At 70.4% G+C, this 57,671-nt stretch carries 50 protein-coding genes and 1 tRNA gene (1 of these 51 running past the window's edge); 13 read left to right on the top strand and 38 right to left on the bottom strand.

Translation table 11 applies throughout. The features are described 5' to 3' along the window. The 6 genes from ACX80F_RS12390 to dinB all read right to left on the bottom strand — a co-directional run. Window positions 1–628, bottom strand: the 5' portion of a protein-coding gene (locus ACX80F_RS12390; RefSeq protein ID WP_459336705.1) for a peptidoglycan D,D-transpeptidase FtsI family protein. It extends 1,160 nt beyond the left edge of the window; 628 of the gene's 1,788 nt are visible here — the first part of the coding sequence; it begins with the start codon at window positions 626–628; its stop codon lies beyond the left edge, outside the window. Window positions 629–681: 53 nt separating this feature from the next. Continuing rightward, window positions 682–1,278 carry a hypothetical protein gene (locus tag ACX80F_RS12385; RefSeq protein WP_459336704.1) on the bottom strand — a complete coding sequence of 199 codons (597 nt, stop codon included), beginning with the start codon at window positions 1,276–1,278 and terminating at the stop codon, window positions 682–684. Further along, window positions 1,275–2,276 (bottom strand): 16S rRNA (cytosine(1402)-N(4))-methyltransferase RsmH, encoded by a 1,002-nt coding sequence (gene rsmH / locus ACX80F_RS12380; RefSeq protein ID WP_459336703.1) that lies wholly within the window; start codon window positions 2,274–2,276, stop codon window positions 1,275–1,277. The genes ACX80F_RS12385 and rsmH overlap by 4 nt, the downstream gene beginning before the upstream one ends. Window positions 2,277–2,492: 216 nt before the next feature. After that, a complete protein-coding gene (gene mraZ, locus ACX80F_RS12375; protein ID WP_459336702.1) occupies window positions 2,493–2,924 on the bottom strand; it encodes a division/cell wall cluster transcriptional repressor MraZ in 432 nt (143 codons plus the stop codon). A 276-nt stretch (window positions 2,925–3,200) separates the two neighbouring features. Continuing rightward, entirely contained in the window at window positions 3,201–3,578 is a 378-nt protein-coding gene (locus ACX80F_RS12370) for a DUF3040 domain-containing protein (protein WP_459336701.1), read from the bottom strand. 232 nt (window positions 3,579–3,810) lie between these two features. Further along, complete coding sequence (dinB, locus tag ACX80F_RS12365; protein ID WP_459336700.1) at window positions 3,811–5,085, bottom strand: DNA polymerase IV; 1,275 nt, start codon at window positions 5,083–5,085, stop codon at window positions 3,811–3,813. 143 nt (window positions 5,086–5,228) lie between these two features. On the opposite strand from dinB, the gene ACX80F_RS12360 reads away from it, so the two are divergent. Beyond that, window positions 5,229–6,362 (top strand): polyprenyl synthetase family protein, encoded by a 1,134-nt coding sequence (locus ACX80F_RS12360; protein WP_459336699.1) that lies wholly within the window; start codon window positions 5,229–5,231, stop codon window positions 6,360–6,362. A 53-nt stretch (window positions 6,363–6,415) separates the two neighbouring features. Here the strand turns inward: ACX80F_RS12360 and ACX80F_RS12355 are convergent, their stop codons facing one another. Next, a complete protein-coding gene (locus ACX80F_RS12355) occupies window positions 6,416–6,769 on the bottom strand; it encodes an Rv2175c family DNA-binding protein (protein ID WP_459336698.1) in 354 nt (117 codons plus the stop codon). Window positions 6,770–7,053: 284 nt separating this feature from the next. Between ACX80F_RS12355 and ACX80F_RS12350 the strand changes: the two genes are divergently transcribed. Together ACX80F_RS12350 and ACX80F_RS12345 are read left to right on the top strand one after the other, a co-directional pair. Then, window positions 7,054–8,610: a LysM peptidoglycan-binding domain-containing protein gene (locus tag ACX80F_RS12350; RefSeq protein ID WP_459336697.1), complete on the top strand. Its 1,557-nt coding sequence runs from the start codon at window positions 7,054–7,056 to the stop codon at window positions 8,608–8,610. 84 nt (window positions 8,611–8,694) lie between these two features. Beyond that, the gene (locus tag ACX80F_RS12345) at window positions 8,695–10,872 is read left to right on the top strand and encodes a protein kinase domain-containing protein (RefSeq protein ID WP_459336696.1); all 2,178 of its coding nucleotides are present in this window, start codon (window positions 8,695–8,697) and stop codon (window positions 10,870–10,872) included. Window positions 10,873–10,966: 94 nt separating this feature from the next. Here ACX80F_RS12345 and ACX80F_RS12340 read toward each other — a convergent pair whose 3' ends face one another. Further along, window positions 10,967–12,349 carry a class II 3-deoxy-7-phosphoheptulonate synthase gene (locus ACX80F_RS12340; protein WP_459336695.1) on the bottom strand — a complete coding sequence of 461 codons (1,383 nt, stop codon included), beginning with the start codon at window positions 12,347–12,349 and terminating at the stop codon, window positions 10,967–10,969. 136 nt (window positions 12,350–12,485) lie between these two features. After that, the gene (locus ACX80F_RS12335; protein WP_459336694.1) at window positions 12,486–13,370 is read right to left on the bottom strand and encodes a lysophospholipid acyltransferase family protein; all 885 of its coding nucleotides are present in this window, start codon (window positions 13,368–13,370) and stop codon (window positions 12,486–12,488) included. A gap of 257 nt (window positions 13,371–13,627) precedes the next feature. On the opposite strand from ACX80F_RS12335, the gene ACX80F_RS12330 reads away from it, so the two are divergent. Next, window positions 13,628–14,170, top strand: coding sequence for a hypothetical protein (locus tag ACX80F_RS12330; protein ID WP_459336693.1), 543 nt, complete (start codon window positions 13,628–13,630; stop codon window positions 14,168–14,170). A 122-nt stretch (window positions 14,171–14,292) separates the two neighbouring features. Here the strand turns inward: ACX80F_RS12330 and ACX80F_RS12325 are convergent, their stop codons facing one another. After that, a complete protein-coding gene (locus tag ACX80F_RS12325) occupies window positions 14,293–15,297 on the bottom strand; it encodes an ROK family glucokinase (protein WP_459336756.1) in 1,005 nt (334 codons plus the stop codon). A 212-nt stretch (window positions 15,298–15,509) separates the two neighbouring features. On the opposite strand from ACX80F_RS12325, the gene ACX80F_RS12320 reads away from it, so the two are divergent. Beyond that, a complete protein-coding gene (locus ACX80F_RS12320) occupies window positions 15,510–17,318 on the top strand; it encodes an AMP-dependent synthetase/ligase (protein WP_459336692.1) in 1,809 nt (602 codons plus the stop codon). 45 nt (window positions 17,319–17,363) lie between these two features. On the opposite strand, the gene ACX80F_RS12315 is transcribed toward ACX80F_RS12320, so the two are convergent. Beyond that, window positions 17,364–18,767: a mycothione reductase gene (locus ACX80F_RS12315; RefSeq protein WP_459336691.1), complete on the bottom strand. Its 1,404-nt coding sequence runs from the start codon at window positions 18,765–18,767 to the stop codon at window positions 17,364–17,366. Between the two features lie 71 nt (window positions 18,768–18,838). Next, complete coding sequence (locus ACX80F_RS12310) at window positions 18,839–22,273, bottom strand: pyruvate carboxylase (protein ID WP_459336690.1); 3,435 nt, start codon at window positions 22,271–22,273, stop codon at window positions 18,839–18,841. Between the two features lie 203 nt (window positions 22,274–22,476). Between ACX80F_RS12310 and ACX80F_RS12305 the strand changes: the two genes are divergently transcribed. Continuing rightward, window positions 22,477–23,301 carry a ParA family protein gene (locus tag ACX80F_RS12305; protein ID WP_459336689.1) on the top strand — a complete coding sequence of 275 codons (825 nt, stop codon included), beginning with the start codon at window positions 22,477–22,479 and terminating at the stop codon, window positions 23,299–23,301. Between the two features lie 19 nt (window positions 23,302–23,320). Here the strand turns inward: ACX80F_RS12305 and ACX80F_RS12300 are convergent, their stop codons facing one another. The 5 genes from ACX80F_RS12300 to gcvH all read right to left on the bottom strand — a co-directional run bounded on the left by ACX80F_RS12300 (window position 23,321) and on the right by gcvH (window position 26,348). Then, a complete protein-coding gene (locus tag ACX80F_RS12300) occupies window positions 23,321–23,908 on the bottom strand; it encodes a MerR family transcriptional regulator (RefSeq protein WP_459336688.1) in 588 nt (195 codons plus the stop codon). A 224-nt stretch (window positions 23,909–24,132) separates the two neighbouring features. Further along, window positions 24,133–24,636: a bifunctional nuclease family protein gene (locus tag ACX80F_RS12295; RefSeq protein WP_459336687.1), complete on the bottom strand. Its 504-nt coding sequence runs from the start codon at window positions 24,634–24,636 to the stop codon at window positions 24,133–24,135. A gap of 10 nt (window positions 24,637–24,646) precedes the next feature. Then, window positions 24,647–25,387: a transcriptional regulator FtsR gene (gene ftsR / locus ACX80F_RS12290; protein ID WP_459336686.1), complete on the bottom strand. Its 741-nt coding sequence runs from the start codon at window positions 25,385–25,387 to the stop codon at window positions 24,647–24,649. Window positions 25,388–25,395: 8 nt separating this feature from the next. Next, complete coding sequence (locus ACX80F_RS12285; protein ID WP_459336685.1) at window positions 25,396–25,887, bottom strand: FHA domain-containing protein; 492 nt, start codon at window positions 25,885–25,887, stop codon at window positions 25,396–25,398. Window positions 25,888–25,961: 74 nt separating this feature from the next. Continuing rightward, complete coding sequence (gcvH, locus tag ACX80F_RS12280; protein ID WP_459336684.1) at window positions 25,962–26,348, bottom strand: glycine cleavage system protein GcvH; 387 nt, start codon at window positions 26,346–26,348, stop codon at window positions 25,962–25,964. Window positions 26,349–26,585: 237 nt separating this feature from the next. Between gcvH and ACX80F_RS12275 the strand changes: the two genes are divergently transcribed. After that, on the top strand, window positions 26,586–27,116 hold the full coding sequence (locus tag ACX80F_RS12275; RefSeq protein ID WP_459336683.1) for a flavodoxin domain-containing protein: 531 nt from the start codon (window positions 26,586–26,588) through the stop codon (window positions 27,114–27,116). 55 nt (window positions 27,117–27,171) lie between these two features. Here ACX80F_RS12275 and ACX80F_RS12270 read toward each other — a convergent pair whose 3' ends face one another. The 10 genes from ACX80F_RS12270 to ACX80F_RS12225 all read right to left on the bottom strand — a co-directional run bounded on the left by ACX80F_RS12270 (window position 27,172) and on the right by ACX80F_RS12225 (window position 37,384). Then, window positions 27,172–28,158, bottom strand: a complete 987-nt coding sequence (locus ACX80F_RS12270) for a hypothetical protein (RefSeq protein ID WP_459336682.1) — start codon at window positions 28,156–28,158, stop codon at window positions 27,172–27,174. A 124-nt stretch (window positions 28,159–28,282) separates the two neighbouring features. Next, window positions 28,283–28,359 (bottom strand) — tRNA-Pro (locus ACX80F_RS12265). Window positions 28,360–28,437: 78 nt separating this feature from the next. After that, a complete protein-coding gene (gene der / locus ACX80F_RS12260; RefSeq protein ID WP_459336681.1) occupies window positions 28,438–29,994 on the bottom strand; it encodes a ribosome biogenesis GTPase Der in 1,557 nt (518 codons plus the stop codon). Window positions 29,995–30,085: 91 nt separating this feature from the next. Continuing rightward, the gene (cmk, locus tag ACX80F_RS12255; RefSeq protein WP_459336680.1) at window positions 30,086–30,808 is read right to left on the bottom strand and encodes a (d)CMP kinase; all 723 of its coding nucleotides are present in this window, start codon (window positions 30,806–30,808) and stop codon (window positions 30,086–30,088) included. A gap of 32 nt (window positions 30,809–30,840) precedes the next feature. Beyond that, a complete protein-coding gene (locus tag ACX80F_RS12250; RefSeq protein ID WP_459336679.1) occupies window positions 30,841–31,965 on the bottom strand; it encodes a prephenate dehydrogenase in 1,125 nt (374 codons plus the stop codon). Between the two features lie 3 nt (window positions 31,966–31,968). Next, window positions 31,969–33,222, bottom strand: a complete 1,254-nt coding sequence (locus ACX80F_RS12245; protein WP_459336678.1) for a pseudouridine synthase — start codon at window positions 33,220–33,222, stop codon at window positions 31,969–31,971. 27 nt (window positions 33,223–33,249) lie between these two features. Next, complete coding sequence (gene scpB / locus ACX80F_RS12240) at window positions 33,250–33,885, bottom strand: SMC-Scp complex subunit ScpB (RefSeq protein ID WP_459336677.1); 636 nt, start codon at window positions 33,883–33,885, stop codon at window positions 33,250–33,252. Then, window positions 33,882–34,751, bottom strand: coding sequence for a segregation and condensation protein A (locus ACX80F_RS12235; RefSeq protein WP_459336676.1), 870 nt, complete (start codon window positions 34,749–34,751; stop codon window positions 33,882–33,884). Before ACX80F_RS12235 ends, scpB begins: the two co-directional genes overlap by 4 nt. Before the next feature lie 36 nt (window positions 34,752–34,787). Next, on the bottom strand, window positions 34,788–35,675 hold the full coding sequence (locus ACX80F_RS12230) for a ParA family protein (RefSeq protein ID WP_459336675.1): 888 nt from the start codon (window positions 35,673–35,675) through the stop codon (window positions 34,788–34,790). Between the two features lie 293 nt (window positions 35,676–35,968). Next, complete coding sequence (locus ACX80F_RS12225; protein ID WP_459336755.1) at window positions 35,969–37,384, bottom strand: cation:dicarboxylate symporter family transporter; 1,416 nt, start codon at window positions 37,382–37,384, stop codon at window positions 35,969–35,971. Window positions 37,385–37,584: 200 nt separating this feature from the next. Here ACX80F_RS12225 and ACX80F_RS12220 point away from each other — a divergent pair, with 200 nt between their 5' ends. Together ACX80F_RS12220 and ACX80F_RS12215 are read left to right on the top strand one after the other, a co-directional pair. Further along, complete coding sequence (locus tag ACX80F_RS12220) at window positions 37,585–39,234, top strand: sensor histidine kinase (protein WP_459336674.1); 1,650 nt, start codon at window positions 37,585–37,587, stop codon at window positions 39,232–39,234. Next, window positions 39,231–39,953: a response regulator gene (locus ACX80F_RS12215; RefSeq protein ID WP_459336673.1), complete on the top strand. Its 723-nt coding sequence runs from the start codon at window positions 39,231–39,233 to the stop codon at window positions 39,951–39,953. Before ACX80F_RS12220 ends, ACX80F_RS12215 begins: the two co-directional genes overlap by 4 nt. A 7-nt stretch (window positions 39,954–39,960) precedes the next feature. Here ACX80F_RS12215 and ACX80F_RS12210 read toward each other — a convergent pair whose 3' ends face one another. After that, entirely contained in the window at window positions 39,961–41,976 is a 2,016-nt protein-coding gene (locus tag ACX80F_RS12210) for an AMP-binding protein (RefSeq protein WP_459336672.1), read from the bottom strand. Between the two features lie 194 nt (window positions 41,977–42,170). Here ACX80F_RS12210 and ACX80F_RS12205 point away from each other — a divergent pair, with 194 nt between their 5' ends. Genes ACX80F_RS12205 through ACX80F_RS12190 form a run of 4 tightly spaced genes read left to right on the top strand, consistent with a single transcriptional unit; the run spans window position 42,171 to window position 46,492 of the window. Then, on the top strand, window positions 42,171–42,827 hold the full coding sequence (locus tag ACX80F_RS12205; RefSeq protein ID WP_459336671.1) for a GntR family transcriptional regulator: 657 nt from the start codon (window positions 42,171–42,173) through the stop codon (window positions 42,825–42,827). A gap of 39 nt (window positions 42,828–42,866) precedes the next feature. Next, entirely contained in the window at window positions 42,867–44,387 is a 1,521-nt protein-coding gene (locus ACX80F_RS12200; RefSeq protein WP_459336670.1) for an MmgE/PrpD family protein, read from the top strand. Window positions 44,388–44,396: 9 nt separating this feature from the next. Beyond that, window positions 44,397–45,353, top strand: coding sequence for a methylisocitrate lyase (gene prpB, locus ACX80F_RS12195; RefSeq protein ID WP_459336669.1), 957 nt, complete (start codon window positions 44,397–44,399; stop codon window positions 45,351–45,353). Further along, a complete protein-coding gene (locus tag ACX80F_RS12190) occupies window positions 45,350–46,492 on the top strand; it encodes a bifunctional 2-methylcitrate synthase/citrate synthase (protein ID WP_459336668.1) in 1,143 nt (380 codons plus the stop codon). Before prpB ends, ACX80F_RS12190 begins: the two co-directional genes overlap by 4 nt. A 25-nt stretch (window positions 46,493–46,517) precedes the next feature. Here the strand turns inward: ACX80F_RS12190 and ACX80F_RS12185 are convergent, their stop codons facing one another. Genes ACX80F_RS12185 through ACX80F_RS12140 form a run of 10 tightly spaced genes read right to left on the bottom strand, consistent with a single transcriptional unit; the run spans window position 46,518 to window position 56,495 of the window. Then, window positions 46,518–47,093 (bottom strand): 8-oxo-dGTP diphosphatase, encoded by a 576-nt coding sequence (locus tag ACX80F_RS12185; RefSeq protein WP_459336667.1) that lies wholly within the window; start codon window positions 47,091–47,093, stop codon window positions 46,518–46,520. Further along, the gene (gene xerD / locus ACX80F_RS12180) at window positions 47,086–48,048 is read right to left on the bottom strand and encodes a site-specific tyrosine recombinase XerD (protein WP_459336666.1); all 963 of its coding nucleotides are present in this window, start codon (window positions 48,046–48,048) and stop codon (window positions 47,086–47,088) included. The genes ACX80F_RS12185 and xerD overlap by 8 nt, the downstream gene beginning before the upstream one ends. A 5-nt stretch (window positions 48,049–48,053) precedes the next feature. Beyond that, a complete protein-coding gene (locus ACX80F_RS12175; RefSeq protein ID WP_459336665.1) occupies window positions 48,054–48,740 on the bottom strand; it encodes an NUDIX domain-containing protein in 687 nt (228 codons plus the stop codon). 1 nt (window position 48,741) lies between these two features. Continuing rightward, entirely contained in the window at window positions 48,742–50,442 is a 1,701-nt protein-coding gene (locus tag ACX80F_RS12170; RefSeq protein ID WP_459336664.1) for a CTP synthase, read from the bottom strand. Further along, window positions 50,439–52,166 (bottom strand): DNA repair protein RecN, encoded by a 1,728-nt coding sequence (gene recN / locus ACX80F_RS12165; RefSeq protein ID WP_459336663.1) that lies wholly within the window; start codon window positions 52,164–52,166, stop codon window positions 50,439–50,441. The genes ACX80F_RS12170 and recN overlap by 4 nt, the downstream gene beginning before the upstream one ends. Beyond that, window positions 52,163–53,089, bottom strand: a complete 927-nt coding sequence (locus ACX80F_RS12160; protein WP_459336662.1) for an NAD kinase — start codon at window positions 53,087–53,089, stop codon at window positions 52,163–52,165. The genes recN and ACX80F_RS12160 overlap by 4 nt, the downstream gene beginning before the upstream one ends. Next, window positions 53,082–53,930 (bottom strand): TlyA family RNA methyltransferase, encoded by an 849-nt coding sequence (locus tag ACX80F_RS12155; protein ID WP_459336661.1) that lies wholly within the window; start codon window positions 53,928–53,930, stop codon window positions 53,082–53,084. The genes ACX80F_RS12160 and ACX80F_RS12155 overlap by 8 nt, the downstream gene beginning before the upstream one ends. After that, on the bottom strand, window positions 53,917–54,132 hold the full coding sequence (locus ACX80F_RS12150; protein ID WP_459336660.1) for a hypothetical protein: 216 nt from the start codon (window positions 54,130–54,132) through the stop codon (window positions 53,917–53,919). Before ACX80F_RS12150 ends, ACX80F_RS12155 begins: the two co-directional genes overlap by 14 nt. A gap of 49 nt (window positions 54,133–54,181) precedes the next feature. Further along, window positions 54,182–55,171 (bottom strand): HAD-IIA family hydrolase, encoded by a 990-nt coding sequence (locus ACX80F_RS12145; RefSeq protein WP_459336659.1) that lies wholly within the window; start codon window positions 55,169–55,171, stop codon window positions 54,182–54,184. Continuing rightward, window positions 55,164–56,495 (bottom strand): hypothetical protein, encoded by a 1,332-nt coding sequence (locus ACX80F_RS12140; protein ID WP_459336658.1) that lies wholly within the window; start codon window positions 56,493–56,495, stop codon window positions 55,164–55,166. Before ACX80F_RS12140 ends, ACX80F_RS12145 begins: the two co-directional genes overlap by 8 nt. Window positions 56,496–57,671: the final 1,176 nt, after the last annotated feature.

The raw sequence follows: 57,671 nt of genomic DNA, 5'->3' as shown, positions 1-57,671 counted from the left end.
TCCCCTCGAGCGCGTCGTTGAGCGAGTACTCGAGCCCCTCCTGCGGATCGCCGTTCTCCGACACGAACCCGATGACGGAACCGGCGACGGCGCCCGCCGGGTAGGTCCGCACGCTGGTCTTGTCGGCGTAGACGCCGGGGATCTTGACGGCGAGGGCGCGGTTCTTGACCTCCGGTGTGAGTGATTTGAGGATGTAGTTGAAGCTCTTGTCACCGAGGACGGCGCCGCGCAGCGTCTCCGCATCGACGCCGATGACGGCGGAGAGCTCCGAGAGCGCCTGGTCCATGGGGATGACCTCCCACTCCTCCAGGTCCTCGTTGTAGCGACGGAACTCCTCGACGTCGCTCAGGCGCTGGTCGACCACGAGATCGAAGCGCTCGACGCTGCGGGCGAAGTACTTACCGTTCATGTCGACGATCGAACCCCGGACGGGCTGCACGGCGGTGGTCGTGAGGCGCTTGGACAGGCCCGCTTGCGCCATGCCGTTGAGGTCGAGGGCCTGCAGTTGGAAGAGGCGCACGCCCAGGACCATCAGGAGGACGAGGACGAACGCGAGCCCCATGCGGAGCCGCCTGGAGCCCAGGGCCAGACGCATGCTGTCGGGGCTGCCGAGGCGTGCAGGGGTCACGGAGAATCCTTGTCGATCAGTACGTCTGCTGCGAGGTGCTGGAGCCGTTCGTGCTACTGCCCCGAGTCGAGCTGCTCGGGGCCGGGGATCGTCCCCGACTCGGTGCTCGCCGCGGCTTCTCCCCCGGCCGCAGGAGCGGCCGGATTCGTACCGAGGTTCGGTGCTGCGATGAGGACCTCGGGCTCGGGGCCCTTCGTCGCTGGTTCCGGCGTGCCGGTCACCCTCATCGAATCTAGCTCAATGGTCCCGAAGGTCGGGGAGGACACCATGCCGAGTTTCGTGGCGGCTGCGGCGAGGTTCTGGGGCGCCTCCTTGCCTTCGATGGCCAGCACGAGTGCTTCGTTCTCCTGGTGCAGGGCCGTCTGCTGGTTCCGGAGCTGCACCAGTTCGTACTGCGTGCCGGAGACGGAGATGTTGAGCATGAGCACCGCGGCAAGCGCCGCCGCGAGCACGACGAGGCTGAAGACCGCGAAGGGCACCTTGCGTCGGGCAGGGCGGGCGGGGACGACGGACAGCGGCGTCCGTGCCCTCGTGATGCCCGGGCCTTCGGTGACCGGTGCGGTCAGCCGCCGCGGGGCCAGCGCGAGAGCACTGTTCCCGGCGAAGGCTGCAGCGCCGTGTCGCTTCTCCACGGTCAGTGCCTGGCTCATGTGGTTTTCCTGTCGACGGGTCCGGCTTTGGTTCGTTCAACGGCCCGCAGCTTGGCCGATGCCGCGCGCGGGTTCTCCTCGATCTCCGCCGCGGTGGGCGCTTCGGTGCCGCGGGTCAGCGATCGGAGGTAGGGCTTGTGCTCGTCGAGTTCCACGGGGAATCCGACGGGGGCGGAGGACTTCGTTCCCGCGGTGAAGGCGCTCTTCACGATGCGGTCCTCCAGGGAGTGGTAGGACATGGCCACGACGCGTCCGCCGACGAGGATGGAGCGGATGGCCGCTGGGACGGCCCGTTCCAGGACGGTCAGTTCCTCGTTGACCTCGATGCGCAACGCCTGGAACGTCCGCTTGGCCGGATGGCCCCCGGTGCGGGCCGCCGCGGCGGGAACGACGCCGCGGATGGTGTCCACGAGCTGGGACGTGGACCGGAAGGGGCCGGCCTGCCTCGCCTGCACGATCGCCGACGCGATCCTCCCGGCGAACTTCTCCTCGCCCCAGGTGCGGATGATGCGCAGGAGCTCGCCCTCGGTGTAGGTGTTGAGCACTTCGGCGGCCGTGATGCCCCGGCTCGTGTCCATGCGCATGTCGAGCGGCGCGTCGTAGGAGTAGGCGAACCCCCGATCGCGCTCGTCGAGCTGGAGGGAGGAGACGCCGAGGTCGAAGAGGACGCCGTCCACGCCGTCGATGCCGAGGTCCTCGAGCACGTCGGGCAGTTCGTCGTACACGGCATGGACCAGGTCGGTGCGGGACGCGTAGGGGGCAAGACGTTCGCCGGCCAGGCCGAGCGCCTCGGTGTCGCGGTCGATACCGACCAGGTGCGCATCGGGGAAGCGCTGGAGCATCGTCTCGGAGTGTCCCCCCATGCCGAGGGTCGCGTCGACGACGACCGCGCGCCGGCCGGCGGCTTCCGCTGCCGCGACGGAGGGGGCGATGAGCGAGACGCAGCGGTCGCGGAGGACGGGGACGTGACGCTCCCCCGTCGGCCGGTCACCCGCCATGCGTCCTCTCCCTCCTGCAGTTCGTACTCGTCTCGGTTTCACTGCAGGCAGGTAGGGAGGTCGGCCTTCTTGGATCAGACCCCCATCCGGCCGGAGGGTCGCCGCCTGGCTTCGGGGAAGTGAAGCCAGGAGACATACCGGGTCCGGCGGCTGGAGATCTCATCCAAGGGACGTTCCCACCTGCGCCATCGTGCTGCGTGCTGGTCGTGCTGTCGTTCAGATGATGCCCGGGAAGGCATCCTCGTCGGTCTCGGAGAACGCCGTCTCCTTCTCCGTGAGGTAGGAGTCCCAGGCGTCCGCCGCCCAGATCTCCGCGCGGCTACCCGCCCCGATGACCGCGAGGTCCCGGTCGAGTCCCGCATAGGTCCTCAGCGCGGGCGGGATGGTGATCCTGCCCTGCTTGTCGGGGACTTCGTCCGAGGCGCCCGACAGGAAGATGCGGTTGTAGTCCCTCGCCTGGCGTGACGAGAGCGGGGCCGTCCGCATCTGTTCGTGGACCCTTTCGAACTCACTCATGCTGAAGACGTAGATGCATCGTTCCTGGCCCCTGGTGAGGACCAGTCCCTCGCTCAGCTCCTCGCGGAACTTCGCAGGAAGAATGAGCCTGCCTTTCTCGTCGAGGCGCGGGTTATGAGTTCCGAGGAACATCCCTGACCGCCTGTCCTGAGTCCGTCAAGCCCGGCGGTTCGCCGTATTGCTCTTATATTCCCCACTTTACTCCACAACTCTCCCCGGTCAACGTATTGAGGGCGCGCCGCTCCCCTTTCGGTGGGTGCGTGTCGCGGGCCGTGCCGCTGCCTGGCTGGCCCCGGAGCCCACGACCTCCGGGTGGAGCGAAGTGGAGAGCTTAAACGACGAAGGACCCGCCGAGGCGGGTCCTTCGTCGATGCAGGGACGTCGGTGGGGGCGACGCGTCCGTGATTCCTAGGTCTGGTCGCGCTTCCGTTCGTCCCATTTGTCCTCGAGGCTGGACATGAAACCGCTCTTGCCCCCGGTCGGTGCCTTGGAGGGCTTGCCGACCGGCTGACCGGTGTCGACCTGCTTCGATTTCGAGGTGGCGAAGTACACGCCGCCTCCCATGATCAGGAAGCCGAGGACACCGACGAAGATGGTCTGCCAGACGATCCCCGCCAGGAGGACGAGGATGCCGGCGATCGTGATGAGCGAACCGATGACCAGGCGTCGGGTCGACATCGACTTGCGACTGTCCGAGGCCATCGAGTGCGCGAACTTGGGATCGTCGGCGTGCAACTGCTGTTCGAGCTGATCAAGCAACCTCTGCTCGTGTTCCGAGAGTGCCATGACCGCCTCCTTGATATAAGTACCAACGTTCCTCCACCCAACCAACGCTCCTGACGCCGACCCGGTTCCCGAGGAAAGGGGTCCGGGGCCGCAGGTTCCGGCTGATGGATTTACGTCACGATCGGCAGTTGGACTACCGAGTTAAAGACTAGTGTGCTAGTCCTTGGGCGCAAAGTCACAATGCAGTATTGGGAGCCACCTCTTCCGGATGATATAGGCGTGCCCGATGCGCTCAACCACGCGGATCGCGGTCACCGTGCACCTGTCGCTGCGGCCCATCGCCGGGCGCGGGCGGAGACGCCTGCGGGCGCGTGCGGGAGAGGAGTCCGGCCGGCATGACGCCGGCCTCCCCGAACTTCCGGTTCACGTCGTCGAGGACTCGTTCGGCGAGCCTCCAGTTGTCGTCCTGTCGGTCGATCGTGAGCTGCGTGGAGCCGTCGCCGCCGGTCTCGAGCGACTCCGCACGGAGCCCGATCAACCGCACCGCCATCGGCCTGTCGCCCAGGCCGGCGAGCAGGGCCGTCGCTGCACGGTAGAGGGCGTTCGCGTTGTCCACGGGTTCGTCGAGCTTCTTCGAGCGCGTGAGGGTCGAGAAATCCTCGTAGCGGAGCTTGAGCGCCACCGACCCGGCGCGGTGGCCGGAGGCCCGCAGCCTCGTCGCCGTGCGATGGGCGAGCCTCAGCAGCTCCCGGCGGAGGACGTCGGAGTCCTCCACGTCATGGGAGAACGTCTCCTCGGCACCGATGCTCTTCTCCGGGCGTGAGACCACGACCCGCCTCGGGTCGCGGCCCCAGGCGAGGTGATGCACGTGCTCGCCGGAGGCACCCAGCAATCTCCGGAGGGTGCCCACGGGGGTGTGCGCGACGTCCTCCACCGTCCGGATGCCGATGCGGGCCAGGACCTCCTGCGTCTTCGAGCCCACGCCCCAGAGGGCGGACACCGGAAGCGTATGGAGATAGGCGACCGTCCGGTCCCCGGGTATGAGCAGGAGCCCGTCCGGCTTGGCCCTCGTGGAGGCGATCTTCGCGACGAACTTCGTCGTCGCGGCCCCGACACTCGCCGTGATGCCCAGCGTCGAGTGGATCTCGGCGCGGACCTGCTCGCCGATCTCCCGCGGGCTGCCGAGCCGACGGAGGGAGCCGGCGACGTCGAGGAAGGCCTCGTCCACACTGAGCTGCTCGACCTCCGGTGTGACCGACCGGAAGATCGCCATGACCTGCCCCGAGACCTCCGAGTACCGGCGGTGGTGTGGTGGGAGGATCACCGCGGCGGGGCACTGCCGCATGGCGACCGCCATCGGCATCGCGGAGCGCACGCCGAACCGGCGGGCCTCGTAGGAGGCCGACAGGACCACGGACCGCCCGGACGGCGAGCCCACGACCACGGGGACGCCGCGAAGGTGCGGATGGTCGAGCAGTTCCACGGAGACGTAGAACGCGTCCATGTCGATGTGCAGGATGTGGCACTCCGCATACTCGACAGGCTCCTGCCACGCGTCCTTTGGCACGCCTTCATCGTACGCACCGGCACCGACACCGCGAGGGCTGCGCATCGCGATCCCCGTCCGGTCGCGCCGACGCACCGGGAGCACCGGCCGGGGCGGCGGTTAGAGTGGAGGCACCACCGGAAGACGATCTGCACGGGAGATTCATGCTGTCCGCACCTGCCACCTCCGACCAGGGCGGCCCCGCTCCCGACGCCATCACCGCGGAGCAGGAACAGTTCCGGTCCTCCCTCACGCGGACCATCGAGGACTTTCTCGCCGAGCAGCGCACCGTCCTCGCCTCCATCTCGGGCGAAGCACTGCCGCTCATCTCGAGCATCGCCACCCTGACGAGCGGCGGCAAGCGGATGCGGGCACTGCTGTGTTACTGGGGCTGGCGGGCGGCGGGCGGCTCGCCGCTGGCCTCCGAACCGGTGACGGCGGGCACGGCCCTCGAGTTCTTCCAGGCCGCAGCCCTGATCCACGACGACATCATCGATCGGTCCGACACCCGGCGCGGGCGCCCCAGCGTCCACCGGCAGTTCACGGCCCGGCATGCCGACGCGGGATGGCACCTCGACGCGGAGCGGTTCGGGGTCTCCTCCGCCATTCTGGCGGGCGACCTCTGCCTGGCCTTCAGCGAGGAGCTCTTCACGGCCTCCTGCGCCGGCGCTCCGGGGGAGGCCGGCCCCACGGCGCGGACGATCTTCAATCGCATGCGCACGGAGGTGATGGCGGGCCAGTACCTGGACCTGCTGGAAGAGGCTGTCGGGCCGGACCAGACACCGGCGGTGGCCGAGGACCGGGCCCTCAACATCCTGCGCTTCAAGTCCGCGAAGTACTCGATGGAGCGGCCACTCATGCTCGGCGGAGCGCTTGCCGGGGCGGACGACGCCCTGCTCGCCGCCTACTCGGCGTTCTCACTTCCGCTGGGTGAGGCGTTCCAGCTGCGCGACGACGTCCTGGGCGTCTTCGGCGACCCGTCGGTGACGGGCAAGCCCGCCGGGGACGACCTGCGGGAGGGCAAGAGGACCTTCCTGATCGCGCGGGCACTGGGCGCCAGCAGCGGGGCCGGGCGGGCGCGGATCAACGCGATGCTCGGTGACACCTCCCTCGACGTCGACGCCGTGGACGCCCTGCGTGCGCTGATCGTGGAGAGCGGAGCGCTGGCGCACACCGAGCAACTCATCAGCCAGAAATCGGAGGAGGCGTTCGCAGCGCTCGGGCGACTCGCCGTGGACCCCGTCTCGCTGCGGGCACTGCGACTGCTCGCGGAGGCAGCGGTGACGCGGACCGCCTGAGGCTCCCACGCGTCAGGGCGCATCCACCCCGGGCAGCCCCGGGAAGGACGCTGCTACCAGGCGGCGGCCTGCGCGCGACGGCGGATCTCGGTCTTGCGACCCTCGCGCAGGGCGTCGATGGGCCGGCCCGGCAGCGACTCGTCCTCGGTGTACAGCCAGCGAATGATGTCCTCGTCGCCGTAGCCGCTGTCCGACAGGACCACCACGGTGCCCTTGAGGCTGTCGAGGACGCCGCCGTCGACCAGGAAGTCCGCAGGGACGCTGCGGATCTTGCGCTCACCGATCCGCACACTCACGAGCGACCGGTCGCTGACGAGCGCGTGGACACGCGTGATGGGCAGATCCAGTGCTTCGGCGATCTCGGGGAGATTGAGCCAGGCCGGAACGAGTTGTTCGAGTTCAGTCACCGTTCAAGGGTGCCATGCTCCCGCACCCATCTCCACTCGGCCGCTCCTCCGGCAAGGACTCCTCAAGAAGTCCGGGGATGGACACGCCGATCTTGACGATTCCCTGCATTTTCAGGCCCTTGTGCTACCGGACCCATCGTGTAGATTCACTTGAGTCACATGGATCACACGATCAACACGTGAAACATCAGCATCACCAGCACGTGCACGCCCCCGGACAGGAAGAGTCACCCCGGGGGCGTGCGTCCGCGCGGTTCCATCCGCCAACAGACGAGGAATGAAACATGACTGCCCAGCGATCGAACGCACCGCTGAACGGCGCGCGCAGGAAGGCCGACGGCGCCAGCCGCCGCAGCCTGAACGTCGCCGTGACCACCGCCGCCCTGCCTGCGGTGATCTTCTCCTCCGTGGCCCTCGCCCAGCCGGCGACAGCAGCCCCCGCCGCGCAGGCTCCGGTCGCCCGGCACCTCGGTGCGACACCGGTGGTCCTGCCCTCCCGCGCCGTCGTGCCCGCGGCACTCGTCGCCACGCAGGTCCCGGCGCAGAAGACGGCGATCGTCACCCAGGCGGTGCCCAGCACCTACACGGTGAAGCCCGGTGACACCATCGGCGCGATCGCGAAGCGGTACGGACTGGCCACGAACACCGTCCTGACGCGCAACGGCATGACAGCTCGCACGATCATCTACCCCGGACAGAAGATCAAGCTGGCCGGCGGGCCGGCCCCCGCCGCGAAACCTGCGGCCGCTCCGGCCGCACCGGTCACCGGTGCGACCTATGTCGTCCGGCCCGGAGACACCCTGGGCGCCATCGCGTCGCGCCATGGCGTGAGCCTGCAGAGCGTCCTCACGACCAACCGGCTCTCGATGAACTCCGTCATCCACCCGGGTCAGAAGCTGAACCTCGGCGGCAAGGCACCCGTCGCCGCTCCGGCTCCGAAGGCGCCGAAGGCGCCGGCACCGGCACCGTCGGGCGGCACGTACGTGGTGAAGCCCGGCGACACACTGGGGGCCATCGCCTCCCGCAACGGCATCGGCCTGGACGCGCTGCTGACGTCGAACGGTCTCTCGAGGTCCTCGATCATCTATCCGGGGCAGAAGCTGAAGCTCACCGGTTCACTCACGCCGCAGGCAACGCCTCCGAAGGCTCCGGCGCCGGCCCCCGCGCCCGCCGCCGGGTCCTACACCGTGAAGGCCGGCGATACGCTCGGCGCCATCGCCTCCCGCAACGGCATCGGCCTCTCCGCCCTGCTCACCGCCAACCGCATGACCATGAGCACCGTGATCTACCCGGGACAGAAGCTCACCCTTCCGGGCAGGGGCGCCACTCCCGCACCGGCGCCCGCGCCGACCGGACTCGTTCCGTCGAGCTTCCTCGGCTACACCTACCCGGACAGGGTCGTCGCGGACGCGAACGCGAACAAGGCGCTGCTCAACGCGCTCCCCGCGCCGTCGCCCGCCGAGATGAAGAAGATCGTCGCGGACACCGCACGCTCCATGGGCGTGGACCCGAGCCTCGCAATGGCCTTCGCCTTCCAGGAGTCGAGCTTCAACCAGCGTGCGGTCTCGCCGGCGAATGCCATCGGCACCATGCAGGTCATCCCGTCCTCCGGCGAATGGGCGAGCGACCTCGTGGGACGCAAGCTCAACCTGCTGGACCCGTACGACAACGCCACGGCCGGTGTCGCGATCATCCGCTCCCTGGTGCGGACCAGCCCGTCGCTGGATGTCGCTATCGCCTCCTACTACCAGGGCCAGTACTCCGTACAGACCCGAGGCATGTTCGCGGACACCAAGCAGTACGTCGCATCGATCAAGGCACACCAGAAGAATTTCCGGTAGGTCCGCTCCGGCCCGGGGTCGGTCAGGGGGTGGGGCCGCGTGTGGTCCCACCCCCTTCCCAGTGCTCCCGTTTACTATCGAAGGGTGCACCAGCAACGGAAGGACCCCCTCGAGGGAGCAACGGTCGACGGGCGCTACGTCGTCCACTCGCGGTTGGCCCGCGGGGGCATGTCCACCGTCTACCTCGCCACCGACCGTCGGCTGGACCGGCGCGTGGCGCTCAAGGTCCTGTACCCGCACCTGGCCGAGGAGCCCGGCTTCATCGACCGGTTCGAGCAGGAGGCGAAGTCCGCGGCCAGGCTGTCCCACCCGCACGTCGTCGGCGTCCTCGACCAGGGTGTGGACGACGTCGACGGCCAGGACGTCGCGTACCTCGTCATGGAGTACATCCAGGGCAGGACCCTGCGCGAGGTGCTGCGCGACCACGGCCGGCTCACCCCCCGCCATGCGCTCGACCTGCTCGACGCGGTGGTCGAAGGGCTGGCCGCGGCCCACGATGCCGGACTGATCCACCGTGACGTGAAACCGGAGAACGTCCTCCTCTCCGACACGGGCCAGGTGAAGATCGCCGATTTCGGTCTCGCCCGCGCCGTGTCAGCGAGTACGGGCACGGCGACCCTCGTCGGCACCGTCGCCTATCTCTCCCCCGAACTCGTCCTCGGCCGGCCCGCCGAGGCGCAGAGCGACATCTACTCGACGGGCGTCATGCTCTTCGAGCTGCTCACCGGGCAGCAGCCCTTCCTCGGCGAGACACCGATTCAGGTGGCCATCCAGCACGCGCAGTCGGACGTCCCGGCGCCGTCGGCCCTTCTTCCGGGCCTGGCCACGGACATCGACGAGCTGGTGCAGTGGTGTACCTCCCGGGATCCCGAGGACCGCCCGGTGGACGGATCCGCGCTGCTCGGGGAACTCCGGCACATCCGCAGGACGCTCACCGACGATGAGCTGGACTTCGCGCCCGGGGACGCACCCGACGTCGTCCCGGAGCAGGATCAGCTGACCGTCGCGGTCGTTCCGCGGCTCGCGGCCGACGCGCGAACGGTGGCCCTGCCCCGACCTCCGCGGCCGGGTGGTTCCGGAAACGCTGCGGGCCTCGCCGGCAGGACGGAAGTCCTTCCGGGGGCGCGCGAGGATCACCGCACGAGCGTCATCAGCAGGGACCCCAACGCCACCCGGGTGATCGGGGGGATGCCGGCCGTCCCCCCGGCGTCGGCCGCGCCCGGGCCGGCCGGGGAACGGAAGCGCCCGGGCAGCACGGGCAGCACGGCCGCTGCGACCGGCCGTCCCGGAGACCGTGCGGCCCGCCCGCTGTCGAAGCGGCAGCAGGCACGTGAGGCGCAGCGTCCGCAGAAGACGCTGCGCGGGCGGACCGGGCGTCGTTCCGTCCGTGTGCTCGTGGCGCTGCTGATCGTCCTGGCCGGTCTCGTCGCCGGGCTGGGCTGGGTCTTCGGGGCGGGGCCGGCCGGGGTGGTCACTCTGCCCGACCTCGCGAACGTCCCGCTCGCGGAGGCGCGCGCCGTTCTCGAGGACGAGGGGCTCGTGTCCGTGTCCACCGCGGAGGCCTTCGACGACGAGGTCCTCGCCGGCCTGGTGATCGGCACGGACCCCGCCGCGAACTCGGAGGTCCGGCGCTTCGAGCGCGTGGACCTGGTCGTCTCCCGGGGGCCCGAGCTGTTCGCGGTCCCGGACCTCGGGGGCCGGTCGCAGGCCGAGGCCGCCGTGCAGCTCAACGCCGTAGGGCTCTCCGTAGGCGCACTGGAGGAGGAATACAGCGAGAGCGTGCCGGCCGGGGTGATCCTGCGGCAGAGCCCGGAACGGGGCACCGAGCTCCGGCGTGGTTCGGCGGTGGACCTCGTGGTGTCACTCGGGCCCGCGCCGATCGCCGTCCCCGACGTCGTCGGGCTCCCGGAGCAGGACGCCGTGGACGCGCTCGAGGAGGCGGGCCTCGTGTCGGTCGTCGGCGAGACCCGCGAGTACAGTCGGACGGTACCGGCCGGGGCCGTCGTGGGCCAGAGCCCTTCCGGCGTCGAGGTGCAGCGGGGAACCGCCGTCACCCTCACGCTCTCCCGCGGTCCGCGCCTGGTACAGGTCCCCAGCGTCTTCTCCCTCCCGGAGGAGCGGGCCGTCGAGGCACTGGAGGCCGCGGGCTTCGAGGTGCAGGTCGACTACACCTTCGGCAGCGCGGTCCTCGGCCTCGTCGCCGGCCAGAGCCCCTCGGGCGAGCAGCCCGAGGGGACCGTCATCACGATCACCGTGACCTGATGCCCGGCCCCCGCGAACGCAGGAGGCGGCCACCGCGGTGGCCGCCTCCTGCGTCGTCCCGGTCGACCAGCGTCGCCGTCGTTCAGTTCGTCGCTCAGCTCTTCGAGAGCGCTCCCGCGACGAGGAACGCCATCTCGAGCGACTGCATGTGGTTCAGGCGCGGATCGCACACGGACTCGTAGCGCTCCAGGAAGGCCTCCTGGTCGATCGGGTCGGCGCCGCCCAGGCACTCGGCGACGTCGTCGCCGGTCATCTCGACGTGCAGCCCGCCCGGGAACGTGCCCAGGGCGTTGTGCACCTCGAAGAACCCGCGTACCTCGTCGATGACGTCGTCGAAGTTGCGGGTCTTGTAGCCGTTGGGAGAGGTCACCGTGTTGCCGTGCATGGGGTCCGTCACCCAGAGGACCTGGGCGCCGGACGCGGTGACGCGCTCCACGAGCTTCGGCAGCTTCTCCCGGATGTTGCCGGCTCCCATGCGCGTGATGAAGGTGAGCCTGCCCGGTTCCCGGTTCGGGTCGAGCTTGTCGATGAGCGCGAGGGCGTCGTCCCCGGAGGTCGACGGTCCGAGCTTGACGCCGATCGGGTTTCGCACCCGGGACAGGAAGTCCACGTGCGCGCCGTCGATGTCGCGGGTGCGCTCCCCGATCCACAGGAAATGGGCGGAGGTGTCGTACGGCAGGGAGGTGCGGGAGTCGATCCGGGTCAGCGCCCGCTCGTAGTCCAGGAGCAGGGCCTCGTGGCTGGCGAAGAACTCGACGCGCTTGAGCGCTTCGAAGTCCGTTCCGCAGGCGTCCATGAACCGGACCGCACGGTCGATCTCCCGGGCGAGCGATTCGTAGCGGGAATGCGCCGGATTGGCCATGAAGCCCTTGTTCCAGTGGTGGACCAGCCGGAGGTCGGCGAACCCTCCCTGCGTGAAGGCCCGGATCAGGTTCAGCGTCGAGGCCGACGTGTGGTACGCCTTCACCATCCGCGAGGCGTCGTGCCCGCGGCTCTCCGGAGTGAAGTCGTAGCCGTTGACCATGTCGCCCCGGTAGGCCGGGAGGGTCACGCCGTCGCGCGTCTCGTCGTTGGAGGACCGCGGTTTGGCGAACTGGCCGGCCATCCGTCCCATCTTGATGACCGGCAGGGAGGCGCCGTAGGTCAGGACGACGGCCATCTGCAGGATCGTTCGGACACGGGCGCTGATCTTGTCGGCCGTTGCGCCGTCGAACGTCTCCGCGCAGTCACCGCCCTGGAGGAGGAACGCCTTGCCCTGGGCGGCCGCGGCGAGCCGCTCGCGCAACACGTCCACCTCCCCGGCGAAGACGAGAGGCGGCAGGCTCGAGAGTTCCTTGACCGATGCCGAATAGACTCCGGGGTCCTGCCACGAGGGCTGCTGCGCTGCGGTCATCGAACGCCAGGCATCGAGGCCGGCGGTGGTGGACGAGGCGGAATCCGCGGAGCGCGGAAGGACGGGAGCTAGGAAGTCAGTCACACCCGAATTCTACTGGCTGGGCGGACGCGACCCGATTCGGCCCGTCATGGCCGCCCGGGGCGGTGTCACACAGCGGCTCCCCACCCGGGGGCGCCTCCTGCGCCGGCCCCTCGTGCACCGGTGCGGTGCGTGGGCCCTACGCCGAACCGGCCGCGCCGCCCGGGGTGTCCCCGCCCGGGGTGTCCCCGCCCTCGTCGGTCGGGCGCGGCTCCTCGGACGCTGTTGCGCGGCCGATCTCCGTCACGGCGCCCGGTGCGGGGGTGCCGGCGTCGTTGGAGATGCGGACGGCGGCCCTCCGGGTGTCGGCGCCGGGCCGGGGCGCCTTCCGGCCGGCGGCCTTCTCCGCGGCGAGGCGTTCCTTGACCGTGCTGGCGTACGCGTCGACGTACTCCTGCCCGGACAGGCGCATCAGTTCGTACATGATCTCGTCGGTGACGGATCGCTGCACGAAGCGGTCGTCCTCGAGTCCCTCGTACCGTGTGAAGTCGAGGGGCTCGCCGATGATGATGCCCACACGTCGGATGTTGGGGATGCGGCGACCGATGGGCTGCACCTTGTCGGTGCCGATCATCGCCACGGGAATCACCGGCACGCCGGTGGCGAGGACCAGCTTCGCGACACCCGTCTTCCCACGGTAGAGGCGACCGTCAGGGCTGCGGGTCCCCTCGGGATAGATGCCGAGGACGCCGCCGTCGTTGAGGATGTCCATCCCTGCGCTCAGGGACGAGGACGACGCCGCCCCGCCCGAACGGTCCATGGGCAACTGGTTGGACAGCCGGAAGAACAGCGCTGTCAGCCGGCCCTTGACGCCCTTGCCCGTGAAGTACTCGGACTTCGCGAGGAACACGACGGTCCGGGGAACGACGATCGGCAGGAAGATCGAGTCGGAGAACGAGAGGTGGTTGCTGACGATCACGGCCGGGCCCGTGGCAGGGACGTTGTCGAGTCCCTTCACCCACGGCCGGAACAGGAGGTTGAGGATCGGACCGACGATGATCCGTTTCATCACCCAATAGAACACGCTGCCAGCCTCCCTGGACGGACGGTGCGGCACTCGGCAATGCCGCCCGCTTTTTCCTCTGGAAGCCTACTCTAAGGGTGCCCGCGCGGCGCACGACGTCGGCACGGCCGCTGTCCGGGAGAATACCGACACGCTCGGCGGTTGACGTAGCGCCGTGCGGTGTCCACGATTGTACGAGCACGCCCACTGATGTCCGAAGATGCCGGGCGGAGATCCTCCGAATCCTGGCCGCAGCACGCGACGGCAGGTAGCAAAGTATGGGCCCCCGAGGTCAGGAACCGAACGAATCCACCGACGACGCCGTCTGGCAGGACCTCGTGGCGCGGCTGGAAGGGACGCCCACCGATCCCGACCGCCCGGAACCGCCCCCCGTCGGCGGGCATCACGACGGCACGTCCGACGCCGTCCGCTTCACGGACGATGCCCCGGGCGAGACCCCGGATGCCGCCGCGGGCACCACCAGCCGGGAACGCGCGGAAGCCATCTTCCGCAACCAGCCCTTCCGGTCCACCGGCCCCCGCGACCACGTCGCGCCGGACGACCAGGACGACCCGGACGAGGACGGGGGCTTCACCCCGGAGGATCCGCCACCGATCGGATCCGGCGAGCCGCTGACGGTCCTCGCCTGGATCGGGGCAGCCGGCGGCCCGATCATGCTGTTCCTCATCGCGATGTTCTGGCGGACCGCGCCCATGACCGTCACGCTCGGCCTGCTCGCCGCGTTCCTGGCGGGCGCAGGCTACCTGGTCACCAAACTGCCCAAGCACCGCGATGTCGGGGACGACGGCGCCGAGGTCTGACGCGCGGCCGCCTGCAGGAGCGGCTGGTTCCGGACGCCGGGCCGAGACGCCGGTCGTGTCAGGTGCTGGTGGTGTCAGGCGCTGGTCATGTCAGGTGCGCACGGGTTCAGGCGCGCACGGGTTCAGGTGCCGCTGCGCGAGAGCAGACGGGACAGGTCGGCGGCCCCGATGAGCCCTGCGGCCGGTCCGAGGTCCGCCCGTTCGATCCGCGCCACGGGCCGGAAGCCCCGACCGGTCAGGTTCCGTCCGAAGGCGCGCCGGGCCGGTTCCAGCAGGAGGTCACCGGCCGCGCTCAGCCCCCCGCCGATCACGAAGGTCCCGGGGTCCAGCGCCGCCGCCAGGTTGGCCAGGCCCAGCCCCAGCCACTGGCCGACATCGTCGACGAGTTCCCGCGACGTCGGGTCTCCCGCCATGGCGAGCCGGGTGACGAGGGCCCCGGTGATCGCGCCGTCGACGCCCGCCGCGGCGTCGATGATGGCCTGGGCCACCGGTGACTGCGCTGCGGCCAGTTCACGGGCCTCCCGTCCCAGCGCGTTGCCCGAGGCGTACTGTTCCCAGCAGCCCCGATTGCCGCATTCGCAGCGCTGGCCCTGGGGGACGACGATCTGGTGGCCGAATTCGCCCGCAACGCCGTACCGGCCTCGCTCCACCCGCCCGCCCATGATCATGGCGCCGCCGATCCCGGTCCCGAGGGTCACGCAGACGAGCCGGGACTCCCCGCGGCCCGCGCCGAACCGCCATTCGGCCCACGCGGCGGCGTCGGCGTCGTTGACCACCGTCACGCGCCGGCGGAGCAGTCGCTCCAGGTTGAGCCGCACGGGCTCGTTGCGCCAGGCCAGGTGAGGGCTGAACAGCACCGTGCTGTTGGACAGATCCATCCAGCCCGCCGCCCCGATGCCGACCGAGCGGACCCGGTATTCCCTCGACAGTTCCCGGACGAGGTCGGTGACGACCGCCTCCACGGCGCGGGGGTCCTGGCCGGGCGTCGGCCTGCGTGCCTCGGCGAGGATCCGGCCGTGGACGTCCACCACGCCGGCGGCGATCTTGGTGCCCCCGATGTCGACGCCGACCGACAGGCCGCGGCGTGCCGGATTGGGCAGCGCGGTGCGGGCGGGACGGGCGGCCATCGGCCCGTGGCCCCTCCACGGGAGGCCCGTCCCGGGGCGCGGCCGCCGGGCCCGGGGAGGTCCCGGCTCGGGCATGATCGGCATGCGGTCCTCCTCGTCAGGGCCGGGTGCGCGCACCCGTTACAGATTCGTACAGTACTGGAGGGTGTTTCGGACAGGTAACGCTATAGGGTTAAACCACCTCATCGTGGGGTGATATCAAAGGAGCTATCGTGCGCGACATCAGCGTCCCCGTCCTCGTCGACGTCCCCCGTCGGACGAATACCACCGACCTTGTGATCCGGCAGGCGACCAAGCCGTCGAATCCGGCGCTCTTCGCCGTCAAGGGCACCTCGGGTGAGTGGGAGAACATCTCGGCCACCGAGTTCCGTCGCCAGGTCGAGGACATCGCGAAGGGCCTGATCGCCTCCGGCGTGCAGACCGGGGACCGCGTGGCCATCATGGCCCGCACGCGGTACGAGTGGTCGCTGGCCGACTTCGCGATCTGGTTCGCCGGCGCCGTGTCCGTCCCCGTCTACGAGACCTCGTCCCCCGCGCAGGTCGCCTGGATCCTCAGTGACTCCGGTGCGGTCGGAGCCTTCGTCGAGTCGGCACGCCACGAGGGAGTGGTCCGTGACGCCGTCGCACTGGAGAACATCGGGTCCCTCCAGCACGTATGGCAGTTCGACGGCGACGGCCTGGACACGCTGCGGACGGCCGGAGTGGGTACGGACGAGCAGATGCTGTCGGACCGTAGGGCGCACGCCGGGCTCGACGACATCGCGACGATCATCTACACCTCGGGCACCACGGGCAAGCCCAAGGGCTGCGAACTGACGCATGGGAACTTCGTAGAGCTGTCGGAGAACGCCGCCGCGGCACTCCCGGAGGTGGCGCGCGAGGGCGGCCAGACGATCATGTTCCTTCCCCTCGCCCACGTCTTCGCCCGCTTCATCTCGGTCCTGTGCGTCGCGGCCGGCGCCACGGTGGCGCACACCCCCGACGTCAAGAACCTGCTTCCCGACCTGCAGAGCTACCGGCCCACGTTCATCCTGGCCGTGCCCCGCGTGTTCGAGAAGGTCTACAACAACTCGATGCTCAAGGCGGAGGACGGCGGCAAGGGCAAGATCTTCCACGCGGGAGCCGATGTGGCGATCGCGTGGTCGAAGGCCGAGCAGGCGGGGAAGATCCCCCTGACCCTGAAGGTCAAGCACGCCGTCTTCGACCGCCTGCTCTACGGCAAGATCCGCACGGCGATGGGCGGCCGCGTGGAGCACGCGGTGTCCGGCGGGGCGCCCCTCGGGGACCGCCTCGGCCACTTCTTCCACGGCATCGGTCTCATGGTCCTCGAGGGCTATGGGCTGACGGAGACCACGGCGCCCATCACGGTGAACACGCCGAAGCGCATCAAGATCGGGAGCGTGGGCGCTCCCCTTCCGGGCAACGCGGTGAAGATCGCGGACGACGGCGAGATCCTCGCCCGGGGCGTCTGCGTCATGAAGGGGTACTACAACCGGCCCGACCTGACCGCCGAGGCCTTCCTCGACGGGTGGTTCCGCACCGGCGACATCGGCGAGCTCGACGACGACGGCTTCCTGAGCATCACGGGCCGCAAGAAGGAGATCATCGTGACGGCCAGCGGCAAGAACGTGATCCCCGCGCTGCTCGAGGACGCCATCCGCGCGAACGCCCTGGTATCCCAGTGCGTCGTCGTCGGCGACGGCCGTCCCTTCATCTCCGCCCTCGTCACGATCGACGAGGAGGCCCTGCCGGGCTGGCTGGACCGGCACCAGCTGCCGGCCGGGACGACGACGGCGGACGCCGCGGAGCACCCTCAGGTCCTGGCGGAGATCCAGGCACTCGTGGACCAGGCGAACTCGACCGTCTCGCGGGCGGAGGCCATCAAGGAGTTCCGGATCGTGGCCACCGACTTCACCGAGAGCACCGGCCACCTCACGCCCTCCCTCAAGATCAAGCGGGCCCAGGTCCTCAAGGACTACTCGGACGTCGTGGAGTCCATCTACAATCCGGCCTCCGTCTGACCGGGACGGGTGTCCCCTACCGACCGTCGGCCGGGGGCACCCGCGTCAGTCGATGGTCAGATGCAGCAGGGCGTTCTCCACCACTTCGGTGAGCGCCGGATGGATCCAGTACTGACCCTTCGCCATAGTGTGCGCATCCAGCCCGAAGGACATGGCCTGGACCAGGGGCTGGATGATCATCGAAGCCTCGTGGCCGAGGATGTGGGCGCCGAGGATCCGGCCGGTATGCTGCTCGGCGATGATCTTCGCGAAGCCGCGAACATCCTCCATCGCCCACCCGTACGCCGTCGAGCCGTAGTGCTGGACGGCCGTCACGACGGCCGTCCCTGCGGCCTCGGCGTAGGCGAGGGCCTGTTCCTCCGTCATGCCGACGGAGGCAGCCTGCGGGTGGGAGAACACCGCGGCGGGCACGAACCGGTGGTCGCTGGCCCGGAGCGCGTCGGGGTGACACAGATTGTGGGCGACGGTCTTCGCCTCGTGGTTGGCGACGTGCTTGAGCTGGTAGGGGCTGCTCAGGTCGCCGAGCGACCACAGCCCGTCCACCGGCGCGCCGCCGCGCAGGACGCGCTGGAACTCGTCCACGGCGAGACGTCCGTCCCCGTGCGTGTCGAGCCCCGCGGCGGACACCCCGAGCCGATCCGTGTTCGGCGTGCGTCCGATGGCCACGAGCACGGCGTCGACCTCGAGCTCGGCGACCCCGTCGGGCCCGTGGAGCCGGGCCGTGACGCTGCCGTCGTCGTTGGCGCTGATGCCCGTGACGTCCGTGCCGAGGCGCACGTCCCACTGGTGTGCGGCCTGCTCGGTGAAGGACTCGGACACGGTGTCGTCGAGCTGGCGCAGCATGCCCGCCGAGCGGACCGCGAGTGTCACCCGGGTGCCGAACGCGCCGAACACGTGCGCGAATTCCGCCGCGATGTAGCCTCCGCCGACGATGAGCAGGCGCTGCGGCCGCTCGTCGAGGCGCATCACGGTGTCCGAGGTGTGCACCTGGGGCAGGGTGATGCCGGGGATGTCGAGGAGGACAGCGCGCGAGCCGGCGGCCAGGACCAACTGGTCCGCGGTGATGACGTCCCCGCCCGGAGTCTCGAAGGATTTCTCCCCCGTCAACCGGACGTACTCCTCGATGAGAGTCACGTTCGGGAGCTCCTCTGCCCGGTACGTCCTCCCGCTCCGGGAGATGGTGTCGATCCGGGTGAAGATGCGGTCCCGGATATCCTGCCAGCGGACCCCGTCGAGGGAGAGGTCCACGCCGAGCCGTGAGGACTCCGCCGGCGCCGACGCCAGCCCCGCGGGGTAGACGAACATCTTCGTTGGGATGCAGCCCACATTCAGGCACGTGCCGCCGAAGGTCCCGCCGTCGACGAGCACCACCTTGCGGTCGTCCCATTCCGGGGAGATGAGCGTGTTGCCCGAGCCGGAGCCGATGATCGCGAGGTCGTAGTGGGTCACACCCGCAGTCTAACGGCGACCACGCGCGTGGCCGGGCGGGCGGCACCCCGCCCGCCCGGCTGCGATCCGGGTCAGGACGCCGCGACCACTAGCAGGAGGTCGCCGCCCTGCGCGGGTGCGACGCCGGTGAAGGCCACGCGCTGGACCGTGCCGGCCACGGGGGTCGTGATGCTCGCCTCCATCTTCATGGCCTCGATGGTCGCGACCGTGTCTCCCGCGGCGACGGTGTCGCCCTCGGCACGGGTGACGGTCACCGACCCTGCGAACGGAGCGGCGATCTGGCCCGGGGTTCCCGGATCGGCCTTCTCGGCGGCCGCGACATCGCTGTCGACACTCCTGTCCCGCACGCTGACGGGCCTCATCTGGCCGTTCAGCGTGCACATGACGGTCCGCATGCCTTTCTCGTCCGGCTCCGAGACCGCCTCGAGGGTGGCGATCAGCCGGACGCCCTTCTCGAGCTCGATGACGTGCTCGGTGTTGGGCTGGAGCCCGTAGAGGTAGTCGGCCGTGCCCAGGAGGGACACGTCCCCGTAGGTGTCGCGCGTAGCCCTGAAGTCTTTCGCCGGCCCCGCGAACAGGAGCGTGTTCAGGGCGGAGCGGCGCTCCGACGAGGATCCGGCGAGCCGTGCCTCGTCCTCCGCCGTGAGCTCGGCGTCGCGCGGCTTGATCGCGCGGCCCTCCAGGGCCTTGGTACGGAAGGGCTCCGGCCAGCCGCCGGGCGGGTTGCCCAGTTCCCCGTTGAGGAACCCGATGACCGAGTCCGGGATGTCGAAGGCCTGCGGGTTCTCCTCGAACTCGGCGGGATCGGCGTTCTTCCCCACGAGGGCCAGGGCGAGGTCGCCCACCACCTTGGAGGACGGCGTCACCTTCACCAGTCGGCCGAGGATGCGGTCCGCCGCGGTGTACATGTCCTCGATCGCCTCGAACCTCTCGCCCAGGCCGAGCGCGATGGCCTGCTGCTTCAGGTTCGACAGCTGCCCGCCGGGGATCTCGTGGCGGTAGACGCGGCCCGTGGGCCCGGGCAGTCCGGACTCGAACGGCGCGTACATCCGGCGCACCGCCTCCCAGTACGGTTCCAGGGAACAGACCGCGTCGAGGTCCAGGCCGGTGTCCCGCGGCGTGTGCGCGAGGGCCGCCACGAGGGCGGACGCGGAGGGCTGACTGGTCGTGCCGGCCAGGGCGGCGCTGGCGACGTCGACGGCGTCGACCCCCGCCTCCACGGCCGCGAGGAGCGTGGCGAGCTGGCCGCCGGCGGTGTCGTGGGTGTGCAGGTGGACCGGCAGGTCGAACCTTTCCCGCAGGGCGGTCACGAGCTGCGCGGCGGCGGCCGGGCGGAGTAGTCCCGCCATGTCCTTGATGGCCAGGATGTGGGCGCCGGCGTCGACCATTCTCTGTGCGAGGTCGAGGTAGTACTCGAGCGTGTAGAGCGTCTCCGCCGGATCGAGCATGTCGGCGGTGTAGCAGAGGCACACCTCGGCGACCGCGGTCCCGGTTCCCCGGACGGCCCGGATGGCGGGCTCCATCTGCGTGACGTCGTTCAGGGCGTCGAAGATGCGGAAGATGTCGATGCCCGAGGCGACGGCCTCCTGCACGAACGCCGTGGTGACCGCTTCGGGATACGGGGTGTACCCGACGGTGTTCCGCCCGCGCAGCAGCATCTGGAGGCAGATGTTGGGGACCTCGCGGCGCAGCGCGTCCAGGCGCTCCCACGGATCCTCGCCGAGGAAGCGGAGCGCGACGTCGTAGGTGGCCCCGCCCCACGCCTCAACGGACAGCAGCCCGGGCGTCAGCCGGGACACGCTCGCGCCGGCGGCGGCGAGGTCGCGGGTCCGGACGCGGGTGGCGAGCAGGGACTGGTGGGCGTCGCGGAACGTGGTGTCCGTGACCGCGACGGCGGTCTGTTCGCGCAGCGCCTTCGCGAAGCCCTCCGGGCCGAGCTCGAGCAACCGCTGCCGGCTCCCCGCCGGCGGTGCGTCCGACGGTGCGTCGGCGTCGGCTGCACGCCGGTCCTCGGGGGGCTGCGGCAGCTTCTCCCGCGGGTCGAGGTGGGCCGGCCGGGCGCCGTTGGGCTGGTTGACGGTCACGTCGGCAAGCCAGGTGAGCAGCTTGGTGCCACGGTCGGCGGGCACACGCGCCGTCAGGAGCTCGGGGCGTTCGTCGATGAACGACGTCGCCACGTTGCCCGCGATGAAGTCCGGGTCGTCCAGGACGGCCTGCAGGAAGGAGATGTTCGTCGACACGCCACGGACGCGGAACTCCGCAAGGGCCCGCCGGGCCCGGGTCACCGCCGAGGGGTAGTCCCGGCCGCGGCAGGTGAGCTTGACGAGCATCGAGTCGAAGTGCGGGCTGATCTCGGCGCCCGCGTAGACGGTGCCGCCGTCGAGCCTCACCCCGGCGCCGCCGGCGGACCGGTAGGCGGAGATCCTGCCGACGTCCGGGCGGAACCCGTTCGCGGGGTCCTCGGTGGTGATGCGGCTCTGCAGGGCCGCGCCGCGCAGGGTCACGGTGTCCTGGCTCAGGCCGAGGTCGGCGAGGCTCTCGCCGGCGGCGATCCGCAGCTGGGACTGGACGAGGTCGACGTCGGTCACCTCCTCCGTGACCGTGTGCTCGACCTGGATGCGCGGGTTCATCTCGATGAAGACGTGCTGGCCGGCCCGCTCCCCGACCGTGTCCACGAGGAACTCGACCGTTCCGGCGTTCACGTAGCCCAGTGCGGTCGCGAACTTCACGGCGTCGCGGTGCAGCGCCTGCCGGATCGAGTCGTCGAGGTTCGGGGCGGGGGCGATCTCGATGACCTTCTGGTGGCGTCGCTGCAGGGAGCAATCGCGCTCGAAGAGGTGCATCACGTTGCCTGACGCATCCGCCAGGATCTGCACCTCGATGTGGCGCGGACGGAGGACCGCCTGCTCCAGGAACATGGTCGGGTCGCCAAACGCGGACTCGGCTTCGCGCATCGCGGCCTCCAGTGCCTCCGGCAGCGCTTCGCGGGTGTCCACCCGCCGCATCCCTCGGCCACCGCCGCCGGCCACCGCCTTGGCGAAGACGGGAAACCCGATCTCGTCCGCCGCGGCGATCAGTTCGGCGACGTCGGCGCTTGGCCGGGACGAGGCGAGGACCGGGATTCCGGCGGCTCGGGCTGCGTCGAGTGCCTTGACCTTGTTCCCGGCGAGCTCCAGCACGTCGGCCGGCGGACCGACGAACGTGATCCCGGCCTCCGCGGCGGCCCGGGCGAGGCCGGGATTCTCGGACAGGAATCCGTACCCGGGGTAGATGGCGTCGCAGCCGGACTCCTGGGCCACGCGAATGATCTCCTCGACGTCGAGGTACGCCCGCACCGGGTGTCCCTCCTCGCCGATGAGGTAGGCCTCGTCCGCCTTCTGGCGGTGGATCGAGTTCCTGTCCTCGTAGGGGAAGACCGCGACGGTCTTGGCTCCCACCTCGTGTCCTGCGCGGAAAGCGCGGATGGCGATCTCGCCACGGTTGGCTACCAGAATCTTCGAGAACATCGCACTCCTGCATCCTTGCCGGTCGGGTTCTTCAGGCTGGCTCGATCCTACCCGTGGGTCCACGCCGGTCCATGCCGGTGCCGCCATGTGGACGGGCGGTCCCCGCGGACCGTCCGGGCGGCGGGCCGCACCACTCTATGATGGACGGGATCACAAGGACATCGGCCGCCGTCCGCGGCCGGGGATAGGTATGGGTTCCCAGCGTGCAGGTAGTGAGCATCAGCAGCCTCAAAGGCGGCGTGGGCAAGACGTCGATGACCCTGGGGCTGGCCTCGGCCGCACTGGCGGCAGGCATTCCGACCCTCGTCGTCGATCTCGATCCGCACGCTGATGCGACCACGGGCCTGGGCGTCAGGCCTTCCGGCCAGACCGACATCGGGCGCCTGCTGAAGAACGCACGACGCGCGGACCTCGGCGCCAACACCGTCCCCAGCGGCTGGGTGGCGACCGCCTCGCAGCAGCCGGGCGCCCGGAGGTCCACGCTCGACGTCGCGATGGGCTCGGCCTATTCGGGCATCTACGACCGCCCCGACCTCGGCCGACGCGACCAGCGTCGCCTGGCCTCGCTCCTGTCCGGGGTCGAGGGATACAGCCTGGTCCTGATCGACTGCCCGCCGTCGCTGAACGGACTCACCCGCATGGCCTGGACCGCGAGCAACAAGGTGCTCCTCGTGGCGGAACCGGGCCTCTTCTCCGTGGCGGGTACGGAGCGCACCATGCGCGCCCTCGAGCTGTTCCGCCGCGAATTCGCGCCCGGCCTGCAGACCGCGGGCATCCTCGCGAACCGGGTGCGCGAGACCTCGCACGAGCACGCGTTCCGCCTTGCCGAGATGCGTCGGATGTTCGGCGACCTGGTCCTGAGCCCCACCATCCCGGAACAGGCCAACTGGCAGCAGATCCAGGGCGCCGCGCATTCGGTGCACCACTGGCCCGGCGAATCCGCGCAGCAGGCGTCGGGCTACTTCGACGAGTTGCTCCTGAACGTCGTGGACCCGGCCAGGATGCGCAGCCGGACCGCCCGGCGGTAGGCACTGGCGGCGTCGGGACTCAGCTGATCTTGCGGGTGGCGCGGCGCTTGCTGAGCTCGTCGCCGGGGAACTCCTGGTCCGCCGCGTGCTCGCTGGGCAGGGCCGCGAGGCTTCCCTCGACCTCGCGCCACACACGCCCGACGGCGATGCCGAAGACTCCCTGCCCGCCCTGCACGAGGTCGATGACCTCGTCGGCGGAGGTGCATTCGTAGACGCTCGCGCCGTCGCTCATGAGGGTGATCTGGGCGAGGTCCTCGACCCCGCGTTCGCGGAGGTGCTCGACGGCGGTGCGGATCTGCTGGAGGGACACCCCGGTGTCGAGCAGGCGCTTGACCACCTTGAGGACGAGGATGTCGCGGAAACCGTAGAGGCGCTGGGTGCCGGAGCCTGAGGCGCCGCGGACGGCCGGTTCGACGAGTCCGGTCCGCGCCCAGTAGTCGAGCTGGCGGTAGGTGATGCCTGCAGCCTTGCAGGCGGTGGGACCGCGGTAGCCGGCGTCCTCGTCGAGGACGGGGAGGTCTTCCGTGAACAGCAGGCCCTGGGCGCTCGCCGGGACACCGGTGCCTGATGGGCTGGCTGCCTTGCCGGCGTCACCCTTCGGACTCACGTGCTGCCTCCTCGTCGGGTTCCCCCGGGACGTCTGCTGATCAGCCGGAACCTCTGGAGGTGCACTCACGTGTGCTCCGGGTTCCACACGCGCGCTGTGGGAACTGTATTCTTCGACGTTAGATCGCGCAACGGGCAAGGTCAAAGACGACGGCCCTCAAGAATTGCCGTGTCGTCGGCGACCCGCGGAAAGCCGCGGGAGCAGCGGCCGCGGCGTCGGGCATCTCACCGTTCGAAGTCCTCCGGCTCCACGTCGGCGAGGAACTCCCGGAACTGGAGGACCTCCTTCTCGGCGGTCGCCTCCGTCTCGCCGTCCTCGGCCTCCTCGGCGTCCGCTTCCGCGATCTCGACGCCGGCCACGGCCAGCACCTCGTCCGCGCAGAAGATGGGGCACGGCACCCGCAGCGCGATGGCGAGGGCGTCCGAGGCGCGCGATCCCACCGTCACGCCGTCGGCGAAAACGAGCTCCGCGTGGTAGACCGTGTCCTCCACGGAGATGATGCGCACCTCGGTGATCTGCTTCCCGGCCACAGCGACGACGTCGACCAGCAGGTCGTGGGTCATGGGCCGGGGAGGGACGATCCCCTGCTGCACGAAGGCGATCGCGCTGGCCTCGGGCGCGCCGATCCAGATGGGCAGGTGCCGTTCCCCCGCGGTCTCACGCAGAAGGACCAGGGGCTGGTTGGACGGCAGCTCGATCCGCACACCGACCACTTCTACTTCGATCACGGGTTGCCGCCTAACTGTCCATCCGGGCTATGTGGCTGTGCACCAGGGCGCTGTGGAGGCCGAGGCAGAGTTCGCTGATCTCGCGCGCCGTCTCCGCGGCACGGGCCTTCGAGGCGACGTCCCTGCGCGAGGCCGTCGGGGCGACGACGCTCTCGACCAGACCCAGCTCCCGGTCCGCGGCTGCACGGAAGGGCCGGAGGTGGCGGGGTTCGATGCCGTGTCCCTCGAGTTGCACGCAGGCCTTCGTGATCTTCAGGGCATGCTCATCGAAGCGGTTGTCGACGGCCGTGATGAGGCCGAAGCTCACGAGATCGTCGACGAGCCGGCGTGGAGCACCCGCTTCCGCGGCCAGTGTCTCCGACGTGAGCCGTCGTGCATGTCCCTGCAGTTCGCGGGAGAGCTGATCGGAGACCACACGCGGCGCGAGGGTCATCCCGCCGGGCAGCGACTCCGGGCGTTCACCGCGGTCGATCGCGTCGACGTAGTCCTTGATCACCTTCAGGGGCAGGTACTGGTCGCGCTGGAGGGCGAGCACGAAGCGGAGTCGCTCGACGTCGTGGGACGCGTACTTCCGGTACCCGGCCCGGGTGCGTTGCGGCGAGATCAGGCCCTTCTCCTCGAGGAACCGGATCTTCGACGCCGTGACCTGCGGGAACTCCTCCGCCAGCTCACGCAGAACCTCACCGATGGTGAGGACACCGGCGCCGGAGGGGACGCCGGCCGGATGCCGGGCGGGTTGGGAGGCAGGCATGAACCGGACTATGCCTGCGCTGTCGTGGGCTGGCCGCCCTGGCCCGGGACGGTGCGTGCCGCGTAGAAGGTCAGGCGGAACTTGCCGATCTGCACTTCGTTGCCGTTGCGCAGGGCGACGCTGTCCACGCGGTCGTTGTTGACGTACGTGCCGTTGAGGCTGCGCGTGTCGACGACCATGAACCCGTTCTCCGTGCGGCGGAACTCGGCGTGCTGACGGGAGACCGTCACGTCGTCCAGGAAGATGTCGGCGTTCGGGTGGCGTCCTGCCTTCGTGATGTCCTCGTCCAGCAGGAACCGTGCACCGGCGTTGGGGCCGGAGTGTGCGATCAACAGTGCGGAGCCGGCAGGGAGGGCCCCGACGGATGCGTGCTCCTCGCGGGTCAGGTGCCGCTCCACCTCGATTACCTCGACCTGCGGGGGCAGTCCGATGGTCGTTGTCTCAGGAGATGTCATGTTCGGCTCTTCTCCGTTTGCGGCTGGATTCACGTCGGGCACCATGGTCTTTCCTCCACCTACTGCACGATGGACCGGCGTGGCGCCGACCATACTGTCCCTGCCTTTGCGAGGTGGATCTAGCCTACCTGCTGCGAGTAGTCGGCTGAACTCAACAGATCCCGGACGACCGCGGGGTCCGCGACCTTGATCTCGAGCAGCCAGCCCTCACCATAGGGATCGGAATTGATCAGGGAGGGATCGTCGTCGAGCGCCTCGTTGCGCGCCACGATCTCGCCGGACACGGGGGCATAGATGTCGCTGACGCTCTTCGTGGACTCGACCTCGCCGATGACGTCCGAACCGGTGACGCCGGTGCCGGCCTCCGGCATCTGGACGTAGACGACATCCCCGAGGGCATCCTGTGCGAAATCGGTGATGCCGACGCGCACCGTGCCGTCGACGGCGGGCTCACTGACCCACTCGTGCTCCGCGGTGTAGTAGAGGCCGTCTGGAATGTTGCTCATGGTTGCCTTTCGGACGCGGAGTGGAGCAGCGGCGGCGCGAGGCGCCACCCGGTACAAGTACTGGTCGAGTATAGGCACAACGCACGACGCCGTGACGCGCCTCTCATCGTGCGCGGGCGGCCCCGGGGCGCCGGGCGTGGAGTGCCCGGATCAGCCCCGCGCCGGGACGTTCGGCCCTTCTGCGGCGCGGGATGCCGGTGCAGACTGTTCCGCGCAGACCGACGAAAGGCGCGGGAGATGAACACACTGGTCGTGTACGAATCGATGTTCGGGAACACCCGGGTGATCGCCGAGGCCATCGCCGACGCCCTCCGGCCGTCCGGCGATGTCACGGTGAGGGCTGCGACCGATGCCCCGGTGCAACTGTCCGGGTACGGCCTCGTCGTCGTCGGTGCACCGACCCACGGGCACACGCTCCCGCAGGCGGCGTCACGGCAGGAGGCCGCCGCCTGGGCCGACGACGGGGATCGCGACCTGACGCTCGAGGCGGACGCCCTGGAGCCCGGGGTCCGGGAGTGGCTGGAGCGGATGACCCTGTGCGACGAGGAGCCCCGCTTCGCCGCCTTCTCGACGCGCGCGGACATGCCACGCATCTTCGCCGGTGATGCGACGGCCGCGATCCGGCGGACGCTGCACCGGCGCGATCTCTCCGTCGACGCGCATGAGGACTTCCTCGTCGACCGCGGGAGCCACCTCCTGCAGGGAGAACAGCAGCGCGCCCGCGACTGGGCCCTGACGCTCGTCCCCGTGGCGTCCCGTCAGCAGTGAGCAGGGTCGCGCCGACGGGCTCAGACGCCGGTCACGGATCCGCCCGTGGTCGTGGTCACCGCGGGGGTCCGGCGGCTCCGCCCCGGCCCCCGTGCAGGTGACGGAAGTAGACCAGGAGCGGCACCATGCCGATCACGGCGAGGGCCGTGAAGAGAGGGACCGCCGCCATCGACGCGAACGGCGTGTCCGGGTCGGCGACCGCGCCGAACCACTGGTCGGTGGCCACACCGATACCTTCGAGCACCAGCAGGACGAGCAGGGCCCCGACGACGAGCCGACCGAGCGGGCGATCCGTCCACAGCCACCACGAGGACACGATCATGAGCGGGAGCCAGACGGCGAGGTCCTGGACGAAGACCGGGTTGGTGATCATGCCCGACCCGTCCAGGAAGGCGTGCGGGGAATCGTCGAGGATCGCGGGCACGATCGTCCGCAACCACACCAGCGCGTTGAGGACGGCGATGACGGCCGCGTACGCGGCGATGCCCCGCGCGGGCAGACCCTCGTCGAAACGGGCGTTGAACTCCACCAGATCGACCTTCCGCACCAGCGTCGCCGCGGACCAGAGCGCGAGCGAGAGCATCGCCACATAGGCGGGGAACAGGCTGTTGAAGGGAGTCCCGAACAGGAACAGCACGGCCTGATAGATGATGTAGCCCACCGTGCCCAGCCACACCACGAGCGCCCGGGCGCTGTTCCTCGATGCGGAGGACGTGGAGGCCAGGGACATAGAGATGAACAGCAGCGGGACGGCGAGGACCATCAGCACGAGCGCTGTCCCCCGTATGTTCCCCTGCGTCACGGCCGGCCCCGACAGCACACCGGGGAGGAAGAAGGACGTGGCGGCGGCGAGCAGCGTCACCGCACCGAGTGCGACGGACAGCGCGTACGCTGCCCCCGGGCGGATCGGCGGCCCCGGGCGCGCTGCGCCTGGCTGCAGGAGACCCGGCCCCTGCTGCCGGCCGGGTCGGACCCCTGTGCGGGCCAGAACTCCGTGCGCGGGTGTGCCGCCCGTGACTGCGGACGGATGATCGCTGTTCATGCGTCGATCCTCGTCCGCGCCGCGGGGCACGCCTAGGGCCGAGAGTCCCCACGCCGGAACCCGGGAAACACGAAACGCCCTCCCGAAGGAAGGCGTTCCGTGGACGATGCCCGAGGACATCATATGGTCGGGATGACAGGATTTGAACCTGCGACCCCTTGACCCCCAGTCAAGTGCGCTACCAAGCTGCGCCACATCCCGAACGGCCTGTCCAGCAGGCCAAACCACTCGGATAACACTACAGCATTCCGGCGCGGAACCGCACACCGGGAGGGGGTGTCAGCGCTTGCGGCTGCGCTTCTCCCGGACACGCATGCTGACCTCGATGGGTGTGCCCTCGAAGCCGAACGTCTCCCGCAGGCGGCGGGTGATGAAGCGGCGGTATCCCGGGTCCAGGAAGCCCGTGGTGAACAGCACGAACTTCGGCGGCCGGCTCGAGGCCTGGGTACCGAAGAGGATCCGGGGCTGCTTCCCGCCGCGCACCGGGTGTGGGTGGGCGGAGACGAGCTCGCCGAGGAACGCGTTGAGGCGCCCCGTCGGGATCCGGCGGTCCCACGATTCGAGGGCGACGTCGAGGGCGGGCACGAGGCGGTCCTTGTGCCAGCCGGTGAGCGCCGAGATGTTGACGCGCGGCGCCCAGTCCACGTGGGCCAGGTCCTGGTCGATCTCGCGCTCGAGGTAGCGGCGGCGCTCGTCATCGAGCAGGTCCCACTTGTTGAAGGCCAGCACGATCGCGCGGCCCGACTCGATGGCCAGGTTGAGGATGCGGACGTCCTGCTCGCTGAGCACCTCGTCGACGGCGAGGAGCACGACGGCGACCTCGGCCTTCTCCAGGGCGGACTGCGTGCGCAGGGAGGCGTAGAAGTCGGCACCCTGCTGCATGTGGACGCGCCGGCGGATGCCCGCGGTGTCCACGAAGCGCCAGGTGCGCCCGCCGAGCTCGATCATCTCGTCCACGGGGTCCCGCGTGGTCCCGGCGAGCGGGTCGACGACGACGCGGTCGGAGCCCGCGAGCTTGTTCAGCAGCGAGGACTTGCCCACGTTGGGCCGCCCGATCAGCGCGATGCGGCGGGGGCCGCCGGAGCGCTCGATGCCGCCGTGCTCGGAGAACTCGGGCAGGATCGTGTTGATGTGGTCGAGCATGTCGGCGGTGCCGCGGCCGTGCAGCGCGGACACCGGCCAGGGTTGCCCGAAGCCGAGACCCCACAGCACCGAGGCGTCGGCCTCGTTCTGGATGTCGTCCACCTTGTTGGCCACGAGGATCACGGGCCGGTTCTTGCGCCGCAGCATGCGTACCACGGCCTCGTCGGTCGCGGTGGCGCCGACGGTGGCGTCGACGACGAACAGGACGGCGTCCGCCATGTCGACGGCGATCTCCGCCTGGTCGGCGACACGGGCGGCGATGCCCTTGGCGTCCTGCTCCCATCCGCCGGTGTCGACGAGGGTGAAGTTCCGTCCGGACCACTGGGCCGGGTAGGAGACGCGGTCGCGGGTCACGCCGGGCGTATCCTCGACGACGGCCTCGCGGCGGCCGAGGATGCGGTTGACGAGGGTCGACTTGCCGACGTTCGGGCGACCGACGATCGCGAGCACCGGGTTCATCCGGCCTTCGGCCTCGTCGTCGAAGTCCTCGTCCTGGCGGGCCAGGAGCGCGGCGTCCTCGTCGTCGAGCTCGTAGTCGTCGAGGCCCGCGCGGAGGGACGCGGCGCGCTGCTCGGCCTCGGCGTCGTCGAGGGTGTCGAGCAGTGCGCCGACCTGGTCCTCGCCGCTCGGCTCGTAGTCCTCGTCGGCTCCGGGGGCCTGCTCCGTCGCTTCCGGCGAAAGGTTCTCGCTCATCTGGTATTCCTTCGGTTGGTGTTCACCGTCTCCCGACGGCAATCCTGGTGGGCTCGCGCCCTGAATCCTGTGGTGTCCCGGGGCGGGACGGTCAGTGCGCCACCGTGCGCACGATGCCGAGGACCGCGGTCACGGTCTGCTCGAAGTCGAGATCGGAGGAGTCGAGCGTGACGACGCCGTCCGCCGCCTGGTGGAAGTCAACGACGGTCGAGTCGCGAGCGTCCCGGTCGATGACCTGCCGCTTCAGCTGGGCGTCGGTCTGCGTGCCGCCGAGCTGGTCCCCGCGACGGCGCAAACGGGCCTCCTCGGTCGCGGTGAGGAGGATACGCACCTCGGCGTCGGGGGCGACGACGGTGGTGATGTCACGCCCCTCGGCGACGATGCGGTGGCCGGCACCGGCGATCAGCGCACGCTGCCGCCGGATGAGCTCTGCCCTGGCGCCCATGGTGGTCGCGACGGCGCTCACCGCGGAGGAGACCGACGGCTCGCGGATGGCGGCCGTGACGTCGTCGCCGGCGATGGTCACCGACTCGTGGTCCGGGCTGGTGCTGATGAACAGCTCGATCTCCCTGGCTGCGCCCTCCACCGCGGCGCTGTCCTGCAGGTCGATTCCCTGCGCGACGCAGTGGAGGGTGACGGCGCGGTACATGGCTCCGGTGTCGAGGTAGGCGGCGCGGAGCCGTCGGGCCACTTCCCGGCTCACGCTGGACTTGCCGGAACCGGAGGGCCCGTCGATCGCGACGACGAGGGACTTGCCGAGCCGGAAGCCGGAGTAGGGGCTGGACGGCGTGGGCTCCCCCGCTGCCTCGGACATGGGTGTCCGCGTGGGGACTGCTGAAACCTGAGTCACTGCACTACCTTCCAGCCCCGCTGCGTCAGGGACTCCGTCAGTTCTTGTCGTTTGCCCGGAAGAACCGACAGTTCGGCGAGGCCGACCTCTCGTCCGGGAGAGTGTTCGAGGCGGAAGTCCTCGACGTTGATGCCGGTGTGCCCGATCTCCGTCAGGAGTTTCGCGATCTGGCCGGGCACGTCGTCGACGAGTACCGTCAGCCGCGCGAACGAGTTCGGCGGGGTCCCGTGCTTGCCGGGCACGCGCGCCTGGCCGGCGTTCCCCTCGGACATCAGCTGCGCCATGTCGAGGCGGGATCCGCCGCCCGTGGGGTTCTCGAGGGTGCTGATCAGGCGGTTCAGGTCCTCCCGGACGCCGTACAGGATCTCGACCAGACGGCCGGCGTTGGCGGAGAGGATCTGCACCCACAGGCGCGGGTCGCTCGCAGCGATCCGCGTCACGTCGCGCAGTCCGTTGCCCGCGAGCGAGAGTGCCTGCGCCGGCGAGTCCTGCAGCCTGCTGGCGACGAGGGAGGACACCACCTGCGGCAGGTGGGAGATGAGCGCCACGGCCTGATCGTGCTCCTCGACGGACATCCGCGCGGGCACTGCCCCGAGGTCGACCGCGAGCCGTTCGGCACACAGGACCGCTTCGGCGGAACTGTCGTCGCCGCAGAGGACCCAGGGCGCGCCCATGAACAGCTCCGCGCGGGCCGCGACGGGCCCGGAGGTCTCCCGGCCGGCCATCGGATGCGTCCCGATGTATCGCGAGAGGTGCCCCGCGGCCTCCGGGCTCGCTTCGAGCTCGCGCAGGATCGCTTCCTTCACGCTGCAGATGTCCAGGACGACGGCGTCCGGGTAGTCCAGGAGCGCAGCCGCGACCACCCGCGCGGTGACGTCGGGAGGAGTCGCGACGACGACGAGCTCCGGTGCAGGCTGCTCCCCCGCCGCCCGCGCCTCCGTGAGGAGTCGGCCGGCCCCGATGTCGCGCGCCACGGCCTCGGTGGACGGCGAGCTGTCGGACAGGACGACATCGAGTCCCCGGGCGCGCAGGCCCAGCCCGATGCTGGCACCGAGCAGCCCGGCCCCGACCACGAGGACCGGTCCGGCCAGGTGCGTGCCCTGCTCCGTGCGCGTGGTCATGGGCTAGAGGCCCACCGATGCCAGCAGGTGCCCGACCTCCTGGCGTCCGAGCACGCGGATGCTGCCCTGGCGCTGGTCCCCGACCCGGATGGGTCCGAGCTGGGTGCGGACGAGGCGCTCCACCGGGTGCCCGACGGCGTCGAAGAGGCGCCGGACCACGCGGTTGCGTCCCGAGTGCAGCACGACCTCGACGAGGATGTGGCCGGGCGTCGAGTCGACGAGCTTGAAGGAGTCGACCTTCGCGACGCCGTCCTCGAGTTCGATGCCGGCCTTCATCTGCGCGCCGATGCCTTGGCCCATGGGGCCGCGGACCTGCACGAGGTAGGTCTTCGGGACCTCGTAGGAGGGGTGGGTGAGGCGGTTGGTGAGCTCGCCGTCGTTCGTGAGCAGGAGCAGGCCCTCCGTCTCGGCATCCAGGCGGCCCACGTGGAACAGTCGCTCGTTCTTGTTCTTGTTCTTGAGGAAGTCGCTGATGCAGGGGCGGCCCTCGGGGTCCTCCATGGTGGAGACGACGCCGCGGGGCTTGTTGAAGACGTAGTACTTGAGGTTCTCGTCGAGCTGCAGGCGGATGCCGTCCACGTGGATGGCCACCTGCGCAGGGTCCACGCGGACGCCGAGCTCGGTGACGACGGTGCCGTCCACTTCCACCCGGCCGTCGAGGATCATCTCCTCGCACACCCGGCGCGAGGCGACGCCGGCGAGGGCCATGACCTTCTGCAGGCGGACACCCTCGGGGTTGTGCACGTCGACCTCGTCGGCAGGACGGCTGGAACGCTTCGGCTTGGCGGCCCGCACCGGGCCGAGGTTCTGTCCGAACCGCTCACGCCCGAACGGCCTGGGCCCGGCCGGCTTCTGCCGCCCCGCACCCTTCTTCTCGCCGCGTCCGCCGGTCGCGCTACCCGCGCTGCCGGGCTTGCCCCCACGGCCTCCGGACTTCGCTCCGAAGCGGCTCGACGGGGTGCCCGCGGAGGGCCGCCCCGCGGCCGACCGGGCGCGGCCGTCGGCGGATTCGCGACGGTCTCCTGCTCCGGTGGAGCGGCCCTCGGAGGGGCGGCCCTCATCCCGCGCCGGACGCGCGTCGTTCCGGGAGGGGCGTGCGTCGTTCCGCGAAGGGCGGTCCTCACCGGAGCGTCCGCCCTGCACCGAGCCGCCACGGGGGGCGGACTTCCTGGCACGGGCAGCGTCGGAGGGGCGCCCGGCCGACCCGCCGCGGCGCGGCGTACTGCGTCCGGAACCGGATCCTGGCTGCTGTGTCATGGTGAAAGTCCTTCTCGTCGGTCGTGCTCAGTACGTCGTTTCGTCATACTCCCCCAGGCTCTCGAGGCCCGGCAGGTGGGGAGCGATCCGGGGCAGTTCGTCGACGCTGCCCAGCCCCAATCTTTCCAGAAAGAGGGTGGTGGTCCCGTAAAGGACGGCACCGGTCTCCGGATCGGTCTCGAGCTCGGCAGCCAGTCCGCGCTGCAGCAGCGTGCGGACCACGGAGTCGACATTGACGCCTCGGATCGCGGATACCCGGGCCCGGGACACGGGCTGGCGGTACGCGATGACCGCCAGGGTCTCGAGCGCCGCCTGTGACAGGCGGGCCGATTGGCCGTCGAGCACGAAGTCCGCGACGACGGACGCGAAGTGCTGCCGCGAGAAGATGCGCCACCCGCCGGCAATGTTCCTGAGTTCGAAACCGCGCGGCACGGGGTGTTCGGCGTCCTGGGAGCCTGACCCAGTATAGCCGTCATACTCCCGCTGCAGGTCCACGAGCACTGCGCGCACTGCTTCGACCGGTTGGACGAGGGCCGCGGCGACCTGCTCGTCGGTGACCGGCCGGTCCGCGACCATGACGATTGCCTCCACTGCGCTCCGCAGCCCGCCGGGCAGCTCCTCGACGGGGACGCCCTGCCCGTCGGCCGGGGTCTGCGTGTTCATGCGACGCCCCTCTCGCCCTCGTCGCCCGTGCCGGCGTCAGCCGCGTCCGGCGTCCCCCGGCCGTCCCCGGCGCTCCATCGCACCAGGAGTTCGGACAGCGGGGCTGCCTGCTCGAAGGAGATGGCTCCGTCCCGGAAGAGCTCCAGCAGGGCGAGGAATCGCACCACGAGCACCAGTCGCGATGCGGCATCCTCCGTAAGGCGGCGGAAGGACAGGACGCCCCGGTCCTGCAGCAGCTCCTGCAGGACGAGGCTCTCCTCGCGCACGCTCACGGTCGGCGCATGCAGGTGGCCGACGCCCACCTCGGCGGGCTGTTCCTCGCGCGGCGCGAGCACCCGCGCGGCGATGGCCGCGAACTCCTCGGGGGAATGCCGCCAGAGAAGGTCGGGGAGGAGCCGGGTGAACCGCGGCTCGAGGGGCACGTCGCGCGGGTGCCGCGCGTCCTCCTCCTCCAGCCGGGCCGCGAGGTGCCGGGCCATCTCCTTGAACGCCCGGTACTGCAGAAGCCGAGCGAACAGCAGGTCGCGCGCTTCGAGGAGTGCGACGTCCTCGGCATCCTCGACCGCACCGGCCGGCAGGAGGCGGGCCGCCTTCAGGTCCAGGAGGGTGGCTGCGACCACGAGGAACTCGCTCGCCTCGTCGAGCTTGAACTCCCCCTCGGCCGCCTGCATGCGGCGGATGTGGGCGATGAACTCGTCCGTGACCTGGGCCAGGGCGATCTCGGTGATATCGAGCTCGCGCCGCGAGATGAGGTTGAGCAGCAAGTCGAAGGGCCCGGTGAAGTTGGTCAGCTGCACCTCGAAGACCGGGCGGGTCCCGGGCTCCGCCGGCGTCTCGGCCGCCGGGGCAACCGCCACGGGGACCACCCTAGCGGGACCGGGAGGATCCGGGAGCGCCCTGCACTAGGGTGCTCCGCCCCTGCTGATGAGCTCCTTCGCGAGGCGGCGGTAGGCGTCCGCACCGGAGTGGTTGGCCGCGTAGGAGGTGATGGGTTCGGCTGCCACGGTCGCGTCGGCGAACTTGATGGTGCGCTTGATGACGGTCTCGAAGACCTTGTCGCCGAAGGCCTCGACGAGCCGCGCGATGACCTCGCGGCTGTGGAGGGTGCGGGCGTCGTACATGGTCGCGAGCACGCCGTCGATCTGCAGCCTGGGGTTCAGGCGGTCCTGCACCTTCTCGATGGTCTCGACCAGCAGGGCCACCGCGCGCAACGCGAAGAACTCGCAGATCAACGGGATGATCACGCCGTGCGCCGCAGTGAGCGCGTTCACGGTGAGCAGCCCCAGCGACGGCTGGCAGTCGATGAGGATGACGTCGTAGTCGTCCGAGACCTTGCGCAGCGCGCGGTCGAGGACCTGCTCGCGGGCCACCTCGTTGACCAGCTGCACCTCGGCGGCGGAGAGGTCGATGTTCGCCGGCAACAGGTCGATGTTCTCGATCGCGGTGTGCTGGATGGCGTCCTGGATGGAGACCTTGCGGTCCATGAGGACGTTGTAGACGGTGACGTCGAGTTCGTGCGGGTTCGTGCCGAGGCCGGCGGAGAGCGCCCCCTGCGGATCGAAGTCGACCAGCAGTACCTTGCGGCCCGCCTCGGCGAGTGCGGCGCCGAGGTTGATGGTGGACGTCGTCTTGCCGACGCCGCCCTTCTGATTCACCATCGCGATGACCCTTGCCGGGCCGTGCGAATCCAGGGCCCTCGGCTCCGGGAAATCCGTCACGGGCCGGCCGGTCGGGCCCAGTTCCGTGTCCGCCGTGCTGGGCAGGGTCGCTGAACCCTGGTCGCTACTCACGTATGTCTCCACGCTTCCATCAATGTCGGTGCAGGCCGGCCCGTGATCGCACAGGGCCGCGTTTCTCTAGGTCAACGGTACAACGCCGAGGGCGGCCGCCGTGAAGATCGATGCCGAGGGGGGACGAGCCTTCATCCTCGACCTGAGGTGGAAGCTTGGCCCCGGTGGACGCGGTCGTCGCCCGGGAATGCCGACGGCGACGGCCGGGGTGCCCGGTCCGTCGCCGTCGGTCCTTCCAGTGCGGTCCTGCGTGTGCCGCGTCGTCGTGCCCGGCGGGAGCTCCCGCCGTCGACTCAGCGCGCGGTGGGTGCTGACACGGCGGCGTCGGTCTCGAGGGCCGAGCTCCGCTCGACCGAATCGACGGGGCCGTCGGCGTCGTTGTCGAAGCGGTGGTCGGTGCTCATGGTCGCCTCGTCGAAGGGCTCGCGGCCCTCGAGGACCTCGTCAACCCGTGCGCGGTCGATCTCCTTGGTCCATGTGCCGATGAGGACGGTCGCGACGGCGTTGCCGGTGAAGTTGGTGAGCGCGCGGGCCTCGGACATGAAGCGGTCGATGCCGACGATCAGGCCCACGCCGTCGACCAGGTCGGGCCGGTGCGACTGCAGCCCACCGGCGAGGGTGGCCAGGCCGGCGCCGGTGACGCCTGCCGCACCCTTCGACGCGATGATCATGAAGACGAGCAGCGAGATCTGCTCGCCGAGGGCCAGTGGCGTGCCGAGTGCTTCGGCGACGAACAGGGAGGCCATCGTGAGGTAGATGGCGGTGCCGTCGAGGTTGAAGGAGTACCCGGTGGGCACTGTGACGCCGACGACGGGCTTCGAGACGCCGAGGTGTTCCATCTTCGCGATCAGCCGGGGCAGGGCCGCCTCGGAGGAGGAGGTGCTGAAGATCAGCAGGTATTCGCGGCCGAGGTACTTCATGAGCTTGAAGATGCTGACGCCGGTGACGAGCCTCAGCAGCCCGCCCAGGATGATCACGATGAACAGGATGCAGGTGATGTAGAAGGCGACCATGAGCGTGGCCATGCTGATGATGGCCTGCACACCGGTCTCGCCCACGACGGCCGCGATGGCTCCGAAGGCACCGATCGGCGCGAGCCACATGATCATGACGAGGATGCGGAAGACGAGTGCCTGGATATGCCCGATCCCCCGGAGGATCGGCGTGCCGGCCGTCCCCATCTTCTGCAGCGCGAAACCGACGAGGAGCGCCACGAACAGCGTCTGGAGGATGCTGGGGCCGGTCAGGGCGGACAGCAGCGTGGTCGGGATGATGCCGAGCAGGAACCCGATCGTCCCGCCCTCGCCGCCCTCGGCGGACTCGGGCACGGTGTAGGTCGACGACGAGATGTCCAGTCCCTCGCCGGGCTGGATGAGGTTGCCGACGACGAGCCCGATGGCGAGCGCGAAGGTGGACATCAGCATGAAGTAGCCGAGCGCCAGTCCGCCCACCTTGCCGACGGTCGCGGCCTTCGCGATCGAGCCGACCCCGAGCACGATGGTGCAGAAGATGATCGGGGCGATCATCATCTTGATCAGGTTGATGAAGCCCGTGCCGAGTGGTTTGAGGGCCTTGGCGAACTCGGGGGCGACGAGGCCGAGGACGGCCCCGAGGATCACGGCCGCGATGACCGCGATGTACAGGAAGTGGGTCCTGTCGACCCGCTTGCGGGGTTGTGCTGGTCCGCTGTCGGACCGCGCCGGCGCCATAGCCATGCTGTTCTCCCTTGGTGTCAGCCGCCCGGCGGCACCGGCGGGGAAGGTCGTTCTTCATCCGCGGGGGTCGGGCCAGGAAGCGTAGTCTTGTGTCGTCCCATCGTGCCGGTGCGAGTGACCCCGATCACGATTGCGTTCATACTGGTCACGGTCGTCCGGGAGTGGGACCCATTCGGAAGGAGCGGGATCACCGCGTGAGTCGCTGGAGCCTCGCCCGCCAGTTCTTCGTGGCACAGCTCGTCTTCATCGTGGTCCTCTCGGCGTCCCTGTCCGTGGTCCTGTACCTCGACGCGGCCCGCGGCGTGAACGACGCCGCGGCCGAGCGGATGGTCGCGGTCTCCACGTCGATCGCCCTCGAACCCGCCGTCCTGGACGCCGTCCGGGGCCCGGATCCGTCGGCGACCCTGCAGCCCTACGCGGTGGAGGTGATGGACCGCCTCGGCGTGGACTTCATCACGATCATGGCGACCGACCGTACGCGCTTCACCCACCGGAACCCTGAGCAGATCGGCGGGCCCTACCTCGGGTCCGTGGACGAGGCCCTCGCCGGAAGGACGCACTCGGAGACGTATGCCGGGACCCTCGGCCCGTCCATCCGTGCGATCGTCCCCGTCGTGGACGACGCCGGGACCGTGCAGGCCATGGTCGCCTCGGGCATCACGGTCGACCGGGCCGCCATCGCGCGGAACGCCCAGCTCCCGCTCGTCGCCGTCATCGCGCTGGGCGCGCTGGCCCTGGGAGCCCTCGCCTCGTTCCTGCTCAGCCGGCGGCTCCGGGACGCGACGCTCGGGATGGGGCCGGCCGAGCTCTCCCGCACCTTCGTGTTCTACGACTCGGTGCTGCACTCCGTGAGGGAGGGGCTGCTCCTGACCGACGCGGCGGGGCGCGTCGTGCTCTACAACGACCAGGCAGCCCGGCTCCTCGGACTCGACGGGTCGCAGGAGCCCGTGGCGGCGTCGCGCCTGGCCGTACCGCCGTCGCTGCGCGAGCTGGTCGCCTCGGGGCGGAGGGCTGTGGACGAGGTGCACCTCACGGACTCGCGCGTGCTCGTGGTCAACCAGGAGCCCGCCGTCCCGCCTCCTCCCCCGGGACGGACCCCGCAGGTCCAGGGCGCCCTGGGCGCCGTCACGACCCTGCGCGACCATACCGAGATCGCGGCCCTGACCGGGCAGGTCGAGACCATGCAGACGCTCACGGACGCGCTCCGCTCGCAGACGCACGAGCACGCCAACCGGCTGCACACCATCGTCTCGCTGATGGAGCTCGGCAGGGCCGGCGAGGCCGTGGACTTCGCGACCCGGGATCTGCAGCAGTCGCAGCGGCTCACGGACGAGGTGGTGGAGGCCATCGACGCGCCGTTCATCGCGGCGCTCCTGGTCGGCAAGGCCGCCCAGGCCAACGAGCGCGGCATCGTGCTCACCTCGGACATCGCCTCCGATGCGCAGGCCGGCTCCCTCGATCCCGTCGACCTCGTGACGGTCATCGGGAACCTCCTCGACAACGCGTTCGACGAGGCTGTCCGGTCTGTGGAGCCCCGCGTCGGCCTCATGGTGCGGCGCGTGGACGACGGCACCCCCGCCCTCGAGATCGTCGTGGAGGACAACGGCAACGGGTTGCCCGACTCCGAGAAGGGGCGGGTCTTCGACTTCGGCTACAGCACGAAACCACCGCTCGGGGCGGGGGACGGGACACCCGCCGGACGAGGCATCGGCCTCGCCCTCGTGCGCCAGGCGGTCCGGCGCTTCGCCGGAACGATCGAGGTGACGGACACGGACGACGGCGGCGCACGGTTCACCGTCCGGTTGCCCCTTCCGCGCCAGGCCGCCGTCGGGGTCGGTGCATGAGCGCCATCCGCGTCCTCGTGGTGGAGGACGATCCGGTCGCCGCGGACGCGCACGCCGAGTACGTCCGGCGGCTCGAGGGGTTCGAACTCGCGGGCATCGCCCGCAGCGGCGCGGAGCTCGCGGCCTTCCTCCGGCTGGCGGGCGGGGAGCCGGGGCGCGGCGGGACCGCCGTCGACCTCATCCTGCTCGACATGAACCTGCCGGACGCACACGGTCTGGACATCATCCGCCGCCTCCGGGGCCTCGGCCTTCCGGTGGACATCATCGCGATCACCGCCGTGCGGGACCTGCAGGTGGTGCGCTCGGCGATCTCCTCCGGGATCGTGCAGTACCTCATCAAGCCGTTCACCTTCCCGGCCTTCCGGGAGAAACTCGACGCCTACCGGGACTTCCGCCGCAACCTCGTGGAGCAGGCCTCCGCCACCACGCAGGAGGAGGTGGACCAGGCCTTCGCGTCCCTCCGGCCGGCCACCGTGGCGGTCCTTCCGAAGGGCCTCTCCGCGGAGACCCTGCGTGCCGTCTCGGGCATCCTGAAGCAGCGGCACGAGCCCACCTCCGCCGTCGAGGTCTCGGAGGCCCTGTCCATGTCCCGGGTCACGGCGCGGCGGTACCTCGAGTACCTCGCCGACCGGAAGTCGGTCCTGAGGACACCGCGCTACGGCACCCGGGGCCGCCCCGAGTTCGAGTACACGTGGGCGCGGACCCCGCCGGGGCGGTAGCCGTTCGTCAGTCGGCGGTCGAAGGACGCAGCAGGGGCTCGAGTGCGTCGAGCACCGAAGGGTCCTCGATGGTGGACGGGACGGCGTACGCGGTGCCGGCGGCCATCTGCCGCATCGTCTTCCGCAGGATCTTCCCGGACCGCGTCTTCGGGAGCGCCTCGACGACGACGGCGGACCGGAAGTCGGCCACAGGACCGATCGTGCGGCGGACCATCGCCACGAGGTCGGCCTCGAGCGTCGCCGGGTCGATGGCGGCGCCCGCCTTGAGGACCACGTAGCCGCTCGCGCGCTGCCCCTTGACCGGGTCGTGCAGCCCGAGCACCGCGCATTCCGCCACGGCGGGGTGCTGGGCGATCACCTGCTCGATGGCACCGGTGGACAGCCGATGCCCGGCGACGTTGATGACGTCGTCGGTGCGGCCCATGACGAACAGGTAGCCGTCCTCGTCCACGTAGCCGGAATCGCCGCTCGTGTAGAAGCCCTCGAAGTCGCTGAGGTACGCGTCGCGGTAGCGGTCGTCGCTGCCCCACAGGGTCGTCAGCGTGCCCGGCGGCAGCGGCAGGCGGAGGGCGATGCTCCCCTCGGTGCCGGCCGGCGCCGGGGACCCGCCGGGGTCGAGGATCACGACGTCGTACCCGGGCGAGGGCAGGGACGGCGAGCCGGCCTTCAGCGGGACGCCGCCCAGCCCGCGAGGGTTCGCGCAGATGGGCCACCCGGTCTCCGTCTGCCACCAGTTGTCGACCACGGGGACGCCGAGGACCTCTCCGATCCACTCCGAGGTTCCCGTGTCCAGTCGTTCCCCGGCCGAGAAGAGCGTCCTCAGCGACGCGAGGTCGTGGGAGCGGACGCCCGCGCCCGTGGGGTCCGCGCGCCGGATGGACCGCAGCGCGGTGGGTGCGGTGAACAGGGCCTTCACACGGTGCTGCGCGATGAGCCGACCGAAGGCCCCGGCGTCGGGGGTGCCCACTGGTTTCCCCTCGTACAGGACCGTCGTCGCGCCGGCCAGGAGCGGCCCGTAGACGATGTAGGAGTGGCCCACCACCCAGCCGACGTCGGACGCCGTCAGCATGGTGTCCCCCGGTCCCACACCGAAGATGGCCTGCATGGACCAGGTGAGCGCGACGGCGTGGCCGCCGTTGTCGCGGACCACACCCTTCGGCGAGCCGGTGGTGCCGGAGGTGTAGAGGATGTAGAGCGGATCGGTCGCGGCGACCTCCACGGGCGGGACGGCGTCCGCGGCAGCAACGGCGTCGTCCCAGTCGAGCCACCGCGTCCCGGGCTCCTGGTACCCGGCGACGCCGTGGTCGAACCCGTCGCGCCGCTTGACGACGACGGGCGTCGCGGTGCTGTCGGCGAGCGCGAGCGCCTCCTGCACCGCCGGGAGGTACTCGACGCGCCGGGCGGGTTCGATGCCACCGTCCGCGGTCACGATCGCGGACGGCCGCGCGTCCCGGATGCGGGCGGCCAGTTCCGCGGCGGCGAACCCTCCGAACACGACGGAGTGGACGGCGCCGATCCGGGCGCAGGCGAGCATGGCGACGGCGGCCTCGGGAATCATCGGCAGATAGACGAGCACGCGGTCCCCCTTGCCGACCCCGAGGCGTGCGAGGACGCCCGCGAAGACAGCCACCTCGTCGCGGAGCTCCGCATACGTGAAGGTGCGGCGGGTCCCGAGCATCGCGGAGTCGTACACGAGGGCCGCTTGATCGCCCCGGCCGGCCTCGACGTGGCGGTCCAGCGCGTTGTAGCTGGTGTTGAGGGTTGCCCCGGGGAACCAGCGGTGCAGGGGTGCGTCCGAGCTGTCCACGGCGACCGAGGGTGGGCGCATCCAGTCCACCGCGCCCGCCGCGCGCAGCCAGAACCGGTCCGGATCCTCGAGGCTCTCGGCGTGCAGCCGTCGGTAGTCCTCCCCGGGAACCCTCCCGGGTCCGGCATCGTGTCCAGCATCGTGTCCAGCATCGTGTCCAGCATCGTGTCCAGCATCGTGTCCAGCATCGTGTCCAGCATCGTGTCCAGCAGCCATGGTCGCCCCTCGTTGCGAGTGGTTGGTGAGGACCAGTATTCACCATCCCCTCCTGTATACACAGGAGTCGGAAGTTCGAACGCTTCACCTGCAAATCCTTGTGCAAGCTGCCGTTTCTGTATACATTGAGGGAGGTGCTGCACCGTGGGAACGGACGCTTTCGGCGCCATCGCGACGAACGGGAGGAGACGCGGATGCGGGCCAGCGATCGCGCGTATGCCCTCCTGCGCTCCGACATCGTGGAATGGCGGCTGGCCCCGGGTGACCTGCTCGCTGAGGTGGAGCAGTCCGCGCGGCTCGGCATCTCCAGGACCCCCCTGCGCGAGGCGCTCTCCCGGCTCGTCGCCGAGGGCCTCGCCAGCCCGCACGTCGGCCGCGGCGTCGTCGTCTCCGCGATCTCCCTGGCGGCCGTCGCCGATCTCTTCGACGTCCGCCTGCCGCTCGAATGCTCCGCCGTCCGGCTGGCCGCCGTGCGCGGCGACCGCGCCGTCTTCGCGGCGCTCGCCGACGAGTTCGCCCGTGCCGGGGGTCTCATCGGGGACGACGCCGGCGGCCAGGACGCCTACTACGCCCTCGTCGCGCGGCTCGATGAGCGGATCGACGACGCGGCCGGGAACCCGTACCTGCTGCAGGCCCAGAAACCGATCCGCACCCATCTGGCCCGGATCCGGCGGCTGGCCCGGGACCACACGCCCCGCCTCCTGGCCTCGGCCCGCGAGCACGAGCAGATCGCCCTCGCCCTGAGCGCGGGCAACCCCGATCTCGCCGAGGCCTCCATGCGCGTGCACCTCCACACCAGCCTCCAGCACCTGCTCGCCGCGAACCCACCCCCGCCTCAGCCTCAGCCCTGAACCAACTTGAACCAGCCCTGCACCACCGAGAGGAACACCATGGTCGAACTCCATCCCATCCGCGTCCACCGCAGTGAGGAGAACCTCCCCCGGGAGGGTCAGCTCGCCTGGAAGATCGCCGAGGTCGCCACGGACCCCGTCGAGGTGTCACCCGACGTCACCGACATGGTGATCAACCGGATCATTGACAACGCGTCCGTGGCCATCGCGTCACTGAACCGTGCGCCCGTCGTCGCGGCTCGCGCCCAGGCACTGAGCCACCCGGTCTCGGCGCACGGCGCGGGCGCCACGGTCTTCGGCGTCGGCTCCCCCGTCTCCGCGGAGTGGGCCGCATGGGCCAACGGCGTCGCCGTGCGTGAGCTCGACTACCACGACACGTTCCTCGCCGCGGACTACTCGCACCCGGGCGACAACATCCCGCCCATCCTCGCCGCAGCGCAGCACACCGGCGCCTCGGGCCGGGACCTCGTCCGGGCGATCGCCACGGGCTACGAGATCCAGGTCGACCTGGTGAAGGCCATCTGCCTGCACCAGCACAAGATCGACCACGTCGCGCACCTCGGCCCGTCCGCAGCGGCGGGCATCGGCACGCTCCTCGGCCTCGATGCCGGCGTCATCTTCCACGCCGTCGGGCAGGCACTGCACACGACGACGGCGACCCGCCAGTCCCGCAAGGGCGAGATCTCCACGTGGAAGGCGCACGCCCCGGCTTTCGCCGGGAAGATGGCCGTCGAGGCCGTCGACCGCGCCATGCGCGGCCAGACCTCCCCCACCCCCATCTACGAGGGCGAGGACGGCGTGATCGCCTGGCTGCTGGACGGACCGGAGGCCGCCTACGAGGTGCCCCTGCCCGCGCCGGGAGAACCGAAGCGCGCCATCCTCGACACCTACACCAAGGAGCACTCGGCCGAGTACCAGGCCCAGGCCTGGATCGACCTCGCCCGCCGCCTCCACGGCGCGCACCCCGAGGCCACGGACCCGGAGAACGTCGCCTCCGTCGTCATCCACACCTCCCACCACACCCACTACGTGATCGGCTCCGGCGCCAACGATCCGCAGAAGTACGATCCCTCCGCCTCTCGGGAGACACTCGACCACTCGATCCCGTACATCTTCACCGTCGCCCTGCAGGACGGCCGCTGGCACCACGAGGACTCCTACGCCCCCGAGCGGGCCGCGCGGGCCGACACCCTCGCGCTGTGGCACAAGGTCACCACGCTGGAGGACCCGGAGTGGACGCGCCGCTACCACTCCCTGGACATCGCGGAGAAGGCCTTCGGCGGACGCGTGGAGATCACGCTGACCGACGGCACCGTCATCATCGACGAGATCGCCGTCGCGGACGCCCATCCCCTCGGCGCCCGCCCGTTCGCCCGCGCGGACTACATCGCCAAGCTGCGTATGCTCGCCGCGGGGACCGTCGACGACGCCGAGCTGGACCGCTTCCTCGCCGCCGTCGAGCAGTTGCCGGACCTGCCGGCCGGCTCGCTGGGGCAGCTCAACATCCTCGCGCGCCCCGGCGTCATCGATGCGGCGTCAGCGCCGCAGGGACTCCTCTAGGAGGCGGCCGTGCTGTACTCCAGCGTTCCCCCCGAACAGAAGCGCCGGGCGTTCCGGGACGGGTTGGCCTCCGGGCGCGTCCAGCAGTTCCCGGGCGCCTTCAACCCGCTCTCGGCCCGCCTCATCGCCGACAAGGGCTTCGACGGCGTCTACATCTCCGGGGCCGTCATCGCGGCCGATCTCGGCCTGCCGGACATCGGCCTGACCACGCTGACGGAGGTCGCGCACCGCGCGGGGCAGATCGCGCGCATGACCGACCTGCCGTGCATCGTCGACGCCGACACCGGCTTCGGCGAGCCGATGAACGTGGCCCGCAGCGTGCAGGAGCTCGAGAACGCGGGGCTCGCGGGCTGCCACATCGAGGACCAGTTCAACCCCAAGCGCTGCGGCCACCTCGACGGGAAGAACGTCGTCGACCTCGACACCGCCGTGCAGCGGATCCGGGCGGCCGCCGATGCCCGTCGGGACCCGAACTTCCTGATCATGGCGCGCACCGACATCCGCGGGACGGACACGCTGGAGGCCGCCTGCGAGCGGTCGCGTGCCCTCGTCGAGGCGGGCGCCGATGCCATCTTCCCCGAGGCCCTGCGGAGCCTCGAGGAGTTCCGTGCCATCCGCGACGCCGTGGACGTGCCGATCCTGGCGAACATGACCGAGTTCGGCAAGTCCGAGCTGTTCACCGTCGAGCAGCTGCAGGAGGTGGGCGTCACCATGGTGATCTACCCCGTCACGCTGCTGCGCAGTGCAATGGGCGCCGCCGAGCGTACGCTGGACTCGATTCGACGCCACGGCACCCAGGAGCCGGCCGTGGAGCACATGCAGACGCGGAGCCGGCTCTACGAGCTGGTGGACTACGAGGGCTACAACCGCTTCGACTCCTCCGTGTTCGATTTCGAGATTCCCGGTGGCCGCCCGTCGGGCGACGCCGGGTCCGCACGACCGACTGCACAGGAGGACCACGCGTGACAGAACCACAGATCCACAAGGGGCTCGCGGGAGTCGTGGTGGATTACACCGCGATCTCGAAGGTCAATCCGGAGACCAACTCGCTCCTGTACCGGGGCTACCCCGTGCAGGAACTCGCCGGGCACCGCGACGTCGAGGACGTCGCCTACCTGCTGTGGAACGGTGAGCTGCCGAGCCCCGACGAGCGGGCGCGGTTCGATGCCTTCGACCGCGCGCACCGGGCCCTCCCGGAGCAGGTGGTCGCGACGATCGACCTGCTGCCGCTGACGGCCCACCCCATGGACGTGGCGCGGACGGCCGTCTCCGTGCTCGGCGCCTGCCACCCGCTGGCGAACGACGACTCGGTCGAGGCGAACCTGGAGAAGGCCGCCACGCTGTTCGCGGCGTTCCCCGCCGTCGTCGCCTACGACCAGCGCCGCCGCCGCGGGCAGGCCCGGGTGGAACCCCGCGACGACCTCGGCTACTCGGCGAACTTCCTGTGGATGACGTTCGGCGAGGAGGCACCCGCCGAAGTGGTGCACGCGTTCGACGTCTCGATGGTCCTGTACGCGGAGCACTCCTTCAACGCGTCGACGTTCACCGCGCGGGTCATCACCTCCACCCTGTCCGACCTGCACTCCGCGGTGACCGGCGCGATCGGCGCCCTCAAGGGGGCCCTGCACGGTGGGGCGAACGAGGCCGTCATGCACACGTTCGAGGAGATCGGCATCCGCGAGGACGAGTCCGCCGAGGACGCCGCCGCCCGCGCGAAGGCGTGGATGGAGGAGGCGCTGGCCGCGAAGAAGAAGGTCATGGGGTTCGGGCACCGTGTCTACAAGAACGGCGATTCCCGCGTCCCCACCATGAAGTCCGCGCTCGACGCCATGATCGCGTACTACGGCCGCAGCGAGATCCTCGGACTGTACTCGGGCCTCGAGACGGCCATGGACGAGGCCAAGGGCATCAAGCCGAACCTGGACTACCCTGCCGGCCCCACCTACCACCTCATGGGGTTCGACACGGAGATGTTCACCCCGCTGTTCATCGCCGCGCGGATCACCGGGTGGACCGCGCACATCATGGAGCAGACGGCCGCCAATTCGCTCATCCGCCCGCTGAGCCTCTACAACGGGCCGGACGAGCGGCACGTGGAGGGCTGATCCCGGTCCGCCGGCGCCGTCGTGCTCAGTCGACGACGGCGTCGGCCACGCTCTCGTTGTCGGGGGCCATCGTGATCCGGGCGTGGACCGGCCGCCCCGCGAGGAGCTGCGGGATCCAGTGCGGCGCATCCTGCCACATGCCCTGCCAGGGAATGGCGTCGATGCCGTACCACCGGGGTTCGATCTCCTCGCACGCCACGGCCCTGGCGTTTCCCGCCTCCGCAGTGAACAGGGACGCCGCCATGTTCCAGGCGGGCTGGGCGGGGAACCGCCAGGTGATGGTCCCGGCTGCGTGCACCTCGGCCGGCGCGAGGTCGATGCCGCTCTCCTCCGCGACCTCGCGCACCGCCGCCTCCCGGGCGGTCTCCGAACCGTCGATCTTCCCGCCGAGGGCCACGATCCTGCCGGTACCGAACCCGGTGCGCTTGAGGCCGAGCAGCACCTGCCGGCTCGCGTCGCCCCGGGCTTCGCCATCCTCGGCGTCGGCGTCCCGGAAGAGGAAGCACAGGACCACCCGCCGGTAATCGACGCCGTCGATGCTCACCCAGCCGACGGCGGGCGCCCGGTCGGCGTCCCACCCCGGCGTTCCCGCCTCAGGCAAGGGCCCGCGGATGGGCCGCCGCATACACCTCGCGCAGTGTGTCGGCCGTGACCAGCGTGTAGACCTGCGTGGTGGTGACGGACGCGTGGCCGAGGAGTTCCTGCACCACGCGCACGTCGGCCCCGCCCTCCAGCAGGTGCGTGGCGAAGGAATGGCGGAGGGTGTGGGGGGAGACCTCGCGCGTGACGCCGGCACGTTCGGCCGCGGTCTTCAGGATGGTCCAGGCGCTCTGGCGGCTGAGGCGCCCGCCCCGCATGTTGAGGAACAGGGCGGGGCTCCCCGAGCCCTTCGCGGCCAGCCCCGGACGGCCCTGCACCAGGTACGCGTCGACGGCCCGGGCGGCGTAGGAGCCGACGGGGACGAGGCGCTCCTTCGACCCCTTGCCGGTGAGCCGGACGACGGCGGGCCCGTCCGCGGCGTCGTCGACGGAGACGTCGTCGACGTCCAGCCCCACGGCCTCGCTGATCCGCGCCCCGGTCGAGTACAGGAATTCGAGCAGGGCGCGGTCCCGCCGGCCTGCCGGCGACCCCGTGTCGACGGCGTCGAGGATCCGCACCACCTCGGGGACGGGGATGGCCTTCGGCAGGCGTCGCCCGGCCAGGGGCGGGTGCACGTCGCGGGCCGGGTCCCCCTCGGTGATGCCCTCGAGGGCCCAGAAGCGGTGCAGGCCGCGCACCGCGACGACGGTCCGCGCGGCGGACCGCGGGCTCAGGGGCGACTGCCCGTCCTCCCCCGACACGACGGCCTGCGCGAAGGCGGAGACGTCATGACGCGTGATGCGGGCGGCGTCGTCCATGCCGCGGGTCGCGAGGAACGCCTCGTACCGCCGCAGGTCGCGCCGGTAGGCCGCCAGCGTGTTGGCCGACAGGCCCCGCTCCACCGACACGTGCTGCAGGTAGTCGCGGACCAGGACGCTCAGCGGCCCGTCCTCGCCCACGCGTGCCGTCCCCGGCATGTCCGTCAGTCCTCGAGCACCGCACCGCGCGGCCAGCCGGAGTGCTGGCTGGGGTGCTCGGGCCAGGGGGTCGACGCCGGGCGCAGGCCCGCGAAGCCGTCCTCGCGCGCCACGCGGGCCGCGAGGATCGCTGCGGCCGCGGACGGGCTGTGGATGCGCCCCTCGAGGACCGCCTCGACGGCGGCGTCGAGCTCCACCCACTTCAGCTCGATCTCGGCTTCCTCGTGGGTGCGCGTGTGCCGCTCGGCCTCGGGGACGGCCCCGATCTCGCGCGCCAGATAGACGCGCAGCGCCTCCGAGGAGGACCCCGGCGAGAGGAACAGATCGACGAGGACGTCCCAGCGCCCCGCCGTGAGGTCGGCTTCCTCCGCGAGTTCACGGGCGGCGGCGTCGACGAAGTCCTCGCCCTCCTCGTCGAGCAGGCCGGCCGGGATCTCCCAGAGCGCCATGCGGACCGGGTGCCGGTACTGGCGCAGCAGGAGGACCTGACCGTCGTCGTTCAGGACGAGCACGGCGACAGCGCCCGGATGCCGGAGGAAGTCCCGCGTGATGGTCTCGCCGTCGCCGGTCAGCGTGAACTGTTCGCTGACGACGTCCCACACCCGCCCCTCGTACACCGTGGTGGTCCCGAGGAGCCGGCGTGGGCTCTGCTCGTCCCCGAATCCGGCGTTGCCGGTCCCTGTGGGCTGCACGTCAGACTTTCGCGCCGCGGCGTTCGAGCGCCGCCTTGACGAGACCGGCGAACAGCGGGTGCGGCCGCGTGGGGCGCGACCCCAGTTCAGGGTGGGCCTGCGTTGCGACGTAGTACGGGTGGACGTCCTTGGGCAGTTCGGCGAACTCGACGAGCTTGCCGTCCGTCGTCGTGCCGGAGAACACGAGTCCGGCGTCGGCGATCTGCTCGCGGTACTCGTTGTTCACCTCGTAGCGGTGGCGGTGGCGTTCGAAGACCGTCGTCTTGCCGTAGGTCCCGGCGACGACGGAGCCTTCCTGGAGCTTGGCTTCCCACCGGCCCAGGCGCATGGTGCCGCCCATGTCGCCGTCGCCGCTGACGATGTGGAGCTGCTCGGCCATGGTCGCGATGACCGGGTACTGCGTGTCCGGCTCGAACTCGCTCGACGACGCGCCGTCGAGGCCGACGACATTCCGAGCGTATTCGATGACCATGCACTGCAGTCCGAGGCAGAGGCCGAGGGTCGGGACCTTGTTCTCCCGGGCGTAGGTCAGCGCGCCGAGCTTGCCTTCCAGGCCGCGGATGCCGAAGCCTCCCGGGATGCAGATGGCGTCGACGCCGTCGAGGGCCTGCGCGGCACCCTCCGGGGTCTGGCACTCGTCCGAGGGGACCCACTTGATGGTGACCTTCGCCTTGTTCGCGAACCCGCCGGCGCGCAGCGCTTCGGTGACGGAGAGGTAGGCGTCGGGCAGGTCGATGTACTTGCCGACGAGTGCCACCTCGACGTGGTGCTTGGGGTTGTGGACGACGTCGAGGAGCTTGTTCCACCGGGTCCAGTTGACGTCCTTGAACTTCAGGTCGAGCGCCTGGACGATATACGCGTCGAGGCCCTGGGCGTGGAGCGTCTTGGGGATGTCGTAGATGCTCGGTGCGTCGGCCGCGTTGACGACCGCGTCGATGTCGACGTCGCACATGCGGCCGATCTTCTCCCGCATCGCCGTCGGCACCTCGCGGTCGGAACGGATCACGATGGCATCGGGCTGGATACCGATGGAGCGCAGCATCGCCACGGAGTGCTGGGTGGGCTTGGTCTTGAGTTCCTGGGACGGCCCGATGTAGGGGACCAGGGAGACGTGGAGGAAGAAGACGTTGTTGCGGCCGATGTCCTGGCGGACCTGGCGGGCCGATTCGAGGAAGGGCTGCGACTCGATGTCACCCACTGTCCCGCCGATCTCGGTGATGATGACGTCCGGAGCCTTCTTGCCCGGCGTCTGCTCGGCGGGCAGGCGCATGCGTCGCTTGATCTCGTCCGTGATGTGCGGGATGACCTGCACGGTGTCGCCGAGGTACTCGCCGCGGCGTTCCTTCGCGATGACCGTCGAGTACACCTGGCCGGTCGTGACGTTCGCCGACCCGTCGAGGTTCTCGTCGAGGAACCGCTCGTAGTGTCCGATGTCGAGGTCGGTCTCTGCGCCGTCGTCCGTCACGAACACCTCGCCGTGCTGGAACGGGTTCATCGTGCCGGGGTCGACGTTGAGGTAGGGATCAAGCTTCTGCATCGTCACGGAGAGGCCGCGCGCCCTCAGGAGGTGACCCAGGCTCGAGGCCGTCAGTCCCTTGCCGAGTGAGGAGGCCACGCCGCCAGTCACAAAGATGTGCTTGGTCATTGCGGATTTAAGGAACCGGGAGTTTAGTTGCTGCGCCACGGAATTCGAGACTATCACCGAGCGGCGGTCCGGGCAGCATCAGCGAGCAGTTCCTCGGCATGGGCCCGCGCCGACGCCGAGTCCTCCTGGCCGGCGAGCATCCTCGCGAGTTCGCGGACGCGTTCGTCGTCGGACAGCACCTCGACGTCGCTGGCCGTCACTCCCCCGCCCTCCCCGTCGCGTGAGACGTTCTTGGTGACCCGGATGTGCCGTGCGGCGAACGCGGCGACCTGCGGGAGGTGGGTCACCACGATCACCTGCACGTGCCCGGCCAGCATGGCCAGCCGGCGGCCGATCTCGACGGCGGCCTTGCCTCCGACGCCGGCGTCCACCTCGTCGAACACGAAGGTGGGTACGGGGTCGACGGCGGCGAGGACCACCTCGATCGCGAGCATGACGCGGGAGAGCTCTCCGCCGGAGGCCCCCTTGCCCAGGGCGCGGGGCGCGGAGCCGGGATGGGGCTGCAGGTTGAAAGCGATGTCGTCCGCCCCGTGGACGCTCAGCGACTCGCCCGGCGTGACCTCGATGAGCAGTTCGGCGTCCGGCATGGCCAGGGCCGTCAGTTCGTCGCTCACCTTCCGCGCGAGGCTCTCGGCCGCCGCACGGCGCAGGGAGGACAGGGTGTCCGCGAGCTCGTGCACCTGCCGATCGAGGTCGGCGATGACGTCGTCGAGCTCCTCCACGCGGGAGGAGTCACCGCTGAGTTCGAGCAGCCGTTCGACGGCGTCCTCCTGCCAGGCCAGGACCTCGTCGATGGTGGGGGCGTACTTCCGGACGAGGACGGAGAGGGCGGCCCGCCGCGACTCCACCTCCTCGAGCCGGCCCGCGCCTTCGCTGTCGAGCGCGGTCCCGTAGCCGGCCAGCTCGGCGGAGATGTCCGCGAGGAGGTAGCCAACCTCGGCGAGTCGTTCGGCGAGCCTGCCGAGGTCGGCGTCGTGTTCGGCGACGGCCTCGAGCTGCCGCTTCGCCTCGTCGACCAGGGAGACGGCGTCGGCGGCGGCACCGATGTCCTCGGACACGAGCGCCTGATGGGCCACGAGGGCCGCGGTACGGAGCTCCTCGACATTGCCGAGGCGCATCGATTCGGCCTTCAGGGCGGCGTCCTCCCCCGGCTGCGGGTCGAGGTCTCCGATCTCGGTCAGCGCTGCCTCGAGCCCCTCGGCCTCCCGCAGCCGTTCGCGGGCCTCGCTCCTCAGCCGGTCGCGCTCGGCGAGGGCGTCACGCCACTGGCGGAATGCCTCGCCGTAGGCGCGGAGGGCTTCCTCGACGGGCCTGCCCCCGAACTTGTCGAGCGCCTGCCGCTGCGCGGCCGCGCCCTTCAGCCGCAGTTGGTCCGACTGCCCGTGGACGACGACGAGCTCGTCTCCCAGCTCGGCGAGGACCCCGACGGGCGCGGCACGGCCGCCGACGTACGCACGGCTGCGGCCCTCACTGGTCACGGTGCGGGCGAGGATCAGTTCCGCGACGCCGTCGTATTCCTCGAGGGCGGCGCCCGCCTCGGCGGCCCGCAGGATGGCGGGGCTCGCCGGGTCGAGGCGCAGCACGGCCTCCGCGGACGCGGAGCCGGCGCCGAGCCGGACGGCGCCTGCGTCGGACCGGGCACCACGCAGCAACCCGAGGGCCGTGATGACCATGGTCTTGCCCGCGCCGGTCTCACCGGTGACCACTGTCAGGCCGGGGCCGAGGCGGAGGGTGGCGTCGGTGATGACGCCGAGGTCCCGGATGCGCATTTCCTCGATCATCGGTTCGGTCCGTCCTGGTGCTGCATGGGGCCCCGCCACCCCTGGGTGGGCAGTTCGAACTTGCGGACGAGGCGCTCGGAGAACGGTGTCTGCCTGGTGCGGGCGAGGCGTACCGGGTTGTCGGAGCGCCTCACCTCGACGCGCGCACCGGGCGGCAGGTCCATGCTCCGTCGTCCGTCGCACCACAGCACGCCGGAGGCGTCGGTGCGGGTCAGCAGTTCGACGGCGAGGACGGAGGTGGGCGCGACGACGAGCGGCTTCGCGAACAGGGCGTGCGCGCTGATGGGCACCATGAGCAGCGCCTCGACCTCCGGCCAGACGATGGGTCCGCCGGCGGAGAACCCGTACGCGGTCGACCCGGTGGGCGTCGCGAGGACCACCCCGTCGCAGCCGAAGGAGCTGACCGGCCGGCCGTCGACCTCCATGACCACCTCGATCATGCGTTCGCGGTCCGCCTTCTCGATGGCGGCCTCGTTCAGGGCCCAGCTGCGCCCGAGCAGGGTATCGCCCTGCCAGATGAGGACCTCGATGGTGGTCCTCTCCTCGACGGTGTAGCTCCGGTCAGCGACCCAGCGCACCGTCTCGGCGAGATCCGCCCGCTCGCTCTCCGCGAGGAAACCCACGTGCCCGAGGTTGACGCCGAGCAGGGGGATGTCCGCCTCCCGCACGAGCTCGGCCGCGCGCAGGATGGTGCCGTCGCCGCCGAGGACCATCACGAGTTCGAGGTCGCCGAAGTCGACGCCGTCGCCCAGCTCCTCGGCGGGCGCGGCGGAGGACCCGTACTCGTCCTGGAGATCGGCGAGTTCCTCGGATCGCATGACGGGCTGGAGCCCGAGGTCGTGGAGGCGCGTGCACGCTTCCTGCGCGGCGGCCATCGCGTTCCTGCGGCCGGTGTGCGCGAGCACCAGAATTCGTCTACTCATCAAGCTCCGTCTGATTGGTCGGTCGGGGCGGCGGGAAGAGCGCTGCCCCGTCGAGCGCCTGTTCCGTCAACCGGTCGAGCTCCCCCTCGATCCTAGGCACCATCGTCCGGGTCGGCATCTTTATCCACACGAAGTACTCGAGATTGCCGTCCTGTCCGGGCAATTCGCTCCGCTCGAGGCCGGTGATCGCGAGCCCGCACTCGAGCGCGCTGCGCAGCACGCCGGCCACCGCGCGACGGCGGGCCTCGGGCGACGTCACGACGCCGAGGCGGTTGAGACCGCTGCGTCCTACCTCGAACTGGGGTTTCACCATCAGCAGCAGGTCCCCGCCGGGCAGCGTGGCGCCGGCCAGGGACGGCATCACCAGCCGGAGGGAGATGAAGGAGAGGTCCGCGACGGTCAGTTCGACCGGGCCGCCGATGTCCCCCGGGGCGAGGTGGCGGACGTTCATGCCTTCGAACACGTGCACCCGCGGGTCGTCGCGCAGTTGCTGCACGAGCTGCCCGTGTCCGACGTCGACCGCCGCGACCTCGCGCGCACCACGCCGGAGGAGGACGTCGGTGAACCCGCCGGTGGAGGCCCCGGCGTCGAGGCAGCGGCGACCGGCCGGGTCGACGTCGGGGAAGGCGCGCAGGGCGCCGTCGAGCTTGGCGCCGGCACGGCTCACGTAGTCCTCGCCGTGCCCCTCGACGGCGAGTGCGACCTCTGCCGGGACCGGAGTCGAGGGTTTTCGTGCGACGACGCCGTCGCGGAGCACCCTGCCCGCACCGATCAGCTGCGCCGCATGTGAACGGGAACGCGCGAGCCCCCGGGCCACGAGTTCCTGGTCAAGGCGAGCCATGGGCTCCCGCCTGACGGAGTGCACGGTCGGGGTCGAGTTCCCCGGCGAGGCGGTCGTGGACGTCCAGGTACACGCCGGCGTGCTCCGTGACGGGCAGGTCCTCGAGCCCGTCCAGGAGGGCGAGGATCCGCTCGACGTTCGTGTCGGCCGTCGATGACGACGGCGTTCCGCCCTCCGGAGCGGCGGCCTGCGCCTCGTCCATGCGATTCCTTCCCGATGCCTTGCTCGACGTGGTTCGTGCTGCCTCCAGCCTAGTCAGCGGCCTCGAAGCGCACGGCAGGCACGGCCGCCGTCGTCGCCGCGGGGTGGGCGGCCCACCAGGCAGCACAGGCCGCTCGCCAGCTGTCGACGTCGTCCTCGCGCCCGGAGATGGTGACCGTGGACCCCGAGACGCGTGCCGTCGCCGTGCCGCACGTGGCGGCGCCGTCGTCGAGGGCGACCGCAGGGTACGCCTCGTACAGACCGGACAGGGACGCAAGGAGGTAGTCCGGGCGCTCGTCGGCACGTGCGGCCAGGGCGGTCCTGCCGGAGTCCACGCCGGTGAGGACGAGCGCCGTGGCCATGCCGGCCCGGTTGCCGCCCAAGATGTCGGTGTCGAGGCGATCGCCCACCACGAGGGCACGCTCGGTGCTCGAATGGCGTGCCGCGGTTCGGAAGAGTGCTGCCTCCGGTTTGCCGGCCACCGCGGGCGACTGCCCGGTCGCAGCGGCCACCGCAGCCACGAGGGTCCCGTTGCCGGGAGCGATCCCGCGCGCCTGGGGGATGGAGAGGTCCGTGTTGGTCGCTACCCACACGGCGCCGGCTGCGACGGCGTAGGCCGCCTCCGCAAGGTCCTTCCACCCGAGGTCGGGCGAGAAACCCTGGATGACGGCGTCCGGTTCGTCCTCCGCCGATCCGACGACGACGAGCCCCTGCTGCCGCACGCACTCCGCGAGGGGCTCGCTGCCGACCACGAGCACCGACGAGCCTGCGGGCACCATACCGGCCAGCAATTCGGCGCCCGCCAGTGCGGACCCGAAGACCTGCTCGGCGCGGGCCGGAGCTCCGAGCTCCCGCAGGTGCGCGGCTACCTGCTCGGAGGACCGCGACGCGTTGTTCGTCACGTACGCGAGGCTCTTGCCCTCGTCGGCGAGCCGTTCCAAGGCGGCGGTGGCTCCCGGAATGGCGTGCGGACCGGCGTACACGACGCCGTCGAGATCCGCGAGTACGCCGTCGTAGGCGTCGATCAACCGGTCAGTCATCGACGGTGTCCCCCGACGGCGACTCCGACGGCGACTGGTCGGATGCGGCGGAGAACTCGACGGAGGTCGACGGGGCAGCCACTGCGTCGGCGGCCTTGCCGGCCTCGGCCACCTTCGTGCCCTTGGAGGCCTTGGCATCCTTCGTGCCCTTGGAGGCCTTGCCGTCCTTCGTGCCCTTGGAGGCCTTGCCGTCCTTCGTGTCCTTCGTGTCCTTCACATCCTTGGCGCTCTTGCTCCCCTTGGCATCCTTTGTGCCCTTGGCACCCTTGCCGCTCTTGGCTGCCTTGCTGCCCTGGGCATCCTTGTCGCTCTTCGAGCCCCCGGATGTTTCCGCGGTCCCGACGCTTTCCCCGCTTTCGGCGCCCTCGGCGGCAGACGGCGCAAGCGCCGCGGCCCCCATATCATCCATGCTGAACAGCGTCTCGGCCTGCAGGGGCTGCGCAGGGACCGCCGACTCCTCCTCCCCGGCTGTCACTGCGTCCTCCAAAGAGGGGACGTCCTCCACCGCATCGTCCGCATCGTCTGCATCGTCCGCCAGGGTGACGACGGTTTGCACGCCGAGGGGAAGCTGCTCTCCGTCTGCGCGATCCTCAACTGCCGGGGCGTCGCTATCCATCGCTACGGCATCGGCCTGCGCGGGGGCGGCCGCCGGCGCACCGAGGACCTCGGCCACCTTCGGCACCGGGCCGGGGGCGGGCTCGTCGTCCTCGCCGAGGTCGATGATGTCGGGCTCGAGGTCGTCGTCCAGACCCAGGGCCTTCTCAGCGACGCGCGCCTGGCGTCGCCATTTCTCGGACTCACCTGTTCGGCCGACCGCGTCGAGTGCCGCAGCGTACGCGCGGAACAAGCGGGGGCTGAAGGAGAACGCCCGGTGCAGGTCGAGCTGAGGGATCTCCAAGGAAGCTACGGCGGCGTCGAGCTGGCCCAGATCCGAGCGGGCACCGGATACCACCATGGCGAGTTCAGCCTTCCCCGCGGCGTCCAGCGACTCGGCCTCCTCGCTGCGCGCAAGGTCGAGCGCCCTGTCAGGACGCCCGAGGCCGCGCTCACAGTCGGCCATGACCGGAAGATGGACGTTGGATCCACTGATCCTGCGGAATGTCCGGAACTCACGCAGTGCTTCGCCGTAGTGTCCTGCACCGTAAGCCGTCAGCCCGACAGCTTCACGAACAGCGGCCAGGCGTCCCCCGCGGCGGCTGGCGGCGAGGGCGTGCTGGAAGGCGAGCTCAGGGTCGATGTCGAGGAGCCGGCCCGCCATGACGAGATGCTTGGCGACCCACAGGGCGCTTCGTTCCTCGAGGTTGCGGATCTGGGCCCGCGTCACGCGGTCGAGCTCGTCGCCCTTGACATCCTCATCGATCTCCGGGGACCGCTCCCGATCCGGTCGGTTGGCGCTGCGAAGATCGCGGGCGTTATGAGGGCGCGGCGCAGCCGACTCGTCCGATCCGTAGCCCGAGTGTCGATCACTGCCCCGGCGCTCGGGGCCGGCGCCTCTCTCCTGACGATCCGAGGGCCGACGGTGGGTGTTGCCGCGCTCGGGCGAACGCCGCTGGCCGGAGGACTGTCCGTCCCCGGACGCGGAGCGCGCCTGCCAGGGACGGTCGCGCGCCTCATCGGACCGACGCGTCGGGGCCTGGCCTCGGCCGGCGGCGCGTGGCTGCCGGTCGGCTGCGGAGCCCGACGACGATCCTCCCCGGGAAGCCGATCCCCGTAACTGGGCGCCTCTGCCCTCCTCGGACCCTCTGGTCGGCCGCTCCGCCGAACGCGGCGCCGTACCGCCGGGGTTCTGACCCTTGCGGTCCTTCCACGGCTGGTTGCGTCCCCCGTCCCTGGGCTGACCCGACTGCTCATTTCGTGGTCGCCCCGGGCCGTCCCGACGGTCGTCCTGGCTGGTGCGCTCCGGCCGCCCGCTCCGGCCGGCCGAACTGCGGGGGTCCGACTGCCCCTTCCAGGCCGGCCGATCGCCTGGGGACCTGGGAGCCGCAGACCGGCCGCCCTGGCCGGCCGGCTTCGAGCCCCAGGAGTGACGGCGCTCAGACTGACCCGCCCCTTCCTGATCACCGTTCGGTGTCCCATCCGACCGACGGGGGTCTCCGTCTCGTCCGGCGGTGTGCTCCTGGTCAGCCATGGCAGGGCGGTCCTCTCATCAGGTTCCGGCATCTCTACCGGCGGGTCTCTATTGTTCTGTGGGTACTGCTCGACGACGGCGTACTACTCATCTATGGAACCACGAACGGGCGGGCGCCACTTCATCGGGACGCCGGAATCAGCCGCTGGTGATGCACACCTCCGTGTCGGGCGTGCTCCGTCGTTTCGCGTTGCCACCGGCTCCACGCACTACTCCTGCCGGCTCGCGGGGTTGGGTCGGTCGGATGCTGTGGTTGTTAAAGTGGGGAAGGCCCCGCACCTGGTGGTGTGGGGCCTTCCCGTGAGTGGTTGTCCGGCGGTGTCCTACTCTCCCACACTCTCTCGGGTGCAGTACCATCGGCGCTGTGGGTCT

The sequence above is a fragment of the Arthrobacter sp. TMS2-4 genome (genome assembly GCF_054511075.1).
This window is presented reverse-complemented; position numbering and strand designations above follow the sequence as displayed.

Bases quoted from the DNA above. Each gene is read 5' to 3' on its own strand.
- ACX80F_RS12385 (WP_459336704.1), bottom strand. From the start codon at position 1,278: ATGAGCCAGGCACTGACCGTGGAGAAGCGACACGGCGCTGCAGCCTTC.
- rsmH (WP_459336703.1), bottom strand. From the start codon at position 2,276: ATGGCGGGTGACCGGCCGACGGGGGAGCGTCACGTCCCCGTCCTCCGC.
- mraZ (WP_459336702.1), bottom strand. From the start codon at position 2,924: ATGTTCCTCGGAACTCATAACCCGCGCCTCGACGAGAAAGGCAGGCTC.
- ACX80F_RS12370 (WP_459336701.1), bottom strand. From the start codon at position 3,578: ATGGCACTCTCGGAACACGAGCAGAGGTTGCTTGATCAGCTCGAACAG.
- ACX80F_RS12360 (WP_459336699.1), top strand. From the start codon at position 5,229: ATGCTGTCCGCACCTGCCACCTCCGACCAGGGCGGCCCCGCTCCCGAC.
- ACX80F_RS12350 (WP_459336697.1), top strand. From the start codon at position 7,054: ATGACTGCCCAGCGATCGAACGCACCGCTGAACGGCGCGCGCAGGAAG.
- ACX80F_RS12330 (WP_459336693.1), top strand. From the start codon at position 13,628: ATGGGCCCCCGAGGTCAGGAACCGAACGAATCCACCGACGACGCCGTC.
- ACX80F_RS12325 (WP_459336756.1), bottom strand. From the start codon at position 15,297: ATGGCCGCCCGTCCCGCCCGCACCGCGCTGCCCAATCCGGCACGCCGC.
- ACX80F_RS12310 (WP_459336690.1), bottom strand. From the start codon at position 22,273: ATGTTCTCGAAGATTCTGGTAGCCAACCGTGGCGAGATCGCCATCCGC.
- ftsR (WP_459336686.1), bottom strand. From the start codon at position 25,387: ATGCCTGCCTCCCAACCCGCCCGGCATCCGGCCGGCGTCCCCTCCGGC.
- ACX80F_RS12285 (WP_459336685.1), bottom strand. From the start codon at position 25,887: ATGGTGCCCGACGTGAATCCAGCCGCAAACGGAGAAGAGCCGAACATG.
- gcvH (WP_459336684.1), bottom strand. From the start codon at position 26,348: ATGAGCAACATTCCAGACGGCCTCTACTACACCGCGGAGCACGAGTGG.
- ACX80F_RS12275 (WP_459336683.1), top strand. From the start codon at position 26,586: ATGAACACACTGGTCGTGTACGAATCGATGTTCGGGAACACCCGGGTG.
- ACX80F_RS12270 (WP_459336682.1), bottom strand. From the start codon at position 28,158: ATGAACAGCGATCATCCGTCCGCAGTCACGGGCGGCACACCCGCGCAC.
- der (WP_459336681.1), bottom strand. From the start codon at position 29,994: ATGAGCGAGAACCTTTCGCCGGAAGCGACGGAGCAGGCCCCCGGAGCC.
- cmk (WP_459336680.1), bottom strand. From the start codon at position 30,808: ATGTCCGAGGCAGCGGGGGAGCCCACGCCGTCCAGCCCCTACTCCGGC.
- ACX80F_RS12250 (WP_459336679.1), bottom strand. From the start codon at position 31,965: ATGACCACGCGCACGGAGCAGGGCACGCACCTGGCCGGACCGGTCCTC.
- ACX80F_RS12245 (WP_459336678.1), bottom strand. From the start codon at position 33,222: ATGACACAGCAGCCAGGATCCGGTTCCGGACGCAGTACGCCGCGCCGC.
- scpB (WP_459336677.1), bottom strand. From the start codon at position 33,885: ATGAACACGCAGACCCCGGCCGACGGGCAGGGCGTCCCCGTCGAGGAG.
- ACX80F_RS12225 (WP_459336755.1), bottom strand. From the start codon at position 37,384: ATGGCGCCGGCGCGGTCCGACAGCGGACCAGCACAACCCCGCAAGCGG.
- ACX80F_RS12215 (WP_459336673.1), top strand. From the start codon at position 39,231: ATGAGCGCCATCCGCGTCCTCGTGGTGGAGGACGATCCGGTCGCCGCG.
- ACX80F_RS12210 (WP_459336672.1), bottom strand. From the start codon at position 41,976: ATGGCTGCTGGACACGATGCTGGACACGATGCTGGACACGATGCTGGA.
- ACX80F_RS12205 (WP_459336671.1), top strand. From the start codon at position 42,171: ATGCGGGCCAGCGATCGCGCGTATGCCCTCCTGCGCTCCGACATCGTG.
- ACX80F_RS12200 (WP_459336670.1), top strand. From the start codon at position 42,867: ATGGTCGAACTCCATCCCATCCGCGTCCACCGCAGTGAGGAGAACCTC.
- xerD (WP_459336666.1), bottom strand. From the start codon at position 48,048: ATGCCGGGGACGGCACGCGTGGGCGAGGACGGGCCGCTGAGCGTCCTG.
- recN (WP_459336663.1), bottom strand. From the start codon at position 52,166: ATGATCGAGGAAATGCGCATCCGGGACCTCGGCGTCATCACCGACGCC.
- ACX80F_RS12160 (WP_459336662.1), bottom strand. From the start codon at position 53,089: ATGAGTAGACGAATTCTGGTGCTCGCGCACACCGGCCGCAGGAACGCG.
- ACX80F_RS12155 (WP_459336661.1), bottom strand. From the start codon at position 53,930: ATGGCTCGCCTTGACCAGGAACTCGTGGCCCGGGGGCTCGCGCGTTCC.
- ACX80F_RS12150 (WP_459336660.1), bottom strand. From the start codon at position 54,132: ATGGACGAGGCGCAGGCCGCCGCTCCGGAGGGCGGAACGCCGTCGTCA.
- ACX80F_RS12145 (WP_459336659.1), bottom strand. From the start codon at position 55,171: ATGACTGACCGGTTGATCGACGCCTACGACGGCGTACTCGCGGATCTC.